Below are 51,175 nucleotides of genomic sequence, written 5' to 3'. Positions count from 1 at the left end.
ACAGCATTATAACTTACAGCTCCTTCGTTGAGGTTCAGCACTACCGGTGTACCGTTCTCACCTGTATAGGTCAGTTCGTTTGTTGCGGCATTGTAACCTAACGTAGTCAAAGTCTCGTTAGCCTGTACAATATCTTTTAAGTCCACAGTCTGCGTTACCCCTAGGGTGTTGAGATAGCTTAAGATGGAAGTAGCCGGGTCATAAGTCAGATCCGTATTGTTGAGATTGACCGGTGTGGCAACCCCTGCTTCGTCGGTATAGGTCAGAACGTTGGAGGCAGCATCATAAGTTACAGCTCCTTCGTTGAGGTTCAGTACGACCGGTGTACCGTTCTCACCTGTATAGGTCAGCTCGTTGGTCGTCGAGTTGTAACCTAAAGTAGTCATGGTTTCATTGGCCTCCACGATATCGCCCAGGTCAACGGTCTGCGTTACACCTAGGGTGTTCACATAACTTAGAACAGCGGTGGAGACGTCATAAGTCAATCCGGTATTGTTGAGGCTGACCGGCGTGGCAACTCCTGTTTCATCGGTGTAGGTTAGAATATTGGTTGCTGCATCATAAGTTACGGCCCCTTTATTCAGGTCCAGTACGACCGGTGTTCCGTTTTCTCCTGTATAGGTCAGTTGGTGGCTCGTCCCGTCATAAGCAAGAGCGGTCTGCGTTTCATTAGCTTTAACAGCTTGTACTAGATTAATCGTTTGTGGATTCCCATTTATATCGATATAATTGATGACGTAAGTATTGGGATTATAAGATATATTAGACGCAAAGCCAGGGGTCAGCAAAATCCATTTTGTACCATCGTTGTAATATATACCTGGTACGACATCATTTGTAGTCGCAGTATTGTACAACATCATGCCGGCAACATGTGCGGATAAAGGTGCTGATTCTGTTGTTCGAACCAACGCTACACGCGCATGCAATAACCCTCTATTTATACTTGACAGCTCTAAAATTGCGTTTGCGTTCGGGGGAGCACCACTACTAGCATTATCCGACAATTTTTGTTGAGCTGCAGCTATATTCATAAAAAGGAGAAAGCTTATTGCTAAGCTCAATTGTTTTTTCCTCATAGCTTTTCTCATAGATACAGTTACAAATATGCTGTATCCATTCTATAAAGACAATGAAATTTCTATATTAGATAAAAAAATATCGATAAACAATAAAAATAGCACGAAATATCCGTGTTAGGTGACCGATATTTAATGGTGACGAGCTGATATGTAGATATATATAAGAGTAACGTTAGACGAACGCTACGCTGTCATCGGCTCGGCCTCCAGTGCTTTTCTGTATTCTTTTGGTGTCATATCTTTCAGTCTTTTGAACTGTCGGTTGAAATTGGCAAGGTTATTAAATCCGCATTCGTAGGCTACAGATATGATCGTTTTATCTTTATTGGCTAAAAGTTTACAGACATGTCCGATACGTATAGCGTTAAGATATTCGACAAAAGTCATCCTAAAGTGTTCCTTAAAGAAATTACAGAATGTCGTTGTGGCCATGTTGGCTTCATCGGCGACCTCTTTGAGCGTAATTTCCCGATGAAAATTGCGCAATACGTATTCGGTGATCTTGCTATAACGGTCCGAATAAATTTCTTTTGTGTGTTCCATATAGGAAGGGCTGGCCAAAGGTTCGTATTCCGTGCTGTTGGCCAGAATATCGAATATTTCAAATAGAGAAGACAACCGCTTCAAACCGTTTTGCTCAAGCATATCGTTCATAATCTTTGCGATCCGCATACGCGTAGAACCTAAAATGACCAAGCCTCGGTTAGCCAGAGTCAACACTCTTTTTAAAGACTCAGCCTCAGGAAGGTTTAGGAAATTATTTCCCAAGAAATCTTCTAAAAAATGTACAACTACCGCATCTGCAAAGGACGTGTTTTCTTTGTCAAAATATTTTTTATCGTTAACCCAGACATGAGGAAGTGCCGGGCCCATTAAAACAAGATCCCCTTCTGAAAAAGTACCGATATGATCGCCGACCATACGTCGACCACTGCTTTTATTGACTAATACAAATTCATACTCCGGATGGTAATGCCAGGGGCAGGGAAAGAATAAACCAGTCTCTTTGAAAACGATAAATGACTTGTCGAACTCTTTGGGCAATCTATATTCAATGGCCTTCATAAAATATGATTTATTTTGGTAATGATACTAATTTACTAACTTATTGTGTAGAATACAATAATAGGTTTTCATTTTTGAAAGATAAGATCATAATTATAAAATATACTACCAGCGCTAATATAGTTTTGAGGATCAAAAAAAGTTTGTATTTTTAGATACCCAGAATGAAGCCTATGCATATTGAGGAATTACGAACTTATTGCTTGTCGAAACAACAAGCTACGGAAAGCCTGCCTTTCGGACCAGACACGTTAGTCTTTAAAGTTGGTGAGAAAATTTTTCTCCTTGTGGGTCTGGACCAGATCGACGATCTAAAGTTCAATGTCAAATGTGATCCCGAATATGCGGTTACATTGCGGGGACAATTTGAACATACGGTGCTCCCTGGCTACCACATGAACAAAAAACATTGGAATACGGTGTATTGCAATCGACAGTTGGAAGACGATAGGTTGAAGCAACTAATTGACCATAGCTACGATCTGGTTTTTCAGTCCCTACCAAAGGCAATACGTGATCTCATCAGCTTTTCTTAAAAAGTATTTGAAGATCGGGGGAAATTACGTTAATTTTGTTATGCCTGCATAATAACTTGCAGGTGTTCAAAAAGAGACCTTAGCTATGAGCCAAAATAATACAATTGACTATTTTTTAAAAGCTGCATGGCAAACTGTGGCCAATAAATATAATAACATTGCATCACAGCATGGTTTTACCCAAGCAGCGGGATATATTTTAATAAATATACATAAAGAAGGAACGGCAGTTTCGCAGATCGCTAATTACACAGGTGTAAAAACAACCTCCTTATCCAGGGTACTAAACAATCTGGAGAATCTGGGGTTTATCTATAGGGAAAGCTGTGCAAAGGACAAACGATCTGTAAAAGTGTATCTTACGCCCTTGGGTGTGGAGAAAAGAAAACTTGCCAAAAACGTGGTCAGGGGACTCAACGATTATCTGGAATCACAATTCTCTGAACAGGAGAAGGAACAGTTGATAGCAATGCTTGCCAAGGTAAACGAGGGGGCTGCCAGCTATGAACCCGACCCTGATATATCAAGAACAGATAAAACCGCCGAAGGCAGCATGAACTGAGCGAAGCGATCTCATTCATGCCGTTAAAAGCGAGCATAACATGAATAATGCCTTTAGAAATGTACACAGTAATGAATAAACAAAAATAGACAGATGAAAAGGATTGTTAAAAAAGTAGCGGTTTTAGGGTCCGGGGTGATGGGGTCGCGTATTGCCTGTCATTTTGCCAATATCGGTATGGAGGTGTTGTTGTTGGATATGGTGCCGAAAGAGCTTTTGCCGGTTGAAGAGGCGAAGGGATTAACACTGGAAAGTATGACAGTCCGCAACCGTATCGTCAATCTTTCGCTGGATACTGCCGTCAAATCGAATCCAGCCCCTCTCTTTAGTAAAACTTTTATTAAACGTATCACCACGGGCAACTTTGACGATGATATGTCGAAGATCGCAGAAGCAGATTGGGTCATTGAAGTTGTCGTTGAACGTCTGGATATTAAGAAAACAGTCTTTGATCAGGTCGAACAGTTTCGTAAAGCAGGAACTTTGATTACGTCCAATACATCCGGTATTCCTATTCATCTGATGGCTGAAGGCCGTTCGGAAGACTTTAAACAGCACTTCTGCGGGACACACTTTTTTAATCCGCCACGTTATCTGGAATTGTTGGAGATTATTCCGACCTCATTTACCCATCAGGAAGTCATTGACTTTTTGGTTCATTTCGGCGATAAGATGCTGGGGAAGACTGTGGTACTGTGTAAAGATACCCCCGCTTTTATAGGTAACCGTATCGGTGTTTACTCCATGCTGGCATTGACACATTTGGTCGAACAAATGGGTCTTTCTGTAGAAGAGGTCGATAAATATACCGGGCCTGCGATGGGGCACCCGAAGTCTGCAACTTTCCGGACGGCGGATGTGGTGGGATTGGATACTTTGGTGAATGTGGCGAAAGGATTGGTCGAGAATGTTCGGGATGATGAAGCGAAAGGAGTCTTCCAGCTACCTGCTTTTATCACCAAAATGGTAGAAAATAAGTGGTTGGGTGAGAAGACAAAGAAGGGTTTTTATGAAAAAGTAAAGGCTACAGATGGAAGTTCGGAGATCTTGTCGTTGGACCTCAAAACCTTGGAATATGGCCCACAACATAAAATAAAATCCGATACAATGGAGGCAACGAAAGGGGTAGAGGATATCCGTAAGCGGATGCAGGTGTATGCACAGGGTCATGATAAAGCAGGGGAACTGTTTCGTGCAATGCACTACCCGTTGTTTGAATATGTATCCAAACGCGTTCCAGAAATTACGGATGATTTCTTTCGTATTGATGATGCCATGCGTGCGGGCTTTGGTTGGGAAATCGGCCCTTTTGAAGTATGGGATGCACTTGGGGTGCGGGATACCGTAGCGAAGATCAAGGATGAGCTCAAACGCTTGCCCGGACAAGAAGGCAAGGTGGCGCAATGGGTTCTCGACATGTTGGCGGCAGGGCATGAAAGCTTTTATAAAATAGAAAATGGTGTTCGTCATTATTACGATATTTCATCGAAGTCCTATAAACCTATTCCGGGAGCAGAAGATCGAATTGTGCTGGATCATGTTCGCGAAACAAAAACTATTTGGAAAAACTCCGGTGTTTCGATCATCGATCTTGGGGACGGTATTATCAACTGTGAATTTCATACCAAGATGAATACCATTGGAGGGGATGTTATCGAAGGGATCCATAAAGCAATTGATCTGGCGGAGAAAGAATATCGCGGGCTGGTAATCAGTAATGACGGCAAAAACTTCTCTGCTGGAGCAAATATAGGCATGATTTTCATGATGGCTGTAGAGCAGGATTTTGATGAACTGGATACTGCGGTGCGTACCTTTCAAAATACAGCCATGCGTATTCGTTATTCGGCTATTCCGGTAGTGGTGGCACCGTTTCAGCTGACATTAGGCGGTGGTTGCGAATTTTCGATGCATGCCGATTTTGTGCAGTTACATGCCGAGACATACATGGGGCTAGTCGAGTTTGGCGTGGGGGTCATTCCGGGAGGTGGAGGATCGAAAGAGTTTGCCCTACGTGCTTCGGACGAATATAAAGCGGATCAGATTGTGCAAAATACATTGAAAGATCGTTTTCTGACGATAGGTCAAGCTAAGGTGTCTACCTCTGCGGTGGAAGCTTATGAACTGGGTTATCTGCAAGCGGGTAAATATAGCATTACGATGAATAGGGCCCGATTGTTAGCGGATGCGAAAGTGAAAGCACTTGAGCTGGCGGATGCGGGATATGTACAACCGGCTCCTCGAAAAGATATTAAGGTATTGGGAAATCAAGGGTTGGGCATTGTATATGTAGGAGCTTCCTCGATGCGGGCCGGGAACTTTATTTCCGATCACGATAAGAAGATTTCAGAAAAACTGGGCTGGGTTATGTGCGGTGGCAACCTTTCTGCACCGACTGAGGTGTCCGAGCAATATTTGCTTGATCTTGAACGGAAAGCATTTGTCGAATTATGTGCTGAGAAAAAAACATTAGAACGGATACAGCATATGCTGACGAAAGGGAAGCCGTTGCGTAATTAGTATTGCGTATTGCGATGGACGTATTGCGATATGGTGTATCATGATTTTAAAAGAAATGTGATTAATTATGCATAATATTCAAGATTTAAAAATTTGGCATCGTGCTATTGATCTTTGTACACTTATCTATAAAATATCGGCAGAATTTCCAAGCGATGAACGTTTCGGGTTGATTTCTCAGATAAGAAGATCCTGTGTTTCAGTAGCATCAAATATTGCTGAAGGAGCAGGTCGGAATACTAACGGCGAATTTATTCAATTTTTAGGTATAGCAAACGGATCTGCTTATGAACTTCAAACCCAAGTAATCATCGCTCAAAAGCTAGGACTATTTAGCACAGATTCTGTTTTGGTTTTGGACAAAATTGATGAAATTCAGAAAATGTGTTATAAACTACAACAAAGTTTGAAAAAATAATAATGTGTATTGTTATAAGCGATGGAAAGGCTCGCGATACGCAATACGCTTTACGCAATACTAATAAAAATATGGAAGCATACATTGTAGCAGGTTACCGTACGGCGGTGGGGAAGGCTCCGCGAGGCGGTTTTCGTTTTATGCGTGCAGACGATTTGGCAACAAGTGTCATTAAGCATTTGATGGCTGCTGTTCCCAATTTGGATAAAAATGCTATCGACGATGTAATCGTCGGAAACGCGATGCCTGAAGCTGAACAGGGCATGAATATGGCGAGATTCATTTCGTTGATGGGCTTGGATACTGACAAAGTACCGGGGGTGACGGTGAACAGGTATTGTGCCTCGGGTTTGGAGACAATTGCCACAGCGACTGCAAAAATAAAGACCGGAATGGCGGATGTGATCATCGCGGGAGGTGCGGAGGTGATGTCAGGTATGCCATTTGGGGGTTGGAAAATCGTTCCCAATCCTGTTGTTGCCAAGGAGCATCCGGATTGGTATTGGGGTATGGGTCTGACTGCGGAGGCTGTAGCACAGGATTTTAACGTTTCGCGTGCAGATCAGGATGCATTTGCATTAAAATCCCATCAAAAAGCATTGGCAGCTATCCAAAATGGTCACTTGCAGGATGGTATTGTCCCGATAACGGTGACGGAGAATTATCTGAAGGACGGAAAAATGGCAACACGCGAATATGTTGTTGATACGGATGAAGGACCACGAGCGGATACCACGTTAGAGGCGTTGGCTAAACTAAAACCTGTATTTGCAGCAGGAGGTTGCGTAACAGCAGGAAACTCGTCGCAAACGTCGGATGGTGCTGCTTTTGTACTAGTCATGTCGGAAAAGAAGGTGCAGGAGTTAGGATTGAAGCCTATTGCACGCTTGATTTCTTATGCGGTAGCGGGGGTACCCCCTCGTGTAATGGGTATAGGGCCTATATTTGCTATTCCCAAGGCATTGGCACAGGCGGGGCTTACGAAAGAGGATATTGATTTATTTGAACTCAATGAAGCTTTTGCTTCGCAATCCTTGGCGGTTATTCGAGAACTGGGGTTGGATGAGGAAAAAGTGAATGTAAACGGTGGTGCGATCGCATTAGGCCATCCCCTTGGATGTACCGGAGCCAAGCTGACTGTTCGGCTATTGCATGAATTGAAGCGTAGAGGGAAGAGGTATGGTATGGTCACCATGTGTGTGGGTACAGGTCAGGGAGCAGCAGGAATATTTGAGTTGCTATAGCGTAAAGAGTGCTAAAAAGAGCAAAAATAATTGAGGATCGCTAGCGTTATTGTTTGCTTTTTGTAATAAAAATAGTTGTTATTTTTTGAATCTGATAATTTATATCAGATTTTTTTATTGTTTTTGCAAAAAGAATATAAAGTCTATTAAAATAGTAGACTATAATAAAAATGTTTTTATATTTGTCGGGTCAATAGTGAAGCACTGTTACGGTAGTATAAATAGACACGAAAATATAACATAAAAACGATGGAGAAAGCAATAGCCTTATTACGATTAAATCACATCAAGGGTAAAATCACATTGAAGCATGTAGGCTGGCTGATGATTTTGTTAAAAGTAGTAATCGCAGGCTATTTTCTTTACCTTCTGTTTGAGGGGGTTCGACATAATGCTTTTGAATTTGGTGAAAAATTTCTGTGGTTTATTGTAGCGGGATTTGTTGCACAACTGATCGATGGTGCATTGGGTATGGCCTATGGGGCGAGCTGTACGAGCTTATTATTGTGGTTTGGTATCCCCCCAAAGTTTGCGTCTGCCAGTGTACATACCTCCGAGATTTTTACCACTGGCGTGTCTGGACTCTCGCATATCCGCTTTGATAACATCGATAAGAAATTGTTTTTTCAGCTCGTCGTGACAGGCGTCATTGGGGCTGTGATAGGTGCTTACCTCATTGCTGATTTTTTTGATGGTGCTGCGGTGAAACCTTTTATATCTCTTTATTTACTTTTTCTGGGGGGGTACTTGCTGTATAAAGCATTTAAGAAGAAGCAGCAGGAGAAAAAAGAAGTCAAAAGAGCTCCATTGTTGGCTTTTGTCGGAGGTTTGCTGGATGCAATAGGTGGAGGCGGATGGGGCCCGATTGTTACTTCCAATCTGTTGAGTCAGGGAAAGAGTCCGAGATATACTATCGGTACGGTGAATACAGCGGAGTTTTTTGTAACTTATTTTGCAACGGTGGTGTTCATCTTTATACTTGGTGTTCAGCATTTAGAAATCGTTCTGGGCTTGATTATCGGAGGAGTGGCAGCAGCACCTATAGGAGCGTATGTTGCTTCACGTATCAACCAACGGCTGTTACTTATTATTGTAGGAATTGCAGTGGTCCTGATTTCTGCATGGGGTGTTATCTCTTTTTGGCTATAGGAATGCTTAACAATTAATTAAATATATGAAAAATCATCGCGTTAACCTATACTGCCTCTCGCGCCGTATGCGAATGTGTATATAAATTTATTTCTCTTAACACATGAATAAAGAAGGGAAGCTAGGCCTCCCCTCTTGTCCAATAATGAAAACAAGTATTCAATTGGCGTTGGCACTTGTAAGTATTCACCATTAAACATGATAAAAATATGAAAATTGACGGATTTTTCCGAATCTCCTTTGTCCTTTTTGCCTTAATTTCTGTATACTCCTCTTCTCAGGGTCAAATTGAGACAAAGCCCATCATCAATGCATCGCTAACAGGAACAGTTATTGATGCTATAACAAAAGAACCGATTTCTGGCGTAACAGTACGATTAGATGCCGTGACTCATCAGGTTAAAACAGACCGTGACGGCAAATTTCAATTTGTAACCGGACAGAAACTCCCTTTCACTGTCATTGTTTCTTATGTAGGATACGTCACTCAAAAGATCGTTGTGGAGAGCTCGCCGACCGTCATAGCGTTGACATCAAGCCTAAATGCTTTGGAACAAGTCTTAGTGACCTCCCGTAGAAGAACCGAACAGATTCAGGATATTCCTATTCCGGTTTCTATTGTACGTGCCAGTACGATAGAAGATGCAGGGGCATTTAATGTCGCGAGAGTCAAGGAAGTGATCCCCTCGGTACAACTTTATTCTTCCAATCCCCGTAATACAACTTTAAATATCAGAGGGTTAGGCTCTACTTATGGTCTTACAAATGATGGTATAGATCCAGGGGTAGGCTTTTATTTGGATGGTGTGTATTTAGCACGTCCTGCGGCGACGACGTTAGATTTTATCGATATCGAACAAATTGAAGTATTGCGGGGTCCTCAAGGTACGTTGTTTGGCAAGAACACGACATCGGGTGCATTTAATATCACCTCACGTCTACCCGAATTTAGACCGGGGGCAAACTTTGAATTGAGTTATGGTAACTACGGTTATATACAGGCTAAAGCTTCTTTAACAGGTCCTTTGGTCAAAGATAAACTGGCGGCGCGGTTTTCCTTTTCGGGGACACAGCGTGACGGAACCTTGTATAACGTCTATTCGGATCGTAAAATCAACGATATCAATAACCTCGGTGTGCGAGGTCAATTATTATTCACACCCACAGAAAATCTGAAAATCTCCTTAGCAGGAGATGTAACCGCACAGCGTCCCGATGGTTATGGCTGGGCAGTAGCTGGAGTCGTGCAGACGCAGCGATCCGATTATCGCCAATTCAATAAGATTATTGAGGACCTTGGTTACGAGATTCCTTATAAAAGTGCCTTTGAACGGAAGGTAGACTTAGATACCCGCTCTAAAGCAGATAATGAATTGGGAGGAGCCTCTATAAATATAGATTATAAAGTAGGCAATGGTACATTGACTTCTACGTCTGCCTGGAGATATTGGAATTGGGTGCCGCTCAATGACAGAGATTATTTAGGGGTACCGGCATATACCACGTCGGCCGGTAATTCGGCACATGATCAATGGTCACAAGAGTTTCGTTATTCGGGAGAGATTAGCGATAAGGTCAGTGGCGTGGTAGGTGTATTTGGTTTATGGCAAGATCTGAAGACGGATCCTGTACATACAGAGGAAGCTGGAGATGCTTTATGGCGCTTTCAGCAGAACAATGCTGCTGCCACACAATGGGCGCCGGGCTTGATTGACAAGGTTGGCATTCGCACAAAGTATGGTATCAAGAGCACAAGTTTGGCCGTTTTTTCACAGATCGACTGGGCGATTACTTCCAAATTGCATGTGTTGCCTGGATTACGGTATAATTATGATAAAAAAGTAGCCGATTACGACAGGAAAAAATACATCGATAATAATATCGCCTACACTCCGGATCAGCTTGCCGCTGTAAATAGTATTTATTCAGATCAACAGTTTGATGTGAATGCGGATGCGGGAAATTTATCTGGTCAATTATCCCTACAATATAAGTTTACGCCGGATTACAATGTGTATGCTACTTACTCGAAGAGTTACAAACCAATTGGTATCAATGTGGGAGGATTACCCGTTATAGATGGTAAGGTGGCTACAGATTTGGCTGAGGTCAGACCGGAGGCTGTAAATCACGTAGAATTTGGAGCAAAGACTAACCCAAGCCGCAACTCATTTTTAAACCTGACGGTGTTCCAGACGAATATCAAGGATTTCCAGACTCAGGTACAAACACCAGACCCGGGTGTAAACAGAGGATATCTGGCGAACGCGGAAAAAGTGCGTGTGCAAGGCGTCGAATTGGATGGAAGTCTTAAACCATGGAGTTTCCTTCGATTGAATGGCGCGCTGGCTTATACCGATGGTAAATATGTGTCATTTACCAATGCGCCTGTTCCTTTGGAGGAAGTAGCTGGGGCAGAGGCTTTTAAAGATATTTCGGGAGGTGAACTTCCGGGTATCTCGAAATGGTCTTGGTCGCTTGTTACAGAATTGACAGCAAAAGGTGATTTACTAAGTCTTCAGGGTAATTATTTCTTAGGAGCTGATCTGTATTACCGTTCCAAGTTTTCGTCTAGTCCATCACCTTCGCAGTATCTGAATATTGATGCATATACCTTGTTGAATGCCCGTGTTGGATTTCGGGCGACTAATGGACTATCGGTTATTGTCTGGAGCAGAAACCTGACGGATAAGGATTACTACGAACAATTACTTGCAGCACCGGGTAATTTTGGACAATATGCAGGGGTTATCGGAGACCCGTTAACTTACGGGGTGACATTAAGGTACAATTTGAGGTAGTATTAGGGGTGAATTTAATGACATAAGCTTATATTCGTACAAGCTTATGTCATTAAAAATTTCATACGACGCCATTATAATCGGTTCCGGTCCGAACGGACTGGCTGCGGGGATCACGCTGCAGCAGAGAGGCCTTTCCACGCTGATCATCGAAGGTGCAGATACTATCGGCGGCGGCATGCGGACGAAGGAACTGACTTTGCCAGACTTTAAACACGACGTCTGTTCGGCTATACACCCTATGGCTGTGGCATCGCCGTTTATGCGTTCGCTGCCGCTTCAGGAGTATGGGTTAGAATTTGTTCAGGCTCCTTACGCAGCAGCACACCCGCTGGATAGCGGCGATGTTGCGCTTTTGACACATAGCCTGGCAGAGACGGCTGATGGATTAGGTATAGACGGTGATTTTTATAAAAAACTAATACAGCCGGTAGTTAACCATTGGGAGAGTTTAGCTCAAGATATTATGGGGCCATTACATTTTCCAAAAAGGCCGTTACAATTGGCGGATTTTGGTCTGGATGCACTACGGCCCGCTAGTTGGCTGGCCCGCTCTTTCAAAACCGAAAAGGGTAAGGCGCTTTGGGCAGGTATGGTGGCGCATGGTATACAACCGCTATCCAATTGGGCTACGTCGGCTATCGGGATGGTACTGATGGCTGTGGGCAACAAATATGGTTGGCCTATTCCGATAGGAGGCTCACAGTCGATTGGGGAAGCACTGGTAAACTATTACAAAGATTTGGGTGGAGAGGTGCAAACCGGTTTGTGGGTAAAAAATGTTGCTGATTTGCCCAACTATAAGACAATGATCTTGGACTTAACACCCAGGCAGATCTTACAACTGGACGGGCTTGACCTTACCGAATCGTATAGACGCGAATTGCAGAAGTATAGGCAGGGGATGGGCGTTTTCAAGATTGACTGGGCCCTGTCCGAACCGGTTCCCTTTAAGGATCCACGGTGCGGGCAAGCGGCTACAGTACATATCGGCAATACGTATGAAGATATTGCCCGAGCTGAAAGAGAAACACATCGAGGTGAGTTGATTGACAAACCTTTTGTGTTATTTGCACAACAAAGTGTGTTCGACTCAGGCAGAGCACCTGCAGGGAAACATACGAGCTGGGCATACTGTCATGTGCCCAATGGGTCTACTGCCGATCGTACAGAAGCCATTGAGAATCAGATTGAGCGTTTTGCTCCCGGCTTTAAGGATATTATTCTCGAAAGACATACCATCAACGCACAACAAATGGAGGTGTATAACCCCAATTATGTGGGCGGAGATATTAACGGAGGTATTATGGATATCGGACAACTGTTTACCCGACCTACACGATCGCTGACACCGTATCGTACTGCAAACAAAAAAGTATATATCTGCTCTTCTTCCACTCCGCCGGGTGGAGGGGTTCACGGGATGTGCGGTTATCACGCTGCGAGAACCGTGTTAGCGGATTGGTTTCATCAGGAGATCGAATTATGAGAAAAGTTAGAATTTCTATAACTTTACTATACTTTTAATTTAAATCAACTTAGCCATATGTCATCCAAAAAAATTGACTTATCCGAAGATTGGGTAGTCGTCATTTTAGGTCTTGGGCTTATATTTTTAGCCCTATCAGGAATTATTATACCAAAACCAACATTCAGCTGGGAAAATGTGGGGCAGCTGAATACAAAGGTGTTTGCCATAGAAAACCTGCGAGCTATCGCTTTACAGTTTATTACGGTATACGGTGTCGCTATTTTGGGTGCAATTTTGCTCAAGAAGAACTTAAAATCATTATTGATTGTTTTTCCGGTCGTATTTTTCCTCACCCTATTCGCGTTGATTGCCGCAGGAAATTCTCTTGTTAAGGAATATAACCTGGAAGCCGTCATTTTCAGTTTAGGAATAGGGCTCTTTATCAGCAACTGCTTTAAACTGCCCCAATGGTTCAGAGATACGCTGAGTACCGAACTATATGTTAAAATAGGTTTGGTCTTGTTGGGTACAAGCATCATCTTTCGGTCGATTCTAACAGCTGGATCATTGGGACTTATTCAAGCGTTGATTGTGGTTATTTCGGTCTGGTATTTTGCCTTTTGGATATGTAAGAAACTGAAGATCGATAAAGAAATGTCCCTGATGCTGTCGAGTGCGGTGTCCATCTGTGGTGTTTCTGCTGCCATCGCTACTTCAGGGGCTATTGAGGGGGATAGTAAAAAGCTATCCTATGTGGTCTCCTTAGTGTTAATCACGGCGGTGCCGATGATGATCTTTATGCCTTACATCGCCAATATGTTAGGTTTGTCACAGGAAGTTACCGGTGCCTGGTTGGGTGGGTCCATCGATACCACAGGGGCAGTCGTTGCTTCTGGCTCCCTTGTGGGAGATGCTGCATTGGAAATCAGTACCATTGTCAAGTTCTCCCAGAATGTTATGCTAGGAATAGCAGCCTTTTTTATTAGTATCTATTGGACGTATACAAAATCTGCAGACGATAAAATAAAAGAGCAAAAGCCGACATTAGGCATTATCTGGGATCGGTTTCCAAAATTCGTTATCGGTTTCGTCTTTGCCTCTTTGTTGTTTTCTTTTGTGATTTCTCCAGAGACCGTTGATGTTGTAAAAGGGAGTCTGAAAAGTTTGCAAGGACTTTGGTTTGCCTTAGCATTTACCTCCATAGGGCTCGAAACCAATTTTAAGGACTTATTCAGCCACAATAACAAAAAACCGCTGTATGCATTTCTGATTGCGCAGTCATTTAATATTATTGTGACCTTGATTGTAGCGATGATACTATTTGGCTAACAACAGAAACAAAGAAGAAAAACTCCGGAAACTGTATGGAAATTGCTACCTTTCATCATCTTATTGTTGAAGGTTAATTGTACATGAACGAAAAGGAGCTATTGTCGTATTATAAGCGCACAGGTGATCTGGAAACCTTGGGCGAGCTATATGCTCCTTATATGTCGTTACTATATGGTGTATGCTTAAAGTACCTGCGGGATCCCGAGCGAAGTCAGGACGCGGTCATGCAGATCTTTGAGGAATTGATTGCCAAGTTGCGGAGCCATGAAGTAGCCAACCTAAAGAGTTGGCTTTATGTTTATGCCCGGAACTATTGTTTGATGCAGCTCCGCAAGGATAAGCGCTCCAGCTTCGTTGATATCGAAGAGAACCTGTATGAAAGTGAACAGCAATTGCGTCAGGATGAGGACGACAAATGGGACGAACGGGATTTTAAAAAACTGGAAGACTGTATGCAAGGGTTGAATGCGGAGCAAGAGCGATGCGTACGATTGTTTTATCTGGAGCAGCTATGTTATAAAGATATTGCCGACACAACGGGATATGCGCTCAACAAAGTGAAGAGTGCTATTCAAAACGGTAAACGCAATCTGAAAATATGTATGGAGAATAAGCAAAATGGAAAATAATTATCAATTGTCACGTATTCACAACTATGTCAATGGTTTGATGAGCAAGGAGGATATGTATACCTTGGAAAGGGAGGCATTGGATGATCCTTTTTTGCAGGATGCTATTGACGGATATGCATTACAGCAGGGGGTAGATGCTGGGCGCCTTAGCCTGCTCCAAAAGCGCTTGGCCGCCCGTATTAATAGCCAAGCCTCAGCGAAAAACAAGCGCTTCTACAGCTGGCAACGCTTAGCTATAGGAATGGCAGCTGCGGTCATGTTTGTAACGGTATGTACCTTATTGCTGATTCGGTATTTGCCCCAGCAGACGGCGGGTTTAACAGAAGTTGAAATTATGCAGGATCATGTATATGCTGTAACATTAACGCCTGACGAGAGCTACAACGGCAAACCTGTAGGCGGATGGCAACAATTGGAAGCATATCTTTCCGAAAATTACGCGGGAGAGCAGGATTTAAGGGTAGCTGCTGTCGTGTTGGCAATTGATAAGACCGGAAAAGTCGTCGATATAGTCATAAAAGATAAAGATTTGGCCGATACGGACGAATTGTTGAAACTCTTGGAGAATGGACCTAAATGGAATGGTAGCGCAGCGTCATTCCATTTAGATATCCATCGTTTATCTATTCAATAGGTGATTTTTCTATTCTTCCCAGCGGATTTTATCTTCAAGGGGCGAACGGGCAGGTGTACGTGGTTCACTGTTATGGTGCCCAAGATAGAAAAGACCGATACACTTCTGGCTGTCTTCTAATTTCAGGAAGTCACCTAAATGCTGAATAAGTCCCGGTGTAGACCAGTAACCTCCTATTCCTAACGAGTGTGCGGCCAACCAGAGGTTTTCGACTGCACAAGAGGTTGCTGCCAATTCTTCCCATTCGGGGACATCGCCAGTATAATTAACCACGATAGCGATGGCCACATTCGACATCGTAGCTTTTTTAGCCATATTTTGCTCCGCCATTTCACTGTATTTCTCCGCAGGTGTACTGTTTTTATAGATGCGGGCGAGTTCCGACCCCAATCTTTCCAGACCGCCTTTTCGAAAGATCACAAATCGCCAAGGTTGTGTACGCTTATGTGTAGGCGCAGCATTGGCGGCTTCTAAAATGGTTTGTATATCCTCCTTGGATACCTCTTCTTGGGTGAAGCTGTTTTGCATAACAGCACGTCGACCCTGGATAGCTTTTAATACTTCGTTTGATTTATGCATAGTTTTTTAGTTTCGCTTTAGTCTGTGATCTTCAGTTATTTCACGCCCGCTCTTCCCAGATACAGGCAATATGTAATATAGTCTCCACGGCCCTTTCCATATCCTGTCGGCTTACCCATTCCATCTTTCCATGAAAAGCATGACCTCCCGCAAAGACATTTGGACAGGGCAATCCCATGAAGGATAATCTGGAGCCATCTGTTCCCCCGCGTATACTTCTTCGTTCGGACGTCAGTCCTGTGCGTTCGATAGCTTCCAAACCGACCGACATCACCTCGGGGTATTGGTCGAGCACTTCTTTCATATTACGGTATTGTTCGTGGATATCCAAGACGTATGTACACCCCGGAAAATCCCCGATTGTCCTTTTGATGATCTGCTCCAGTTCATTGGCATAGCGGGCCAGGTTTTTGGTGTCATGATCCCGGATGATAAATTCGAGGATCGCCTGCTCTACCCCTCCCGATAGGTGAGTGGGATGTATAAAGCCTTCTTTACCGGATGTGCTCTCGGGCGACAGCCTATCTTTAGGTAAAGAATCGATAATCTTTGCAGCAATTTTTAGGGCATTTTGCATCTTATTTTTTGCAAATCCCGGATGGACGGAGACACCAAGAATGGTTACCTTAGCACCGTCCGCAGAGAAAGTCTCATCTTCTATGGTACCGGCTTTTTCACCGTCTATGGTATATCCGAAATCCGCACCTAACTTTTGCAGATCGACGTAGTCTACACCCCGCCCGATCTCTTCATCGGGAGTGAAAAGAATTTTGATGGTACCGTGCTTGATCTGTGGATGGCTTGTCCATATCCGGGCAGCTTCCATGATTGCCGCTACGCCGGCTTTATCGTCCGCCCCTAAAAGAGTTGTTCCCGAAGCGGTGATGATATCATGTCCAAGCTGATTGGCCAAATCGGGATGTTCCGCATATCGGATCACCACTGCTGGGTCGTCGGGTAATACAATATCCTGACCTTGATAATTCGTATGCACAATCGGCTTGACAGCTGTTCCCGAACAATCGGGAGACGTGTCGACATGTGAACAAAAACAGATCACTGGCACTTGTTTAGTCGTATTGGAAGGTATCGTCGCATAGACATACCCATGCTCATCCAAATGTACGTCTTTTATCCCCATCGCTAAAAGCTCTTCCACAAGCAGTTTGCTGAGGTTCTTTTGTTTGGCCGTCGATGGGAAGGTCGTGGAGTAGGGATCGGACTGCGTGTCGATCTGCACATAGCGCATGAAATGTGCGGCCACTTGGTAATCTGTAATTGTAGGGATGATTTCTGGAGTATGCATGCTATTCGCTCAAAGCTACAAAAGTATAAAGATAAAATGGATAACGGCGTGTCATTTTTTGTATATTGCGCGGCATAATTATGAACTAAATACCGATAAATAATAATACCGATGAGATACTCTTTATGTTTAGCGTGGATGCTCCTTTACTTTATTGGAGGAAGTACAAAAGCGCAGACGACGATTCCCAGTCCTAAGCTTCATTTCGGATTTCATATAGGCGATGATTACCATCTTACCAATTATACGCAGACCGAAGCGTACTTTCAACAGCTTGCTGATCTATCGGATCGGGTTCTACTTCAAAACTTGGGTCAGACCGAAGAAGGGCGAAATCAGTATATGCTCGTGGTCAGTTCGCCACAAAACCTAAAAAATGTACAGCGGTATCAAACTATTTCCAAAGACCTGGCATTGGCAAAAATGTCCGATTCATTGGCAAGGCAATTTGCAAAGGAGGGTAAAGCCGTCGTATGGATCGATGGGGGCTTACATGCTACAGAAACGGTGGCCACCCATCAGCTGATCGAGACGCTATACCAGATGGTCAGCCGGAAAGACGACGAGGTCACAAAAATATTGGATAACGTGATTATCCTTTTTGTTCATGCAAACCCCGACGGGCATGAGCTGGTCGGCAATTGGTATATGCGGGAGAAAGAACCGAGTCGGAGAAAAATGGAAAAGTTACCTGTCTTGTACCAGAAATATGTAGGCCACGATAATAACCGTGACTTTTTCATGTTCAATATGGCCGAATCGCGTAATATGGCGAAGCCTTTGTTCGTAGATTGGATCCCGCAGATCGTCTATAATCATCATCAAAGTGCGCCAGCAGGAACAGTTGTGGTTGGTCCACCCTATCGGGATCCCTTTAATTACGTATATGATCCCATTCTTGTGACCAGCTTGGATGCCATAGGCGCGGCGATGCACACCCGTTTGAATGTGGAAGATAAACCCGGTTATGGGCAGCGTGGCGCTTCCCAATTTTCCACGTGGTGGAATGGTGGCCTCCGCACTTCGGTTTATTTTCACAACATGATCGGTATCCTGACCGAAATTATTGGTGGACCTAACCCGAGCAGTACACCCTTGATATACAACCGGATATTGCCTAATGGTGATTCGCCTAATCCAATACATCCGCAGACCTGGAATTTTAAGAAATCGATCGATTATTCGGTATCCCTCAATATGGCTGTACTGCATTACGCGGCTAATAATAAGGAAGATCTGCTTTACAACATCTATAAAATGGGACGAAATTCTATCAAGCGAGGAATGGAACCGTCTCTGTCCATCAACCCGAGTCAGATTCAGTATTTAAAAGAGGTTTCTAACCTGAATACCACTAAAAAAGTGCCCGTCAAATGGTTTGATGTGCTGAAAGAAGACAAAAGCCGCCGAGATCCCGTGGCCTATGTTATCCCTTCGGATCAGCCGGATTTCGGTACGGCTATTAAATTTATCAACAGATTGATTTTGGCGGGTATACAGGTCGAGCGAACAGATAAGCCCTTTGGGCTGAAAGGAGAAAATTATCCCGCGGGAAGTTATGTCGTACGTTTGGCCCAAGCTTTCCGTCCTCATATATTGGATATGTTTGAGCCGCAGAACCATCCGGATGATTTTGAATATCAAGGTGGACCTCCTATCCCGCCGTATGATGCAGCTGGGTGGACATTGGCGTATACTATGGGTGTCAAATTCGACAGGATCCAAACGCCTGTTGCGGAAAATATGTTTGTCCGTCTGGAAAGAGGGAAGCTTATTCCATTTGATTCAAAATATGCTGTTGAAGGCAAGTATTTGAAGTTGAGTACGGCCGCTAACGACAATTTTAAACTCCTGAATAATGTGCTCCGGTCGAAAGGTACGGCGTACACCGATACGAACGGTGATTTTTATATTGAAAACAATGCGGTCAACCAAAGTCTGCTGAAAGAGTTGCATACGACGGTCGCTTATAGCGTCGAGCCTGTGACTCGTTTACCTCAAGATACCACACCTGCACGCCCGCTTCGTATCGCACTTTGGGATACGTATGGAGGTTCCATGAAGTCGGGGTGGATGCGCTGGCTCTTGGAAGATTTCGACTATGACTTTGACGTGATCTATAATCCGGATATCGACCGGGGAGCATTGCGGGATAAATACGATGTTATCATCTTTCCAGGAGGAGGGATAACATCAACGTTAAAGAAGAGATCAGCGGACGGTCAAGGTAGCCCTACTATCCCTGAGAAATACCGAGACAGAGTAGGGCGCTTTTCTTCCGATTATTCCTTGCCGGCAATCCGACAGTTCGTAGATGACGGTGGTAAACTTATCCTCATAGGCAGCAGCAGTTATTTGGCCAAGCATTTGGGTATTCCTCAGGAAAATGCGCTGACGAAGGTAGTCGACGGCAAGCGTCTTGCGTTGTCTAAGCAGGAATTTTATATTCCGGGTAGTGTGATGACAGTAAGCGTGTCAACGGATGATAAGGCAACAAGCGGTCTGGAGGATAGGGTCGACGTATATTTTGGCAATAGCCCTGTTTTTACCTGGGGTAAGGGGGCTGCGAAATATAACCTGAAGGCACTGCTCTTTTTTGACAGCCCTGACGCGTTGAAAAGCGGCTGGGCGCTAGGGCAGCAGCATTTAGCGAATACCGTAGCAGCCTATCGCGCAGATTTAGGAAAGGGAAAAGTTTTTGTATTTGGACCCGAAGTCACTTTCCGCGCTCAAACACACAGCACATTTAAGTTGATTTTCAATCAACTGTATTGATAGAAATGATGTGGTGGACTATTTTTGCTGGTCCACCCATCCGAAAACTTTATCTAAGATACCCGAACTGCGGGCGTTTCCGATGTTTTGTCTGATCTTAAGTTCTTCCTGAGCTACTTTTACAAACAGTCCGTCGATTGCTTTCTGTGTGACATAAGCATTCAGGTCTGTCTGTATTTTCTGGTTGGACAGCGGCAGATTGTTGTAAGCTGTTGTCAGCTGTGTCCAATACGTCGAGACATTATTCTTTCCTAATGCAGACTCCACGATCGGATTAAATTTAGCGGTTAGCGTGGCTGAAGTCGTTCTTTTAAAGAAGGACGTTGCTGCATCTTGCTGGCTTCCCAATAAAATGTTAAATGCGTCAGTAACCGTCATCTGGGATAAAGCGTTGACAAAGACAGGTGCTGCTTCCTTTACAGCCGATTCTGCAGCTTTATTGAGGCTGGTGATGAAATTATCAACCAACGAACCCATACCGATCGAACGGAGTGTTTTCTCGACCTGTTGGGCTTCTTGTGGCATAAGTATCTTGACCACGGCATCGCCTAAAAAACCGTTTTGTGCAGATAAAGTGTTAATACTGTTGTTAAGTCCTTTGCTCAGTGCTTGTTTAATGCCGGTGGCAGCTTCAGTTTGCGTAATCGTGCCCGAACTTCCAGTTGTTTTGGTTCCGGTCGAGGTGCCGCGGGTTGTTTGTGGCATATTTGTAGCAACTTGACTCAGGGTGTCACAGCTTATGAAAAAAGGTGCCATGAAGGTGGCGATGGCAAGGAGGTATAACGTTCTCATCGTCGTTTTAAAGTTTCTTTTGGCGCAAAAATACGTTAAAAAGCTTAAAGTATTACCATTGGATTACGCTCATTACGGGAAAATGATCCGACGGATATTTACCACGATACGTGTCGGTAAGGATGCCGTACTTTTTGACCGTAAAAGCCGAACTCACGAAAATGTAGTCAATACGTTGTTGCGGTCTGATACTCCGGCCCCATCCGTTAAACGTAGAATTTGGTTCGTAGACAAGGGGTGCCAGTGTATACGTGTCTTTGACTATCCCGCTGTTGGCCAAGGAAAGATAGGCTTGGCTTTTTTCGTCAGCATTGAAATCCCCCGTAAGGATAATCGGTAAGCCTGCTGCAAGTGTGTGCGCTTTGGATAAAAGCAGTTTTGCACTTTCTTCTCGGGCAATCTTCCCTTTATGATCAAAATGTGTGTTCATGAAGATAAAGGAGCGTCCGTTTTTACGATCTTTGAATACACCCCAGGTACAGATTCGTGGAAGTGCCGCATCCCATCCCTTATTGGGCGTTTCGGTATTTTTATCCGATAGCCAGAATGTACCCGCCCGCAGAAGTTCAAACCGGGACGGGTTATAAAATATAGCGGAGTGTTCTCCTCTCTTTTTGCCATCATCTCTGCCCACCCCGATATGTTTATAATGAGGAAGCAAAGCATGCATATCTTCCATTTGACTATCAAAAGCCTCTTGTATACCAAAAATATCAAATTCATGGAACTTGATGACTTGGCACAGCGCATATTTACGGTCGTCCCACATATTTCCCGTATCGCTTTTTGTTTGCAGTCGGATATTGTAGGTCGCCACATGTAAGTCTTGCGCGTGTACAAGGAATGTGAGGGCACTCAGAAAAATGACCAACGTAAGATTTTTCATGTTATTTTTTTAAGATTTGCTTGAGCAGTTCAGGTTGGTCTGTCGTGATGTAATCCACACCCTGCTGTATAAAGTATTGCATATCTTCTTCCGTGTTGACAGTCCAAACGTTTGTCTTTATACCCAATTTCTTGGCTTGCTCTACATATTGTGTGTTTTTTTTCAATACCCCTGCGTTATAATCCAGACCATAGATGCGGTCTTGTTTTAGCTGCTCAGGCGTTTTATCTCCATTGAGATATTGTATTTTTACCTTTGCGTCCAGCTCACGTAATTTTAAACAGGCAGGATAACTAAAAGCGATGAAGACAATTTCTTTCTCTGCCTTCAGTTTTTTTACCAGCTTATAGCACATTTCTGTAGCTTCCAATGTACGGTCGACCCCGAGCTTATTCGATTTTATTTCAAAAATGAGCCTCGTGTTTTTTTGCTTAAGGCCCTCCCGAAGATAAGCTTCCGCAGTTGGAATTTTTTCACCATTGGGATGTGTTTTTGTCAACAGCTCTTCATAAGTGGCTGTCGCGATGTCAATACCGTAAAAATCCTGGTCGTGGCAAACCACAAGGGTATTATCCTTAGTGAGGTGGACATCAAATTCGCTTCCCCATACACCCTGTTCGATAGCCTTCTGTAAGGAGGCGATAGAGTTTTGAGGAGCTTGTGTGTTTTTCCATGCGCCGCGGTGCGCAATAATTTTCGGTGCCTGGGCGCAAGCTCCCAATGTGGCACACATAAGGATCATTGTTGTTATGGAATATAGCTTCATCTGTTTATGATTTTTAATCTTTGATATAGATAATATTGGCCACCGGTCTTTCTCCCTGATGATCGAAAGTCTTGTTGTCCGAAGGATAATTTACAATACCATCGTCAGGTTGGCCTTTTATGTATAAAGTCGTGCTACCGCCTCCGTCGAGATTCATCGCTTTATCACAATCGTACCATGCCAAAAGTTGGCTAAGCTCATGTAAACTCAATCCGTGCGATTTCTTATTGCGTCCATCTACTGTCAACAAGATAAGAGTATGGTCTTTCAAAGCGATTGCTGTACGTGGATGCTTGTTACGGTTAAATTTGTCGTTCTTGATATTTATCCGAAGGCCATCATCCAGTAACAACGGGCCTGAAAGCAATACATTGTCTAATGCGGTCTCCCGGAGACTATCTTTCGTCTGCGGAATGATTTGAATAGTTCGCTTATCAAATGCCAAATAGGCGTTAGCTCGAGGATGCTTGTTACTGCTGACATTGACAACAGTGCCGTTGATTTTAATGAAATCATGCGCACCGCCGATCTTTGTATTAAAAAAACCGCCATTGGAGGCGACGATAGCATTCTTTTCCTGTGCAAAAGATGAGCTAAGTTTTGTGCCTATGGACAGTCCGGCCAACCGTAGGTTTTTGAGGTGTCGCCTGAGGTCTATTTCAATAAGATTAATCTCCTGTTCTCCCCCGAAAAGATGTTGAAAATGGGTCTGTTTCCAGACAATTCCCTTTTTGACGTGCTGCTCCTGCCATACCTGCTTGCAGAAAGTTATGGAATCGACATGCTGCGCCTTTACGGAGAAAGCAATGAACAGGCTAAATAAAGAAAGAAAAAGACTTTTCAAGATTGGATGTTTGATTGTCCAACCGAAGTTAACGAAGAAATATTAAAAAAAATGCCGTTGTTTGTAAAAACCTTTATACAGAAATAAATTATGCTTTAATCTCTGGAGCCCTCGTACAGCTCATACTGCAATAACCGACAGTCAAGCTTTCCATTGAAAAATTCAAAACGTCGGGAAGCTTTGAGTCCTATTTTTTTTGCCAGTTCCGGATTACCTGTGAATACATATCCACGGTAACCCTTGCAGGACTTTTTCATAAAATCACCGATCCGGCTGTAGGTAAGTTCCAGTTTTGTGTGTACCCCTAATCGTTCTCCGTATTCTGGATTGAACATAATGACACCGGCTTCCTCCGGTATGGTCGTTTCGGCAAAGTCACACACTTCAAACTGAATAAGGTGTTCCACACCGGCGGTACGGGCATTCGCTTGGGCAATGGCGATCGCTTCGGGGGCGATATCTGAGGCGATGATAACGGGCAGGTTGTTCTTTTGCGTGATTTCCTTGAGTCGCCGCCGTTCCTCGAAAAACACTTCCTCATCGTATCCGATAAAGTGCATGAAAGAATAATTCATTCGTTGCAACCCCGGCATCCTGTGTTGTGCCATTAACGCTGCTTCGATGGCTAGTGTTCCCGACCCACACATCGGATTCACAAAAGGTTCTTTACTGTTCCATTTTGTGGCCAGTAGTGTGGATGTGGCCAAGGCCTCCAACATCGGGGCTTTCCCCGGGTGTTTCCTATAACCATGCTTCGCTAAAGTCTCACCCGTAGTATCCAGAAAAATCTCCGCCCGCTCATCAATCCAGTGTAGGTGTATGACCGCTTTGGAGAGGTCTGGTCCAGAGTCCGGGCGTACACCTTTTTTATCTTTAATCCGATCTACGATGGCATCTTTTACTTTGACATTCGCAAAAAGGGGTGTTGTTATGGTCTCATTGTGAACATTGGACGTTACCGAAAAGTAGCCATCAAAAGGGATAACCTCTTCCCAAGGGATTTGGATTAGCGCTTGGTACAGCTGCGTCGCATCTTTTGCCGGAAAGGAAGCGATTTCATATAAAACCTGGCTGGCCACACGCAGGTTTAAATTCAACCGAATACAGTCATTTATCGAAGTTAAGACCTCGACACCCGTGTTGAAAACACGTTTAGGCTCGAAGCCCAGTGCCCGGATTTCTTGGTCAAGATACGGTGACAATCTTCTGTTGCACGTCACGATGGTTTTACGGGGGGTGTTGAAAACTTCCTTCATATTTCTACAAAGTTAGGTAATCTAAAACGCAAAAAATGTGTATTTTTATCCTTTAATAAAATTTTGACTATGGAAATTAGAGGAAAAGTACATGAGATAGGTGCGGTCCAACAAGTTACCGATACTTTTAAAAAAAGAGACTTAATCGTTGCATATGCCGAGAATCCCCAGTTTGTGGAGTACATCCGCTTTGAAGCAACCCAGGATAGAGTGAATATTTTTGACAACCTAACTATAGGTGAAGATATTGAAGTTTCGTTCAACCTTCGTGGACGTCCCTGGACGAACAAAGAAGGAGTGACGACATACTTTAACTCCCTTGTTGCATGGCGGGTGACAAAATTGGCCAATACGGCGGCGGCAGCCCCTGCTCCGGGTTATGCCGATATGCCTGCGCCTGTAGATATCACCTCATCAGGTGCAGATGACGACGATCTGCCGTTTTAAGTTTTAGTATCCATCTGAAGGAAGAGGGTATCTCTGAATTTGTCTTTCGGCAAACATGGAGATACCCTCTTCTCATGAAAGTTTTGTCCTACACTTCCACAAAAAATAGCTAAATTGCACCATGGGTTGGGCAACAAAAAAAAGCAGGCGCTGGGAGCTAAGCAAATTGGGATGGACTTTCGCTTCCATTCTGCTTTTTATCCCTCATATTCACCCTTTTGTCATGATGTCTCAGGCGACCAAGAGTAAGGTCAGGGCCTGGTATGCGCTGGCGTGGGTGCTGTTATTGGGTGAAATCGGATTGATGTATGCCTTCTACATTTTTTGGGGAGCCTTATCCCAAGGTATGTTGTTGACCATAGGTGGATTTCTGACCTCTTATATTGTGGGAAATGGATTGCTGTTGCGGCAGGCCAAGTCCTATCTACAACGGCTGGAATTGGCCGAGGTGCGCCCGCTGACCTGGATAGACAGCGTCGGGAAACAACGTCAGCTGGAGTTAGCACAGCGAGCCATGGAAACACCCCAGACCTTCATCTCGAAATTGCTGTATTATAAAAAGGAAATCAATAATAAAAGTATACAGAACCATGTCGATAGTATTGTACGGCTGTTTCAACTGTTGGAAAAGAAAGATACACAGGAGGCAGAACGTTTTTTAGTCCGGCATGGCACAGTGGTGAATATCTTGCGGGAGTATGATGCGCTGGAGAATACACGACTGCACAATACCGTGACGATGGAATCCAGAAAGAAATTGGAAGGAGTGATCGCCCAGGCTGCGTCGGCTATCGAAATGGACGTGACGAATTTGATAAAATCCCGGTTATTGGATGTATCGGCAGAGTCGGAGGTGTATATCCAAACCCTTAAGAATAGAAACCTATTAAAAGACGAATAAAAAACGATATTTATGGCAACAATAGATTTGACGACATACGATGACGGAAATCAGGACAAAGGCAAGGATATTCAGGTAAATTTCTCCGAGGAAGATAAAGCCCTTATCCAACAGTATAAGGATAAGATCAACCTGACCTCGACGGCTGACATTATTCAGTATGGTGTGGCCAGTCAAACCAAGGTCAGCAACTTTTCGAACGAAATTTTAAAACAGGTGCGCACAAAAGATATGGGCGGTGCGGAAGACGTGCTGCTAAATCTGCGTGGTGACCTCAAGTCGTTTGATGAAAATTTGAATAAAAAGCCTCTTATCCCGTTCTTTGATTCGCTAAAAAAGAAAATTCGGCGCATGCGTACGGAATATGCGTCGGTTGAGAAGAATATCCATCAGATCGAACTAAAGCTTGAGGGTCATTATAAGAACCTGATGAAAGACGTTAATATCTTTGACAAGCTTTTTGTGGAAAATCAAAACTATTTCAAAGAGCTTTCGCTGCATATTGCTGCCGGTGAGGAAAAACTGCAGGAGGTGCACAACACGGTGCTGCCGCAGTTGAAGCAGGAAGCGGAAGAAACTGGTGATCAGCACAAAATACAAGCGTATAAGGATATGGAGCAGCATGTGGTGCGTTTTGAGCGTAAAATACATGATCTGAAATTGACCCGTATGGTCGTTCTGCAGACGGCGCCACAGATACGCATGATCCAAAGCAATAGCAGCTCGCTGATGGAAAAGATTCAATCCAGTATCGTGAACACCTTACCACTTTGGAAAAATCAGATGGTTTTAACCTTGGGCATCGCACATTCCCAACGGGCCTTGGAAGCCCAAAAGGCAGTGACGGATGCGACTAATGAGTTGCTGCGTAAGAATTCCGAGATGCTGAAGGAGTCGACCATTAATGTGGCCCGCGAAACAGAACGCGGGATTGTGGATATAGAAACTATCAAGAAAGCCAATGCGGATATCATCCATACCATAGAGCAGGTGTTACAAATCCAACGCGATGGTCGTGAAAAACGTAAAGTGGTGGAACAGGAGTTGTTGCAAACCGAACAAGAGCTCAAACAAAACCTTTTAAAATCTTCCGATGATACGAAGTTGATCAAATAATTGCGTTTCTTCTGTTTTTATTCTCTCTTCCCCTGTTGAGGGCTTTACTTCGTGTTAAATGTTTCAAAAACCTATGAAGTAACTTTCAGAAATTAAAAATAAAATATGCATTTTTGTTGATATTTTGATAATAGCATAAAAACTGAGGTTTAAATAAGAGGTTAATAAAATGGTAAAAGCCCTCCGGGCGGAGGACTTTTACGCTAACCAATTATAAACCTATGTTATTTGAGGAGTAACATACACTTTTGTTTGAGATATTTTATGTTTTCGTCATGTTTTATCTCTTTTGTTGATACAAATTTATGTTATTCATCAAAAAAGTGCAAATATTTTATCCAAAAATTGTTATTTTTATAAAAATTTCAAATAAAAGCATAAGAAAATAAAGAAATATCCGTTTTTTATGGAAAAAAGTTATTCAAATTACGATTTAGACAACCTTGATGTTCAGATTTTGTCCATTTTAATGGAAAATGCATCAACTCCTTATACCGAAATAGCAAAAAAACTTATTGTTTCTGGCGGAACTATTCATGTTCGCATGAAAAAAATGGAAGAATTGGGTATAATACACGGTTCAAACCTAATTATTAATCCACAGCGAGTCGGATTTGATATTACCGCTTTCCTTGGTATATATTTAGAGAAGGGCTCACAGTATGCAGATGCCGTGGAGCAGCTTAGACAGGTGAAGGAGGTTGTAGAGTTGCATTATTGCACGGGTCAATACAGTATGTTTGCCAAAATTATCTGTAGAGATACCGCTCACCTTCGTAAGGTGTTGAATGAAGATATACAGGGCCTTAAAGGGATCCAACGTACGGAAACTATTATTTCTCTGGAAGAAAGTATCAAGCGGCAGATTACGTTGTAAAAAACACAACGCGGTTTGGTGCGAATTCCTATAGGCTTTCTTTTTTTTCGTAACTTCGCAGGGTATGTCTGATATCATTCAATTACTACCAGATGCCGTCGCGAATCAGATTGCTGCGGGAGAAGTTGTGCAACGACCGTCTTCTGCTGTTAAAGAGCTTATGGAAAATGCGATAGATGCCGGTGCAGATCGTATTCAGCTTATCGTTCGCAATGCGGGCAAATCACTTATTCAGGTTATCGACAATGGACATGGGATGAGTATCACCGATGCGCGCCTATGTTTCGAAAGACATGCAACCAGTAAAATCCGTAAGGCTGAAGATCTGTTTGCTATACGGACAATGGGATTTAGGGGTGAGGCCATGGCTTCCATAGCGGCTATTGCACATGTAGAGCTCAAAACCCGCCGCCCGGAGGATGAACTGGGTACGGTCATACAGATCGAAGGTTCGCGTGTGGTCGATCAGTCGCCCGAAGCAGTTCCGGTAGGAACCTGTATAGCTGTCAAAAATTTATTTTATAATGTACCCGCCCGACGCAATTTTCTAAAAAGCAATGCCGTCGAAATGCGCCATATTATCGATGAATTTCAACGTATGGCGTTGGCACATCCCGATTTATTTTTTAGCTTACATAATGAAGGAAATGAGCTTTTCCATCTCGTGCCGGGCGCGTTAAAACAGCGGATTATCCATCTCTTTGGAAATAATTACAACCAAAAGCTGGTGCCGGTGGAGGAGGAGACCACCATTCTCACGGTCAACGGATTTGTGGGTAAACCGGAATTTGCGAAGAAGACACGGGGCGAACAGTTTTTCTTTGTCAACAAACGCTTTGTAAAAGACCCCTATCTTCATCATGCTATCATGAATGCGTATGAAGATATCCTTCCTGCGGACACCTATCCGTTGTATGTACTGTTTATCGAAATAGACCCGAGTAAGATTGATATTAATGTACATCCCACAAAGACGGAGATTAAGTACGAAGATGAACGGGCTATATATGCTATCTTACGGTCTGCGGTAAAGCGGTCATTAGGACGTTATAATATTGCTCCTTCTTTGGATTTTGATCAGGAGACGAGTTTCGGTAATTTCATTACACCCAAGCCTTTGGACGAGATACAGGTACCCACGATAACTTTTAATCCGAACTTTAATCCTTTTGATACGGATGAAGTGTCTTCGGGCTCGCCGGGCGTATCACGAGCCGGGCAATATAGTTCGACGTTGGAACGGAAGGCCGATATTCCTAAAAATTGGGATACGCTCTATCAGATCACGGAGCAGGAACAGGTGGAGCAACTGCATCTCACTCCGAAGGGGAATGAAGAGGATCAGTTTGGGGAGTTTGCCGAGAGCAGGAAACAGTTCTTTCAAATACATAACCGATATATTGTATCGCAGATCCATTCTGGGTTTATCCTGATCGATCAACAGGCAGCACATGAGCGAATACTGTTTGAGCAATATGTAGATCAGTTGGATCGGCATAAGGGAACGAGCCAGCAGAGTTTATTTCCCGTAACGGTGGATCTGAATGCGGCTGATTTTGCGCTGATGTCTGAGTTGCTTCCGGACCTGCAGACTTTAGGCTTTCAGCTCCGGCCTTTTGGAAAAACAACCTATATCATCGATGGTATTCCGGCAGATCTGGGGAATAATGTAAACGAAACTGCCGTTATCGAAAAGCTATTGGAAGATGTCAAAAATAATAAATCGGAACTGAAGATCAGTAAGCGCGAAAACCTGGCCAAAAGTCTGGCCCGAAGTGCGGCATTAAAGGCGGGGACGGCCTTGGGCAATGACGAGATGGCAGAAATTATCGACAAACTGTTTGCCTGTCAGAGCCCGAATACGTCTATACATGGTAAGCCTACGCTTGTGACCTTTACGTTGCAGGAGCTCTTGGAAAAATTTAATAAGCTATAACTTGATTTGTAAAACAGATGAATAATATGTTGTCTAATTTATCACCCGTCGTCAAAAATCTCCTCATCCTGAATGTCATCTGCTTTATCGGATCCATGATATTTGAGCCTGCTACCCGTTTTTTTGGTGTTTACTATCCGGATTCGCCATTTTTTAAACCTTGGCAGCCCATTACCTATATGTTTATGCACGGGGGAATAAGCCATATTTTCTTTAATATGTTTGCGCTGGTGATGTTTGGTTCCATTATCGAACAGATGTTTGGCTCCAAGCGTTTCCTGAATTATTATCTTATATGTGGTTTGGGGGCTTTGGCGCTCCAATATGGAGTGCAGGCTTTCGAAGTACAGCATATTGCGGGGACTTTCCGGGCAAGCTCATATATGGAGTTTAATCTGGTGCAAAATAGAATGTCTACACAGCTGAATATTTCGCAAAGTGATTTTGATACGTTGGCCTCGATCTATACGACGCCCATGGTAGGTGCTTCGGGTGCGATTTTTGGATTATTGTTGGCTTTTGCCTACCTTTTTCCAAACATGCCCTTATATTTTATGTTTATTCCTGTACCGATCAAGGCGAAATACTTCGTTGGGGCATACATATTGATTGAGATTTATCTGGGCTTTAACAACTCCGGATCATCGATAGCCCATTTGGCCCACGTAGGTGGGGCCTTGTTTGGCTTTATTCTGATTAAGGCCTGGCGGATAAAAAGAGGGTATTATTAAGACAAAGCAGTTATGAGGGAAAATGTCGTCAAATCATTTTTGCGGGATACGTACCAAACATCCTCTCCGATTCCTTTTATCATAACTGGTCAGGTCGTCCTATTCGTGCTGATCCATCTTTTTGAGCTGATTGCCTTTGCAGAAATAACCGATAAAAATTTATTTTCTTTCTTTTTTGGACAACTGAGTCTACCGGGCTCGTTTGTGACGTTTGTCCAGCAACCTTGGTCTATTCTGACACATCCGTTTATCTACGCCGGTATTTTTGATATTTTATTTGACTGCCTCTGGCTGTACTGGATCGGTAATATGTTTTTGAATTTTCTGAACCGTCGTCAGTTTTGGTTTGTGTTCGGTGGCGGGCTGTTGGGGGGCGCCATATTTTATCTACTCATGGGACAACTGGGCACGCTGAGCAGTGGTGCCTATTGGAATACGACTGCATTTGGACTGGCGGCATTGATTAGCGGGATCGCTATCCTCGTACCTACTCTGGAGGTCAGGCTTTTTATCTTCGGCAACGTAAAGTTTCGAACAATCGCCCTTGTCTACCTTGCTTTAGAGCTGCTGTTTACCGGGCTCCAAAATACACAAGCTATCGTACCTTATATGGCGATGATTATATTCGGTGTGGTCTTCATGCATCAACTCAAAAACGGCAAGGACTGGAGCATGATCTTACAGGTGAAAAAACGCAGGAAGCTCCAGGTAATCCATAAAAAGGAAGAGCAGGGGAGTACATTCCGTAGAAAGCACCCTTATGATTTACCGAATCAGGAGGAGATAGACCAGATATTGGATAAAATTTCTCAAAGTGGTTATGATAATCTAACATCACGGGAGAAGGAGATACTTTTTAGGGCGAGTAAGCAAGAGGAGTAATGGCAGAGCGATTCGATAGACATAAACTTGGCTATTTTAGTAAGGCGGTGATGTTCGCCAATATAGGAGCGGTAGTGGTCTTATTGCTAAGCTATTGCGCAGCGTATATCGATCCGGTTTCTTTTTGGCCCATAGCGTTTTTTGGTTTAGCGTATCTTCCGATCTTGGTTATCAATCTTGGTTTTGTCGTATACTGGCTGCTTCGCAAAAGAAGGTATATGCTTGTGAGTCTTATCGCTATCTTAGTGGGATGGAATTTGCTCAATCAGCATATTAACTTTAAAAATAATGAAGCCAAAATTGTGGTCAAAGCCGATAGTAACCTTCGGGTGATGAGCTTCAATGCGCACCTCTTTCAACATTTTGAAGAAGTCGGCGCGGATCATAATTTCAAGGGGGAAACCGTGGAGCTGGTGAATGCTGTAAACCCGGATATTGTTTGCTTTCAGGAGTTTTATAGCCGCATTAAAGGCGAAAGGCAATTTACACGCATATTGAATCGGCAAGCAGGTTTTGAAGACTATTATTTTGAACCCTATGTAAAGAATGAGTTCGAAGGGTATGGACAGGCTATATTCTCAAAATACCCGATCATTCATTCCGGAGCCATATCGAAACACGGTTATGGCGTCAATAGGATCATCTTCGTAGACATCAAACGAGAGGTAGATACCCTCCGTGTATACAATGTGCATTTGCGCTCATTCGCTTTACAGGAAGAAGATAAGGAGCTCATTCAGAAATCGGCCAGTGGACAGGTACACGACGAACAGGGGACCAAACGTATAGGGCGGAAGCTCCGAGAGGCATTCAGGCATCGAAGCGAACAGGCCAAATCGCTACGTAAGCATATCGAAAGTAGCCCCTACCCCTGTATCGTGGCAGGTGATTTTAACGATACGCCGATGTCGTATAGCGTGAATTTGATCGGTAAGGGGATGTGGAATGCTTTTCAGCAGAAAGGATTTGGTTGGGGTGTGACACACTATACCCTGCTACCTCTATTTCAGATTGACTATATCTTCTGCGATAAAGGCTTTCACGTCGATAATTATGGTATTATCAAGGAACGCTTGTCCGATCATTATCCTATTTGGGCAGACTTGAGTCTAAATCTGTAGACAACGTGTCAGAAGGTAAAGGTTTGAGCAGGGTTAATGCTTCTTCGACATAGTCATCCGTACGGTTCTTCACTTTAAAATACGCTTCGCGCCCAAAGTAATAGCGTCCTACGATGGCCTCGATATCCGTTTGGATCAGCTCCAATAAATCTTCCTGCTTCCGCTCGTTAATGACAAAGCCTTTTTTTGCTAAGTAGTCAATAAATGTGTCGTATTCCTGTTGTGGTAAATGGTAGCCTTGAAGAAAATTTTCAATGGAATAAGCGGGTAAGCGCCGGGTAAATCTTTCGTAGACAAACTGTTCCAAATAACTGGAGCCTACAATTTCCTGATAGAGGAGGTTGAGAGTGTTGGAGTCTACGGATACATGGAGGTCCGGTGTGATGCCGCCGCCGCTGAACAACTGTTTTCCTTCTGTCGTTTCAAACATTTGCGTCTGTGCCAATGTGGTATCTAACGCCCATAGGCCTTTATACATATGGGCATAGTCGGTCATGTTGGACCAATTTGGAATATATTTCTTTTGGATGCTTCTCCCCAAAGGGGTATAGTATCTGGAAATACTCAGGTTAATTCGCGAACCGTCCGCAAAGTCAAATTGTTCCTGTACAATACCCTTGCCATAAGACCGGCGTCCGACGATGGTGGCCCTATCCCAATCCTGTAGGGCACCCGAAAGAATCTCAGCAGCGGATGCTGTGCCCTCATTAATCAGCACGATAAGTTTCCCTTCCGCATACGAACCGTTGCCCTCCGAATAATACTCCCGCTTTTGTTCGTGTGCCCCTTCGGTATAGACGATGAGCTTTTTGTCTTTGAAGAATTCGTTCGCCACGCGAATCGCAATATGGAAATACCCTCCACCATTGTCGCGCAAATCCAAGATAAGACGACTTGCGCCTTGCTTTTTTAAATCCGCAATAGCGGTCTTGAAATTTTGAGCTGTCTTCAATCCAAAGCGACGTATGCGGATATATCCGATGGTTGGTTCGATCATATAGGACACATCGATAGAGCTGACCTGGATCTGATCGCGTATGACTGTGATGGGGGCTTCTATGAGGTTGCCCTCTCGGATAACCTGCAGGTAAACCGGAGTGCCTTTTTTTCCTCTTATCAATTTTTTTATGACGGCCTGTGTCAGGCTTTGACCGGTTACTTGTGTGGAGTCTATCTGAAGGATGCGGTCACCGACTTTAACACCTGCTTTTTCTGCGGGACCATTAGTGATGAGTCCGACAACTAACAAGGTGTCATTTAGATTAAAATATTCCAATCCGATGCCTTCAAAAGTACCCTCCAAGGCTTCTGTCTGGGCACGGGTGTCATTGGGTAGGAGGTAAGAAGAGTAAGGGTCCAAATGAGCGATGATATGGTTGATAGCACCATTTTGTAGCGAATCGATATCCAAACTATCCATATAGCTGTGAATAATCAGATCCAGCGCTTGTTGGATTTTGTAAGAATGATCAGAAAGGCCAATCGGTACCAGCGTGCTTACGGGCTTGCTACCTTGCTGATCGGCGTAGTTCTGACCCAGTATTAGCCCGAGTAATAAAGTAGCGCCATACGTAGCAGCCACGAAAATATTACGACCTGTACCTCTTTGCATTTAGCTGCAAAAATAAACAGTTAATTTAACTTATTCGTCAAATTTATCTAAGTTTGATATCTAACAAACATTTATGCACGAGATCGAACCCTTTTACAATTGGCGTCATGATTACATTGCATCGGAAGATGAAAGATCCCCGTTTTATGGCGTGGTGTATAACGAGTTTGAGTTCGATAAGCAAATCTATAACTTCCTCTTACATCCGCAGTGGGACGATTTTGGTTCCCATACGCTTTACCTTAAGGTTCTCTATGTCGATTATGATCGTCAATATACGGTTATCGAACTGATCGGAGAGTGGAATGACGCGATATACAATGATATCATGTTGCTGAAGCGGGAAGTGATCGATACGATGATCGGCGACGGAATTACAAAATTTATCCTTATCGGTGAAAATGTTTTAAATTTCCATGCTTCGGACGATTCATATTATGAAGAATGGTTTCAGGATATTGAAGACGGGTGGATAGCTGCCCTGCATTTTCGGGATCACGTTGTTGCGGAATTTGCACAGCACCACATTGATTATTATATCAATTTTGGAGGACTCCTCAATGAGATACCCTGGCGGGCATTACGGCCGAAGCAACTTTTCCATCATGTTCAAGACTATGTGCAGAAAAGATTAGGCATGTAAACGTTCCCTATTCTCTTGGGAATTCCCTAACTTTGTGGAGCAGAAATTTTTAATTTTTTACTTCATATCATGTCATTCAGAATAGAAAAAGATACCATGGGTGAAGTTCAGGTGCCTTCCGATAAATATTGGGGTGCACAGACTGAACGTTCACGCAACAACTTTAAGATTGGTCCGGCCGCTTCCATGCCGAGTGAAATTATTCAAGGATTTGCCTATTTAAAAAAGGCAGCAGCCTATGCGAATCATGAATTGGGTATTTTGTCGATCGAAAAGCGCGATGCTATAGCTGCTGTTTGCGACGAAATATTAGCTGGAAAATTAGACGATCAGTTTCCATTGGTCATCTGGCAGACCGGATCAGGAACACAATCCAACATGAACGTCAATGAAGTTGTTGCCAACCGTGCACAAGTATTGGCAGGCGGAAAGATAGGAGAAGGGGAACCTGTGCTAAAAGCGAATGACGATGTCAACAAATCACAGTCGTCCAATGATACCTTCCCCACAGGTATGCATATCGCTGCATATAAAGCCGTCGTCGAAGTGACTATTCCCGGTGTGGAAAAACTCCGTGACACCTTAAAACGGAAGTCGGATGAGTTTATGAACGTGGTGAAAATAGGTCGTACCCACTTGATGGATGCTACTCCGCTAACATTGGGTCAGGAACTTTCCGGATATGTCGCCCAACTAAATCACGGTTTGAGGGCTTTGAAAAATACACTTTCGCACTTGTCTGAACTGGCGCTGGGTGGTACTGCAGTGGGTACCGGATTGAATACCCCTGCTGGCTATGATGTCGTCGTTGCGAAATATATCGCCCAATTCACCGGGCATCCGTTTGTCACGGCGGAGAATAAGTTTGAAGCACTGGCAGCACACGATGCTATCGTGGAGACACATGGCGCATTAAAGCAACTGGCCGTATCGCTGAACAAAATTGCAAACGATATCCGTATGTTGGCTTCAGGTCCGCGTTCGGGTATAGGTGAGATCATCATACCCGAAAATGAACCGGGATCATCGATTATGCCGGGGAAGGTTAACCCGACACAATGTGAAGCTTTGACGATGGTGGCAGCACAGGTGATGGGCAATGATGTGGCGATCACAATCGGTGGCACGCAAGGGCATTATGAGCTGAATGTGTTCAAACCGGTGATGGCGGCGAATTTCTTGCAATCGGCGCGTTTAATCGGCGACGCTTGTGTGTCGTTTGAAGAGCATTGTGCAGTAGGTATTGAACCGAATTATGCACGTATCAAAGAACTAGTCGATAATTCTTTGATGTTAGTAACGGCGTTGAATACCAAAATCGGGTATTATAAAGCTGCGGAAATTGCGCAAACGGCGCATCGCAACAATTCCACACTAAAGGAGACGGCTATCGCCTTGGGTTACGTCACTGCAGAGCAGTTTGACGAGTGGGTGAAGCCGGAAGATATGGTTGGAAGCTTAAAATAACAACGTTGTACAACAGCTTTAAAATATATAGTGAACAAGCACATCTATTCCTTTGTATAGGTGTGCTTTTCGCTTTTTTGTCCTGCCAGCGGCATTCGGATATGCAGGAGGAGGGGGCAGCTTTTTTGCAGGGGGTCTGGCAACAAGATAGTATTCCGGGGCAGGAAGATATGCTCCGTTATACGCTACATGAGTTGCGTTTCACCTGTGATTCCATGTATGCCACTATGTATGTACATGCCAGCGTTAAAACCATGCCCGACAGTTGTTTTAAGGGTGGCCAATGGACAGAATATGCCAAAGCTGTATATGTCGTGCGCGGAGACAGCATGATCGTCGAAGGGGTGTACACCAAAGAAAACGGCAAGCAAAAAATATCAGGATGTTATAAGCATGGGCAATATCTCCCCCGGTTTAAAATTGCTTATTATTCCTCTGATTCGCTGGTGTTGGAGAGCCGATTTGATTCCCGCCCCCTTATTATGAAAAAGACAGCAGATATCGTGTGTGTCCCGAAGAAAAGATGGGAAATGTAAAGCGTCTTAAAAAGCTAGTATTTCTTCAATTTGCTCATTGACGAATTTGATGGTTGTATTATCCATGAGAACCTGTTCATCGTTAAGCTCATTTTGAATATGGGGAATATGTATTTTAAGGGGTAAGACATGCATGCGTAGATAGTTGCATACGCCCGTGAAGTGATCAACCCCCCGTATGTTTCCATATTTTCCGGACGATACACCTACCAGAATTGCTTTTTTATGGTGAAACGAGACCGGGAAAGTACAGGCGTCGACAAAAACTTTTAAAACGCCGGGATAGCTGCCGTTATATTCAGGGATGATAAAAATGATTTTTTTTGCTCTGGAAACACGTTCTTGAATGGGGAGAAAAGCTTCACTCCGTTTGTTGTAAAGGTCGGTGAAAATCAGGTCGTGCGGTAAATCTTCCAACGACAGCAGATCCCATGTTTCTCCTTTTCTCTCCAGCTCTTGGCGGTAATAATTAGCCACTTTTAAAGAGTTACTCCCCAGTCTATTAGTTCCCGAAATAATCAAATTCATTGTGTACTTGTAACTTATTTTAATCAATATACGACTTTAACAAATCGTAAATCAATTTTTTGTATCTTAGCATCCTGAGTTCTGACTCAAGAGGGTTCAAAATTAATAATTTTAACATCATTTAAGCATTTCGTTTATCGTCTGAATGTAAATTTGGTGCAAGCTTAGAATAAAACAAAGAAAGAAAAGGTTCGTAATCTCATGGGAAAAATTATTGCGATAGCAAATCAAAAAGGGGGAGTGGGGAAGACAACAACTTCGATTAATCTTGCGGCGAGCTTGGCTGTACTGGAATACAAGACCTTGTTGGTGGATGCCGATCCACAAGCAAACTCTACTTCTGGTATCGGTTTTGATCCGCGGGTGATAAAATCGAGTGTGTATGAGTGTTTGATTAATGATTTGGATTCCAAGGAGGCCATTCAATCGACAGAGACGCCTCATCTGGATTTATTGCCGGCACACATCGACCTTGTGGGAGCGGAAATTGAGATGATTAATCTCGATGAGCGGGAATATAAGATGAAGAAAATGCTTCATGCACTTAAAGAAGATTACGATTTCATCATTATTGACTGTTCGCCTTCTTTGGGATTGATCACCATTAATGCTTTGACCGCATCTGATTCGGTGATTATCCCGGTGCAATGTGAGTATTTTGCCTTGGAAGGACTGGGTAAGCTGTTGAACACGATTAAGATTGTCCAAAATCGTCTCAATCCGAGCTTAGCGATTGAAGGTATATTGTTGACGATGTATGATGTGCGCTTACGTCTTTCCAATCAGGTTGTGGAAGAGGTCCGCACCCATTTTAACGAATTGGTGTTCGAGACCATTATTCAACGTAATACACGATTGAGTGAAGCACCGAGCTTTGGTATTTCCGTTATTATGCACGATGCTTCCTGTAAAGGCGCTATTAATTACCTGAATTTAGCACGTGAGATCTTGCATAAAAATGGATTAGTTGAACATAATAAAGAACAAGCTATAGTGTAATATATGGCAGCATTACAACGAAAAACAGGATTGGGAAAAGGGTTAGGGGCTTTGCTGCAAGATGACCTGAAAATGCCCGCTAAAGCAGATGTTGCACAAAAAGGAGGATCAGAACCTGCGGGGACATCGGCGGTAGGTAGTATAAACTTTATAAAGATTGACCATGTTGCGGTAAATCCATTTCAACCACGGGCTGACTTTGATGAAGAAGCGCTATCGGAATTGGCGAAATCCATCCAGCTACAAGGGCTCATACAGCCCATAACCGTACGGCAGGTTGGAAAAAATCAATATCAGCTTATCAGCGGTGAACGCCGTCTGCGGGCCTCTAAGCTGGCCAACATCACGGAGATACCGGCCTACGTTCGCACCGCCAACGATCAACAGATGCTGGAGATGGCACTTATCGAAAATATTCAGCGTGAAAACCTGAATGCTATTGAGGTGGCATTGAGCTTTCAGCGGATGATTGAGGAGTGTAATCTCAAACAGGAAGAGCTCGGCGAACGGGTCAGCAAAAATAGGTCGACGGTAACGAATTATCTCCGACTACTGAAGCTACCACCTGTTATTCAGGCCGGGATTCGTGACGGGAGGATTTCGATGGGACATGCACGGGCATTGATTAATGTCGGCGAAATTGATAAGCAACTGTACGTTTTTCAGGAAATTATCGACAAGGGGCTTTCTGTACGTATGGCGGAGATTTTGGTCCGCAACATTCAACAGCAGACCAAACCCAAGAAAAATCAAAATGTGGGTAAACAACTGGATTTCCAGTACCAAAAGATAGAAGATGATCTGGCGTCCAAATTCTCTACGCGCGTGCGGTTGAATATGAAAAATAGCCGGGGTAAGGGAGCCATTGAAATACCTTTTGATTCGGAAGACGATCTGAGCCGTATTTTAGAGCTACTCGATTGGTAATGAAAAACGTATTTATTTTTCTGCTTATTTGTTGTAGCTTTTTTTACGCGATAGGGCAAGAGCAGGATTCTATTCCACCTCAGTTGGATACTTCTAAGGTAGATATGGCGATGGATACGCTTGTGAATGCTCAGGATACGGTCAAAAAAGAAACCCGGAAGGAACGGAGAGCACGATTAAAGGCAGAAAAAGAGCGGGAAAAATATTATTACAAAGATATCCTGAAAGATTCGACACGGCTTGCGATAGAAGAGCTTTCGAGGATAGCCTGGAAAAGGTCTCTTATTCTGCCCGGATGGGGGCAGTACACCAATGGTGGTCTGTGGTGGATTAAGGTTCCTGTGATTTATGGGGGCTTCGTGAGTGCTGTGATCATCTTTGATTACTGGCAGTGGTATTATAAAAAGTTTGGCGATGAGGCTGCATACCGTATTAATAATAATGGAGCCGTCAACGATCCGGATCTTGCACGTATCCAACAATTGGATTATCTGATACGACAGAAAGATTATGGGCGTCGTAACCGGGATCTTACTATTCTGGCCACCATCGGATGGTGGGGGCTGAATGTTGTAGAGGCATATACGACCTCTATTTTAAAATTTAGATATGATATAGGAGACGATCTGGCACTGAAAATGGCACCTACGATGTTGCCCATGACCAACCAACTGGGGTTTGCAGCACCGTTGGGAAGGCAGTTTATTCCAGGGATCAGGTTAACCATGAATATAAAATAAATAACCCTTGTAAACAAGAATAACAATTTATGAACGTAGTCTTACTTGGATATGGTAAAATGGGGCAGTTGATTGAAAAATTTGCTGTCAAACGCGGCCATGAAGTGGTCCTTATTGTGGATGAACATAATCGCTCCGAAATAACCGCAGAGGATCTGGCGGGTGCAGACGTTGCCATAGATTTCAGTACGCCTCATGCGGCGTTGGAGAATATCAATCTTTGCTTTGAAGCGGATCTTCCGCTTGTCGTAGGAACAACGGGTTGGTATGAACATCTGGAGGGGATCAAAGAAACATGCCAGCGAAATGGTCGGTCACTCTTGTACGGATCCAATTTTAGTATTGGTGTGAATATCTTTTTCCATATCAACCGGATGTTGGCCAAAGCCATTGCCCCCTATAAACAATATGATGTGCAGGTTGAAGAGATCCACCATATTCATAAATTGGATTCGCCAAGCGGGACAGCAATTACTATTGCTGAGGGCATCCTGGAAAATAACAGCTCGAAGTCTTCTTGGGTAAACGAACTCGTGGGGAGTGGCGAAGAAGTTATCGCTAAGCCCGATGAATTGTTGATTGAGAGCTTACGGATTGAGGAGGTTCCGGGGACACATACGGTATTATATAGCTCAGAAGTTGATCAGATCGAATTTAAGCATACCGCCCACAATAGAGACGGATTTGCTCTGGGAGCAGTAGTCGCAGCGGAATGGTTACAGGGGAAAAAGGGATTTTATCAGGTTACCGATATTTTTGATTTTTAATTTTGACTTTTTATTTTTAATCCATGTGGTATATTATTTTTGGAGTTTTAACAGTCGTATCGTTATATGGTCTCTGGCTGCTTTTTCGGAAAGCAGGTAAGCAGGGGTGGGAGGCAATCGTCCCATTTTACAGGGAATATGTAATGGCGCAGTTGGTGGGACGCCCGACGTGGTGGATTGTGTGGTTGTTCGTTCCGATTGTTAATATTTTTATTTTCTACGGCTTTTATCTGGACTTTGTCAAAGCCTTTGGTAAGCGTCGGTTTTGGGAAAATGCCGCTGCCGTCGTGTTTCCTTTCGTTGTTCTACCGATGTGGGGGAGAGATCCCAACGTAAAATACTTAGGCCAGACAAATTCAGAGGAATTCAAGAAGAAGTACCCTTATAAAAAATCTGTAGCCCGGGAATGGGCCGATGCTATTATTTTTGCTACAGTGGCTGCATCATTGATACGCGGCTTTATTCTCGAGGCGTATATGATTCCGACCGGCTCGATGGAAAGAACGTTGCTTGTGGGCGATTTTCTGTTTGTGAGTAAGCTGAATTATGGTCCGCGGATCCCGAATACTCCATTAGCTTTTCCTTTCGCACACCATACGATGCCTGTTACCGGAGGGAAAGCCTACTCGGAGCTTATTCAGCTTCCTTATAAGCGTTTGCCCGGTTTCCAGGAAATTAAACGTAATGATGTCGTCGTTTTCAATTTCCCTGCTGGAGACACGGTTGTGAAAGAGAACGAAGCGATTACCTATTATGACTATGTGCGGGGATTGGGGAAGGAAGCAGTGCATGCGCAGTTTACGGTCATCACACGACCTGTTGATAAACGTGAAAATTACATTAAACGCTGTGTAGGCATTCCGGGAGATGTCATTCAGATGGAGGGAGCCAAGCTCATCGTGAACGGACAACCTGGTTTTGTTCCGCCGGAAATGCAGGCTTCTTATATTGTGTATACCGATCCTTATGGTTTATCGACCGATATCTTTAAAAAATACCGCTTCGAGATGGATAGCATGTCCACCGACCCGGCAAATGGCATATACGTTTTATATATCACCGCTGAAGAAGCAGCTTTGGTGAAGAGCTGGTCGAATGTGAAGCAAGTGGTAGAAATCGTGCAGCAGGCAGATGAGGTACGCGGCGACACGTATCCGCATCATAAGGATTTTGCTTGGAATTTTGATAATTTCGGACCAATGACGGTACCGGCAAAAGGGTGGACTGTAGCGTTGGATAGCACGACGTTACCTGTATATGCCCGTGCGATAACGGTATATGAAGGTAATACTTTAGAAAAACGTGGGGATGAAATTTTCATTAACAACCAAAAGGCAGACTCCTATACATTTAAAATGAATTATTATTGGATGATGGGAGATAACAGACATAACTCTTTAGATTCTCGCAATTGGGGCTTCGTGCCAGAGGATCACATCGTCGGTAAAGCGTTATTTACCTGGATGAGCTGGGATAAAGATGGTAGCTTCCTGACTAAAATCCGTTGGAACAGGATCTTTAAGGGGATTAATTAATGTTCCCTTGGGCCGGGAGGGCCCTTCATTTTTTTCTTGACAAAAAAACGAAGCAAAAAAGTCAAGGCTTGGATACTGTTACGCTAAAAATAGCTCGAAATCCGGAATGTATTTGAGCCGTTCCGCTTCGCTGCACTTCTTAAATCCATTCTTATCGGACTTCTTCTATTTTTTACGCTACAGCATCCTATGCCGTTTGTTTACGGAAACGTCCTTGGATGTGCGCAACGGTCAGGTTTTAGTCGATATTATTTAGATCTGTGTATTGAGACGTGAGACGTCAGATGTTAGCCTGCCTGCGGTAGGCAGGATTTGAGAAAAAAAGCAGAACCCGTACAAGCACTAAAAATGTCGCCTCAGCGGGTCGCGGATGGTAGGAAGGAAGAGACGATGTAGCGAGCCGGTACAGCGACGAGTTTTGGGTACTTTTTGCGGTCAAAAAGTACAAAAAGCCCCTTCGCGGCTCGAGCGATAGTAAAGAAAGAGGAAAAAGTAAGATAAAATCTATAACTAAACCTTCAACGCTGCTAAATACCTTTTAATCGTTTCCTCTAACCCGAGGTATAACGCATCAGCTATCAGCGCATGACCAATACTTACCTCAAGCAGGTCAGGGATATGCTGATTAAAGTAGGCAAGGTTATTCAAGTCAAGATCATGTCCTGCATTTAATCCTAAACCCACTTCACGGGCTTTAACAGCTGCTTTAAAATACGGTTCGATAGCTTTTTCTTTGTCATAGCCGTAGTCGGCTGCATAGGCTTCGGTGTAGAGCTCGATCCGGTCTGTTCCGGTTTCTGCAGCTCCTTCCACCATATCTTCCTCGGGGTCGACAAATATAGATACCCGGATACCTTGGTCCTTAAATATTTTGACCATTTCTTTGAGATAATCCTGATGTTTCAACGTATCCCACCCATGATTGGATGTAATCTGTCCTAATGCATCCGGCACTAGGGTAACCTGTGTGGGTTGGTTTGCAAGCACGAGGTCTACAAATTTGTGTTCCTGACAGTTTCCTTCAATATTAAACTCCGTAACAATATTCGCTTTTAGATCGTATACATCCTGATAACGGATGTGCCTTTCATCCGGTCTGGGATGGACGGTGATACCCTGTGCGCCGAAACGTTCGCAAGCGAGCGCTGTAGTGAGTACATTCGGCACATTTCCGCCACGGGAATTGCGCAGCGTAGCAATCTTATTGATATTAACAGAAAGTTTTGTCATGTCGTCTACATTGAATACAACAAAGGTACGGAATTTGGGAAACACAAAAAAAATCCTAAATTGCATAGCATATGGAAGGATTAAACTTTGATCTTCTGCAAGGATTTCGTCTACTGGATATCATCGATGTCTTTTTGGTCGCTGTCATCATTTATTATGTGTATAGTTTAATCAAAGGAACAATAGCGGTTAATATCCTTATAGGAGTAGCGTTGTTTTACGGGATTTACCTCATCGTGAAACAGCTCGAAATGCGGCTTCTCACGGAGATATTCGGTGGCTTTATTTCAGTGGGATCCATTGCGCTGATTGTAGTCTTCCAACAGGAGATACGGCGCTTTCTTCTTCATATCGGAAAGAATATTTCACTTCGAAGAAAGAAGTTTTTCTGGACATTTTTGGGGGCAAAGAAAACGGCACACCAAGATCACACCGAGCAGATACGGCCGATTATTGAAGCTTGCCGGAGTATGTCCCGTTCCCGTACCGGGGCGTTGCTTGTGTTTTCCAAGTATTTTGATGAAGAGTATTATCAGACGAGTGGTGAATACATCGATGCTCCTGTATCGAAACGTCTGTTAGAAAGTATATTTTTTAAGAATAGCCCCTTACACGATGGTGCCGCTGTTATTGTGGATTTTAGGGTAATGACGGCCAGCTCTGTATTACCCTTATCGGATAGTGAAGATCTACCGCCCCAATTTGGATTACGCCACCGGGCAGCGATAGGCGTGACGGAAGTGTCAGAAGCCATTGCTGTGGTCGTGTCGGAAGAAACAGGTGAAATTTCTTTTGCTAAAGATGGCAACGTGAATATGAACCTGAGTCCCGAGGAATTGGAAAAGATATTGAAAGAGGAGCTGTAGAAGATAATATAGAGACACCACGAATGATGTCTCTACTGTTGCTTATTTAATCTCTTTTAAAACCTGAGAATTAAGTTTTACGTACTCCTGATTGTTTGATTTTTGCGCCATGGCAAGACCTTCCTGAGCAGCTTGCTTTGCTCCGGCAGTATCTCCTGCTTTAGCAAGGATCTGTGCTTTCCAGTACTTAATATGTGGAGCAGAGTTGTTGTCTTTATCGGCTGCTTTAACCCATTCTGCCGCTTTCTGAATGTCGAGATCATTCTTGAAGTAATATTGTGCCGCTTGAAAGTAAGGTTTCTTTTCACCTTGCATGGCTGCATCGATGCTTGCCAATATTTCTTTAGACTGATCGACGGTAATGTTGAACCCTACTTTTGTGTTCTCCCATGCTAAGGTAACCAAAGTAGATTTTGGGGTGACATTTTCAAATCCGATGGTAAAAGTTTCTACTTTTTTTGTCACTGTTTGCGGTTTTACATTAAACCGTAGTAAGTCTTCTGTTTCTTTATACTGATAAGCGCCCCACTGTTTTGGGTTTTTGCTTAAAATGATGGTCCATTCATTTTTATTCGGCACGGTGAACAGCCCGTATGTTCCGGCCGGCACGGTATGGCCTTCGATACGCACTTCCTCTTCAAAAGTTAGGTTTGGAATATTGTTCGCCCCTGTGCGCCATACCTGTCCATAAGGTACTAAACCTCCGAACACGAGCCGTCCGTTGGCGTTCGGTCTTTGATAGGTTAGCGTCACATTTTTGATTCCCAGGGCCTGTGTAACGGTCTGGGAGCTACTTGCTGCCGGTAGTTTTACTTGTGCGTCAGCTGTCGATATTCCAATTAGAAAAATTAAAGCAGAGACAATAGACAAAAAAGTTGTTTTCATGTTATATTATGTTGTTTATCGCAGTGAATTTAGGAATTTTTTTGCGCTTTTAACATGCTTCGGAATGGATTTCCGGTTAATATTTTTGTTACTGAACTGCTGGATATGTTGGTTAAGCGTGTGGAGCTCCGCCGTCCGGCCTTGTGCTGTAAGTTCTTGGCGGATAATGCGGATCTTTTCCACATCTTGTATACCTTCTCGTAGCTTTTCAAAACGGATGCTCGAGGTGTTATTGGGATATACCAGATAAGTATCACCACCGAGCCATTTTCCAAATCGTGTGTCTTGATTTGGGTAGGCATTCCAGCAATCGTAAGCCCAGCGTAGATACCCGTCAAAGTCTCTTTCTACCGTATTCCAGCCCAGCCACACCGCTTCGCTGTAACCGGAATTTGTAAACGTATTGGGGAAAATTTCGGTGCAACAGGTGTACATTGTTGTCGTATACCCCTTGGCTTTCCGTTGTTCTAATACCGTTTCCGGCATGTCTTCATGCAACGTAATACAATAGTCCACGAGCTCTAATGCTAATTCATCATGATAAGTCCCTGCTAACGATATATTAAAATCTTTGTCCGCTTTTTTGATGACTTTAATGGCGGCCAGCATCGCTTCCATCGGGCGTTCGTCCATGGCAATGGTTGTTTTGTCAAACCACCCGTTTTTCTTCAAGTGTCGGGCAAAATCTTTCAAGAACGGTAGCCAATGTGCTTCGTACTCCGGTGTTCCGGGTTTTGCCTTGAATACCTGTGTTTTTCCCGAAGCTTCATCATAATAATAGAAAGACAGATTCCAAGGGATCATGCTGTAACAGTTGATGAACTTTTGAATACCCAGATCATGCATATACCTGACCCATTTGTCAAAGTCCGCGTAATCAAATTTCCAGTCACCATCCGTCGTTTTGACCCATTTTATCATGCTGTCATATACATCGTACGTTTGGCTGTTCCAGGGGTCATATATTAACGTGGTCGTAATCGTTTTTTGACCCGCATTTGCCAGTCTCTCGTAATGTGGTCTTATAGCGGCCAGATGTTCATCGGAAAATGGTGTAAGATTATAGTATCTCGCTGAGGAATATGGATTTTGCCAAAGATCCAGATGAAAATGCCAATCCTTGGGATTTGGCAGTGTATGTTCGTTGACGGTTACGGTATACGGGAGTGTGTATACCTGTTTGGTTTTGCCGCTGCTATATTCCGCTATGACCTCCCCTCGGTACGTACCTGCAGCAGCCTGTTCTGGAATATGTATGCTTAACCACAGTGGACGTGTTTCGCCTGCTGAATATGCAAAGGAAGCAACAGTTTCGATACGGTCTGCTACTAAAAAGGAGTCCAACACTTCCTTTATCCCGCATCCTCTTTTCAAGTCACCGGGATGATCTGTCATGACAAAAGTAATCGGCGTAAATTTGATGTGATCTGCAGCGATTTGATTTTTGCCGGATCGTAACGGCGTGACCGTCAATTGAACGGATCCTGCTGTATTGGCCTGCAAGTTGGGTGCAAAAGCAAGTTGTGTATGAATAGTTTCGTTTTTCCAGCCGGAGCCTGTCCAAGTCTGTTGGATCTGTGCCTTTGTCGGTGGTATATATTTCGATAGGCTAAACTCTGTTTCTATAAATGTAAAAGCATGTGCTGATTTCCTCGTATTGATGTCAGACGCCGCTACTTTGGGATCAGGCAATTCACGCACCTGCGCAAAGGATATGCTGAGTGGTAATAAAAATAAGAGTAGAAAGTAAGTTTTCATGAACGATAGGTTTAAGATAAACGTGAACTACCAAACATATATACTTTCTGATGGAATAACAAGAGGGCAAGAAGCGAAAACGTTTGCGTAATTTTCATAATGAGGCTGTCCATTTTGAGACAGCCTCATATCTTATTTGTAGATAATTCGGAACTTAATCGTGTGTTCTATCTGTTTTAGCTGTTTGAGTAGACTTTTATCATAGTTTGTGTCAATGTCGGTGACGGCATAACCGATGTTTCCCCGTGTCATTAGGAACTGTGATAAGATATTGATTTCATTTTCAGCATATACATTGTTGAGCTGCGCCATAATTCCGGGAACATTCTCATGAATGTGCAACAAACGGTGCCCTTTGATTTTCTTCGGTAAAATAAGATTGGGAAAATTCCGGCTCTGGTCCGTATCACCATTGTTGATAAACTCCGCCATACGCCGTGGAATAAATTCAGCGTTATGTCTCTTGTTCTTTTTATCGTCAAATATGACAATGCCTTTTTGATTACATATCGTCCGGCTTACGTGGCCTTTAATATCACCTAAGAATCCGATCGTTTTCAACTTATCTGCCCGTAATAATTGTTCCTCCTCCACTTTGACATTAGGCCCCAGTAACAGCAAGCCCACATCTTTTGTGTATTTCTCCTCAAATGTTTCTTTCACCCGTATCGAGAAACCGTCATTTTTGAGAATGTGTGCCGATATTTCGGGAACATCGCCTACAATTAATGTCAATATTCTGTTTTTAGGATAAGAGATCGCACGTGGTAGGTCGTTGAGGTATAAAAACTCGTCGAAACTCGGTGTCACGTGATCTGCCTTAGCCGTAACGCTCTGACGGGCGATGTTCTCCGTAAATGCGTAGAATTTTTCGATAAGCCCTGATTCCTTGAGTTGGAAGTCTGAATAACCGTCGCCGATACCAAAAATACGTCCATCGATTTTCAACTCTTTTAATAGCTTTACTTTTCCGCCCTCGTCTGAAAGCGGGTTTGTTTCGTCATATCCGATGATATAACCGTCATCGTCGAACTTAAACGTGTTGGCATATATATTTTCTTTTTTTATACCGTAGGGAGACACCACGGGTGTGATGAACTCTTTAAAACCACCGGATACGATCCAAGCAGTATCACTATTTTGTCTGAAAAAATCCCGATTACGATCGAATGATTTGGAAACCTTCTTCTTGAGGTGGCGCACGAGCTGTTGAAGATGTGTTTTGTTTGCTTTCAAAAGCGCTACGCGGCCGGCAAGACTTTCGCGGAAGGAAATTTTACCTTCCATTGCCAAATTGGTAAAATGTTCGATTTCTTTGTAAACCTTTTCTCTGTCAGGGCTGCCTTCCAGAGAAATCCGAGCAAGTTCGTCCAAGGCCTCAACCTGGGTAAAAGTGCTATCAAAATCGATGATATAATAGTTTTTCATGCTAATAATTCAGCTTATTGTTTATCTGTAATAAGTGTTTGTTATTTCTTCCAGTGTCTGATCCACAGGTTTAAAGGAATATCCACCCAAGGCTTCGACAATTTTGTCGTTCGCATACGCCAGTTTTGCCGCAGCTGCCTGTGTCGATTCTTTTGTTAAAGAAGGCCTGCCTCCTTTAAAGAGGGCGACAAGCCGGGCGGCACGCCAGGCCATGCCCAACATAAAAGGTGTAGCTTGAATGCTGGGCTTTTTTTTGTTCAACAAACTTGCAATACGGTGCATCAGGTCTTTGTTCGTCAGATTTTCACTGTTCAGAATATATCGCTCGCCCGATAAGGATGTGTTATCCATTAAGGTCATCATGATGCGAGCTACATCTTCGACATCCACGATACCCACAGATCCCGGAGGATATATTTTTATCCCGTTGTTGACCAACTCAAATATAGCGCCTGAACCTTTCTTGTAACTTCCCAGGCCCATAATGACAGATGGGTTGACGATAATGGCATCCAGACCTTCTTTCATGCCTCGCCATACTTCCAATTCGCTTTTGTATTTGGACAAAGCGTATCTCGATATCTTTTTGTCGTATTCCCACTTGTCGGTTTCCGATACCGGAAGCCCAGTTTTATTACTTCCTAATGCGGCTATAGAGCTTACATGTACGAGCCGGATGTGGTGTAATAGACATAGATTGACGATGTGCTGTGTGCCCTCTATATTGATTTTCTGCATTGCGGCAGCATCTTCTTTTTGATAAGACACCTTCGCTGCACAATGATAAACCTGTTTTACTTTTGGAAGAATGTCCGACAGTGCAAAATAATCGGTCACATCCGCATCTACCCATTCCACCAATGAGGAGCTTTTTAGTGCCTCGGGAATTGTCGAAGAGGGTCTTTTTGTTGCCATGACAGCCTTTCCCGCATCGGTTAATTGTTTAATTAACGTTGAACCCAAGAAACCTGTTCCGCCTGTTACTAAAATCACCTGTACTGCTGAAAGTTGATGGGTCAAAGATAGGCCATTTATACGGGCTATACAAATGGTATGATTGTGCTTTTTTCTTGTAGCAGAATAGAATATGGACTTTTTAATGAGGGAAAAAACATTGTTTTTTAATCTACGTATGCTTATGTTTTCTTTTGAATTGTGGTTTCCTTTGTTTATATTTACTTATCTTTTGGTATGTTAAGCTAACCGATTAATGATACAAAGATTAATAATAAGGATTGCAATACGATAGTTAACAATGAGGTAATGTGCACTTAAATATATATTTATGTGTATAGCTTACATTTGGAGATCTTATAAAAACTGTCTTATGTTTACGTTGTACGAATTCGGGTTGATTTTATTTCGGGCATGTGGAGGTCGTGTAATAAGCCTCCTATTATTGCATTTTACTGTGGCATTTCCGGCCATTAGTTATGCAAAAGATGAGAGAACGTACTCTCTCGAAGATTTAGATCAAGTTCTTACCCAAAGAAAGGAATATAATGTATTGAAAGAGCGCAAGATCAGAGATGTGAAACACCTGTTGGATAAGGCTATTCTTCCTGATGAAAGATTTAGGTTACAGAAAGCTATATATAAACAATATATAAATTATCAGTTGGATTCGGCATTAGTATATGCTGGACAAATGTTAAATACCTCCGAGGCTATATTGCACAGGCAGTCAATCTATAAGATGGAAGCTATGCTTCACACAGCCTGTGTATATACACATACTGGAAAATATAATGCATGTGCCGAAATTTTGGAAAGCGATATTTTTACCGAAAATATGCTTCCCGATAGCCTAAAGGAGCTTTATTTTGGCGTACAATTAGCCCTAAATAGGGCATTGTTTGAGGTTGTGCATGAACGAGAAGATGCCCGTATTGGTATACAATCCAGTGTCGATTCCTTGGCGGTATATCTGCCTTCAAACTCGATTTGGTCTGCGGTAAATTTATCCCATAAGTACCGAGCTGAAGGAGACTACAATAAAGCTTTAGCGGTGTTATTAGATGCCTATCCTAAAGCAGTAGGTAACGAAGAAAGAGGAACTGTTGTATATTATATATCCCTTTTGTACAGTTTGATAGGGGATAAAGAGCAGGCAAAGAAATTTTATATTTTATCAGCCATTACAGAGATAAAAGCTAGAGAGAAAAAAGTATATGCCTCTCTGTGGGAACTTGCTGAGCTGCTATATGATGAAGGGGATGTTGAAAGGGCACATCGGTATATAGAAATTTCATTGCAGGATGCCATATATAGTGGCACCTATAGATTTATTTTAAAGATTCAGCAGATCCTACCTAGAATCGCTCAAGCCTACAATGCTAAAATAACACAAGAAAAAAATAAGGTAATTAAAGGTGCCTTTGTCATTGGAGGCTTGTTGGTCGTCATGGTCGTGCTCGTGCTTTTTGTGATGCGGCAGAACAAGAAGGTGCTTAAGGCTAGAAAGGAAACGAGTGAAGCTAACGGAGCATTGCTCGATGCCAACAGCAGACTCAACTTGATAGGTAAGGAATTACATCTGCGAAATGCCGAACTACAATTAGTCAATAGCCAGCTTTTGTTTTTGAATAAGGAG

General features: G+C 43.4%; 46 protein-coding genes (1 of these 46 running past the window's edge). 30 read left to right on the top strand and 16 right to left on the bottom strand.

The genetic code is table 11. The annotated features are described in order from the left end of the window. Both G5B30_RS02360 and G5B30_RS02355 read right to left on the bottom strand, forming a co-directional pair. Nucleotides 1-1,034, bottom strand: a 1,034-nt coding sequence (locus G5B30_RS02360; RefSeq protein WP_206366977.1) for a hypothetical protein, incomplete at its 3' end; no start/stop codon positions are given. 231 nt (nucleotides 1,035-1,265) lie between these two features. After that, nucleotides 1,266-2,147, bottom strand: a complete 882-nt coding sequence (locus tag G5B30_RS02355) for an AraC family transcriptional regulator (RefSeq protein ID WP_165318345.1) — start codon at nucleotides 2,145-2,147, stop codon at nucleotides 1,266-1,268. Nucleotides 2,148-2,350: 203 nt separating this feature from the next. On the opposite strand from G5B30_RS02355, the gene G5B30_RS02350 reads away from it, so the two are divergent. The 11 genes from G5B30_RS02350 to G5B30_RS02300 all read left to right on the top strand — a co-directional run bounded on the left by G5B30_RS02350 (nucleotide 2,351) and on the right by G5B30_RS02300 (nucleotide 15,446). Continuing rightward, nucleotides 2,351-2,683, top strand: coding sequence for an MmcQ/YjbR family DNA-binding protein (locus tag G5B30_RS02350; protein ID WP_317164303.1), 333 nt, complete (start codon nucleotides 2,351-2,353; stop codon nucleotides 2,681-2,683). Between the two features lie 85 nt (nucleotides 2,684-2,768). Beyond that, the gene (locus tag G5B30_RS02345; RefSeq protein ID WP_165318344.1) at nucleotides 2,769-3,245 is read left to right on the top strand and encodes a MarR family winged helix-turn-helix transcriptional regulator; all 477 of its coding nucleotides are present in this window, start codon (nucleotides 2,769-2,771) and stop codon (nucleotides 3,243-3,245) included. A 93-nt stretch (nucleotides 3,246-3,338) separates the two neighbouring features. Beyond that, nucleotides 3,339-5,765: a 3-hydroxyacyl-CoA dehydrogenase/enoyl-CoA hydratase family protein gene (locus G5B30_RS02340; RefSeq protein WP_165318343.1), complete on the top strand. Its 2,427-nt coding sequence runs from the start codon at nucleotides 3,339-3,341 to the stop codon at nucleotides 5,763-5,765. Between the two features lie 67 nt (nucleotides 5,766-5,832). Beyond that, entirely contained in the window at nucleotides 5,833-6,183 is a 351-nt protein-coding gene (locus tag G5B30_RS02335) for a four helix bundle protein (protein WP_165318342.1), read from the top strand. Nucleotides 6,184-6,254: 71 nt separating this feature from the next. Next, nucleotides 6,255-7,427, top strand: a complete 1,173-nt coding sequence (locus G5B30_RS02330) for an acetyl-CoA C-acyltransferase (RefSeq protein ID WP_165318341.1) — start codon at nucleotides 6,255-6,257, stop codon at nucleotides 7,425-7,427. A gap of 249 nt (nucleotides 7,428-7,676) precedes the next feature. After that, nucleotides 7,677-8,576: a sulfite exporter TauE/SafE family protein gene (locus G5B30_RS02325; RefSeq protein ID WP_165318340.1), complete on the top strand. Its 900-nt coding sequence runs from the start codon at nucleotides 7,677-7,679 to the stop codon at nucleotides 8,574-8,576. 209 nt (nucleotides 8,577-8,785) lie between these two features. Next, nucleotides 8,786-11,377: a TonB-dependent receptor gene (locus G5B30_RS02320; RefSeq protein WP_165318339.1), complete on the top strand. Its 2,592-nt coding sequence runs from the start codon at nucleotides 8,786-8,788 to the stop codon at nucleotides 11,375-11,377. A gap of 46 nt (nucleotides 11,378-11,423) precedes the next feature. After that, entirely contained in the window at nucleotides 11,424-12,866 is a 1,443-nt protein-coding gene (locus G5B30_RS02315) for a phytoene desaturase family protein (RefSeq protein ID WP_165318338.1), read from the top strand. 57 nt (nucleotides 12,867-12,923) lie between these two features. Continuing rightward, complete coding sequence (locus tag G5B30_RS02310; protein WP_165318337.1) at nucleotides 12,924-14,177, top strand: YeiH family protein; 1,254 nt, start codon at nucleotides 12,924-12,926, stop codon at nucleotides 14,175-14,177. An 83-nt stretch (nucleotides 14,178-14,260) separates the two neighbouring features. Further along, nucleotides 14,261-14,809 carry an RNA polymerase sigma factor gene (locus G5B30_RS02305; protein ID WP_165318336.1) on the top strand — a complete coding sequence of 183 codons (549 nt, stop codon included), beginning with the start codon at nucleotides 14,261-14,263 and terminating at the stop codon, nucleotides 14,807-14,809. Further along, nucleotides 14,799-15,446, top strand: a complete 648-nt coding sequence (locus G5B30_RS02300) for a hypothetical protein (RefSeq protein WP_165318335.1) — start codon at nucleotides 14,799-14,801, stop codon at nucleotides 15,444-15,446. The genes G5B30_RS02305 and G5B30_RS02300 overlap by 11 nt, the downstream gene beginning before the upstream one ends. A 9-nt stretch (nucleotides 15,447-15,455) precedes the next feature. Here the strand turns inward: G5B30_RS02300 and G5B30_RS02295 are convergent, their stop codons facing one another. Next, the gene (locus G5B30_RS02295) at nucleotides 15,456-16,025 is read right to left on the bottom strand and encodes a nitroreductase (RefSeq protein WP_165318334.1); all 570 of its coding nucleotides are present in this window, start codon (nucleotides 16,023-16,025) and stop codon (nucleotides 15,456-15,458) included. 40 nt (nucleotides 16,026-16,065) lie between these two features. Continuing rightward, the gene (pepT, locus tag G5B30_RS02290) at nucleotides 16,066-17,331 is read right to left on the bottom strand and encodes a peptidase T (protein WP_165318333.1); all 1,266 of its coding nucleotides are present in this window, start codon (nucleotides 17,329-17,331) and stop codon (nucleotides 16,066-16,068) included. Between the two features lie 111 nt (nucleotides 17,332-17,442). On the opposite strand from pepT, the gene G5B30_RS02285 reads away from it, so the two are divergent. Beyond that, on the top strand, nucleotides 17,443-20,106 hold the full coding sequence (locus G5B30_RS02285; protein ID WP_165318332.1) for a M14 metallopeptidase family protein: 2,664 nt from the start codon (nucleotides 17,443-17,445) through the stop codon (nucleotides 20,104-20,106). A gap of 18 nt (nucleotides 20,107-20,124) precedes the next feature. On the opposite strand, the gene G5B30_RS02280 is transcribed toward G5B30_RS02285, so the two are convergent. The 5 genes from G5B30_RS02280 to G5B30_RS02260 all read right to left on the bottom strand — a co-directional run bounded on the left by G5B30_RS02280 (nucleotide 20,125) and on the right by G5B30_RS02260 (nucleotide 24,650). Further along, nucleotides 20,125-20,898 (bottom strand): DUF4197 domain-containing protein, encoded by a 774-nt coding sequence (locus G5B30_RS02280; RefSeq protein WP_165318331.1) that lies wholly within the window; start codon nucleotides 20,896-20,898, stop codon nucleotides 20,125-20,127. A gap of 52 nt (nucleotides 20,899-20,950) precedes the next feature. Beyond that, nucleotides 20,951-21,784: an endonuclease/exonuclease/phosphatase family protein gene (locus tag G5B30_RS02275; RefSeq protein WP_165318330.1), complete on the bottom strand. Its 834-nt coding sequence runs from the start codon at nucleotides 21,782-21,784 to the stop codon at nucleotides 20,951-20,953. A 1-nt stretch (nucleotide 21,785) separates the two neighbouring features. After that, nucleotides 21,786-22,550, bottom strand: coding sequence for a glycerophosphodiester phosphodiesterase (locus tag G5B30_RS02270; protein WP_165318329.1), 765 nt, complete (start codon nucleotides 22,548-22,550; stop codon nucleotides 21,786-21,788). Nucleotides 22,551-22,563: 13 nt separating this feature from the next. Next, a complete protein-coding gene (locus tag G5B30_RS02265) occupies nucleotides 22,564-23,394 on the bottom strand; it encodes a phosphodiester glycosidase family protein (RefSeq protein ID WP_165318328.1) in 831 nt (276 codons plus the stop codon). 95 nt (nucleotides 23,395-23,489) lie between these two features. Beyond that, the gene (locus tag G5B30_RS02260) at nucleotides 23,490-24,650 is read right to left on the bottom strand and encodes a class I SAM-dependent RNA methyltransferase (RefSeq protein WP_165318327.1); all 1,161 of its coding nucleotides are present in this window, start codon (nucleotides 24,648-24,650) and stop codon (nucleotides 23,490-23,492) included. A gap of 69 nt (nucleotides 24,651-24,719) precedes the next feature. Between G5B30_RS02260 and G5B30_RS02255 the strand changes: the two genes are divergently transcribed. The 8 genes from G5B30_RS02255 to G5B30_RS02220 all read left to right on the top strand — a co-directional run bounded on the left by G5B30_RS02255 (nucleotide 24,720) and on the right by G5B30_RS02220 (nucleotide 32,661). Then, on the top strand, nucleotides 24,720-25,097 hold the full coding sequence (locus tag G5B30_RS02255; protein WP_165318326.1) for a DUF3127 domain-containing protein: 378 nt from the start codon (nucleotides 24,720-24,722) through the stop codon (nucleotides 25,095-25,097). Between the two features lie 121 nt (nucleotides 25,098-25,218). Continuing rightward, nucleotides 25,219-25,998 carry a hypothetical protein gene (locus tag G5B30_RS02250; RefSeq protein WP_165318325.1) on the top strand — a complete coding sequence of 260 codons (780 nt, stop codon included), beginning with the start codon at nucleotides 25,219-25,221 and terminating at the stop codon, nucleotides 25,996-25,998. A 12-nt stretch (nucleotides 25,999-26,010) separates the two neighbouring features. Further along, nucleotides 26,011-27,114 (top strand): toxic anion resistance protein, encoded by a 1,104-nt coding sequence (locus G5B30_RS02245; RefSeq protein WP_165318324.1) that lies wholly within the window; start codon nucleotides 26,011-26,013, stop codon nucleotides 27,112-27,114. Nucleotides 27,115-27,520: 406 nt separating this feature from the next. Then, complete coding sequence (locus G5B30_RS02240) at nucleotides 27,521-27,991, top strand: Lrp/AsnC ligand binding domain-containing protein (RefSeq protein ID WP_165318323.1); 471 nt, start codon at nucleotides 27,521-27,523, stop codon at nucleotides 27,989-27,991. Nucleotides 27,992-28,055: 64 nt separating this feature from the next. Then, nucleotides 28,056-29,927: a DNA mismatch repair endonuclease MutL gene (mutL, locus tag G5B30_RS02235; protein WP_165318322.1), complete on the top strand. Its 1,872-nt coding sequence runs from the start codon at nucleotides 28,056-28,058 to the stop codon at nucleotides 29,925-29,927. 26 nt (nucleotides 29,928-29,953) lie between these two features. Next, on the top strand, nucleotides 29,954-30,658 hold the full coding sequence (locus G5B30_RS02230; protein WP_165318321.1) for a rhomboid family intramembrane serine protease: 705 nt from the start codon (nucleotides 29,954-29,956) through the stop codon (nucleotides 30,656-30,658). 12 nt (nucleotides 30,659-30,670) lie between these two features. Further along, nucleotides 30,671-31,540 (top strand): rhomboid family intramembrane serine protease, encoded by an 870-nt coding sequence (locus G5B30_RS02225; protein WP_165318320.1) that lies wholly within the window; start codon nucleotides 30,671-30,673, stop codon nucleotides 31,538-31,540. Beyond that, nucleotides 31,540-32,661, top strand: a complete 1,122-nt coding sequence (locus G5B30_RS02220; RefSeq protein WP_165318319.1) for an endonuclease/exonuclease/phosphatase family protein — start codon at nucleotides 31,540-31,542, stop codon at nucleotides 32,659-32,661. The genes G5B30_RS02225 and G5B30_RS02220 overlap by 1 nt, the downstream gene beginning before the upstream one ends. On the opposite strand, the gene G5B30_RS02215 is transcribed toward G5B30_RS02220, so the two are convergent. Further along, nucleotides 32,630-34,273 carry a S41 family peptidase gene (locus G5B30_RS02215; protein WP_165318318.1) on the bottom strand — a complete coding sequence of 548 codons (1,644 nt, stop codon included), beginning with the start codon at nucleotides 34,271-34,273 and terminating at the stop codon, nucleotides 32,630-32,632. The two genes, G5B30_RS02220 and G5B30_RS02215, sit on opposite strands and share 32 nt — an antisense overlap. A gap of 73 nt (nucleotides 34,274-34,346) precedes the next feature. On the opposite strand from G5B30_RS02215, the gene G5B30_RS02210 reads away from it, so the two are divergent. From G5B30_RS02210 to G5B30_RS02200, 3 genes are all read left to right on the top strand, one after another. Continuing rightward, entirely contained in the window at nucleotides 34,347-34,916 is a 570-nt protein-coding gene (locus G5B30_RS02210; protein ID WP_165318317.1) for a hypothetical protein, read from the top strand. A gap of 69 nt (nucleotides 34,917-34,985) precedes the next feature. Beyond that, nucleotides 34,986-36,383 (top strand): class II fumarate hydratase, encoded by a 1,398-nt coding sequence (fumC, locus tag G5B30_RS02205; protein ID WP_165318316.1) that lies wholly within the window; start codon nucleotides 34,986-34,988, stop codon nucleotides 36,381-36,383. A gap of 62 nt (nucleotides 36,384-36,445) precedes the next feature. After that, nucleotides 36,446-36,919 (top strand): fumarate hydratase, encoded by a 474-nt coding sequence (locus G5B30_RS02200; protein ID WP_317164302.1) that lies wholly within the window; start codon nucleotides 36,446-36,448, stop codon nucleotides 36,917-36,919. A 6-nt stretch (nucleotides 36,920-36,925) separates the two neighbouring features. Here the strand turns inward: G5B30_RS02200 and G5B30_RS02195 are convergent, their stop codons facing one another. After that, the gene (locus tag G5B30_RS02195; protein ID WP_165318314.1) at nucleotides 36,926-37,447 is read right to left on the bottom strand and encodes an NADPH-dependent FMN reductase; all 522 of its coding nucleotides are present in this window, start codon (nucleotides 37,445-37,447) and stop codon (nucleotides 36,926-36,928) included. A gap of 201 nt (nucleotides 37,448-37,648) precedes the next feature. On the opposite strand from G5B30_RS02195, the gene G5B30_RS02190 reads away from it, so the two are divergent. From G5B30_RS02190 to lepB, 5 genes are read left to right on the top strand one after another with little or no spacing between them, the layout of a single operon-like run. Further along, nucleotides 37,649-38,446, top strand: a complete 798-nt coding sequence (locus G5B30_RS02190; RefSeq protein WP_165318313.1) for a ParA family protein — start codon at nucleotides 37,649-37,651, stop codon at nucleotides 38,444-38,446. A gap of 3 nt (nucleotides 38,447-38,449) precedes the next feature. Continuing rightward, the gene (locus G5B30_RS02185; RefSeq protein WP_165318312.1) at nucleotides 38,450-39,373 is read left to right on the top strand and encodes a ParB/RepB/Spo0J family partition protein; all 924 of its coding nucleotides are present in this window, start codon (nucleotides 38,450-38,452) and stop codon (nucleotides 39,371-39,373) included. Beyond that, the gene (locus tag G5B30_RS02180; protein ID WP_165318311.1) at nucleotides 39,373-40,113 is read left to right on the top strand and encodes a DUF5683 domain-containing protein; all 741 of its coding nucleotides are present in this window, start codon (nucleotides 39,373-39,375) and stop codon (nucleotides 40,111-40,113) included. The genes G5B30_RS02185 and G5B30_RS02180 overlap by 1 nt, the downstream gene beginning before the upstream one ends. Nucleotides 40,114-40,142: 29 nt before the next feature. Further along, nucleotides 40,143-40,880: a 4-hydroxy-tetrahydrodipicolinate reductase gene (dapB, locus tag G5B30_RS02175; protein WP_165318310.1), complete on the top strand. Its 738-nt coding sequence runs from the start codon at nucleotides 40,143-40,145 to the stop codon at nucleotides 40,878-40,880. Between the two features lie 23 nt (nucleotides 40,881-40,903). Continuing rightward, on the top strand, nucleotides 40,904-42,415 hold the full coding sequence (gene lepB / locus G5B30_RS02170) for a signal peptidase I (RefSeq protein ID WP_165318309.1): 1,512 nt from the start codon (nucleotides 40,904-40,906) through the stop codon (nucleotides 42,413-42,415). 510 nt (nucleotides 42,416-42,925) lie between these two features. On the opposite strand, the gene G5B30_RS02165 is transcribed toward lepB, so the two are convergent. Continuing rightward, complete coding sequence (locus G5B30_RS02165) at nucleotides 42,926-43,645, bottom strand: pyridoxine 5'-phosphate synthase (protein ID WP_165318308.1); 720 nt, start codon at nucleotides 43,643-43,645, stop codon at nucleotides 42,926-42,928. A gap of 71 nt (nucleotides 43,646-43,716) precedes the next feature. Here G5B30_RS02165 and cdaA point away from each other — a divergent pair, with 71 nt between their 5' ends. Next, entirely contained in the window at nucleotides 43,717-44,511 is a 795-nt protein-coding gene (gene cdaA / locus G5B30_RS02160) for a diadenylate cyclase CdaA (RefSeq protein WP_165318307.1), read from the top strand. A gap of 42 nt (nucleotides 44,512-44,553) precedes the next feature. Here the strand turns inward: cdaA and G5B30_RS02155 are convergent, their stop codons facing one another. From G5B30_RS02155 to G5B30_RS02140, 4 genes are all read right to left on the bottom strand, one after another. Further along, nucleotides 44,554-45,396 (bottom strand): DUF2911 domain-containing protein, encoded by an 843-nt coding sequence (locus tag G5B30_RS02155; RefSeq protein ID WP_165318306.1) that lies wholly within the window; start codon nucleotides 45,394-45,396, stop codon nucleotides 44,554-44,556. A 15-nt stretch (nucleotides 45,397-45,411) separates the two neighbouring features. Next, nucleotides 45,412-47,154: a DUF4091 domain-containing protein gene (locus tag G5B30_RS02150; RefSeq protein ID WP_165318305.1), complete on the bottom strand. Its 1,743-nt coding sequence runs from the start codon at nucleotides 47,152-47,154 to the stop codon at nucleotides 45,412-45,414. Between the two features lie 132 nt (nucleotides 47,155-47,286). Further along, complete coding sequence (locus tag G5B30_RS02145; protein ID WP_165318304.1) at nucleotides 47,287-48,582, bottom strand: HAD-IB family phosphatase; 1,296 nt, start codon at nucleotides 48,580-48,582, stop codon at nucleotides 47,287-47,289. A gap of 21 nt (nucleotides 48,583-48,603) precedes the next feature. Beyond that, complete coding sequence (locus G5B30_RS02140) at nucleotides 48,604-49,575, bottom strand: NAD-dependent epimerase/dehydratase family protein (RefSeq protein ID WP_165318303.1); 972 nt, start codon at nucleotides 49,573-49,575, stop codon at nucleotides 48,604-48,606. A 334-nt stretch (nucleotides 49,576-49,909) separates the two neighbouring features. Between G5B30_RS02140 and G5B30_RS02135 the strand changes: the two genes are divergently transcribed. Next, a protein-coding gene (locus tag G5B30_RS02135) for a DUF6377 domain-containing protein (RefSeq protein WP_165318302.1) crosses the window boundary here: on the top strand, nucleotides 49,910-51,175 show its 5' portion. 486 nt of this gene lie beyond the right edge of the window; 1,266 of the gene's 1,752 nt are visible here — the first part of the coding sequence; it begins with the start codon at nucleotides 49,910-49,912; its stop codon lies beyond the right edge, outside the window.

Source organism: Sphingobacterium sp. SGG-5 (assembly GCF_011043525.1).
Lineage (GTDB): Bacteria > Bacteroidota > Bacteroidia > Sphingobacteriales > Sphingobacteriaceae > Sphingobacterium.
The sequence above is the reverse complement of the archived record's forward strand: the minus strand, read 5'-3'. Positions and strand labels throughout refer to the sequence as shown.

Excerpts from the sequence above, each read along its gene's own strand:
- G5B30_RS02295 (WP_165318334.1), bottom strand. The coding sequence starts at position 16,025 with ATGCATAAATCAAACGAAGTATTAAAAGCTATCCAGGGTCGACGTGCT.
- G5B30_RS02285 (WP_165318332.1), top strand. The coding sequence starts at position 17,443 with ATGAGATACTCTTTATGTTTAGCGTGGATGCTCCTTTACTTTATTGGA.
- G5B30_RS02240 (WP_165318323.1), top strand. The coding sequence starts at position 27,521 with ATGGAAAAAAGTTATTCAAATTACGATTTAGACAACCTTGATGTTCAG.
- G5B30_RS02230 (WP_165318321.1), top strand. The coding sequence starts at position 29,954 with ATGTTGTCTAATTTATCACCCGTCGTCAAAAATCTCCTCATCCTGAAT.
- G5B30_RS02190 (WP_165318313.1), top strand. The coding sequence starts at position 37,649 with ATGGGAAAAATTATTGCGATAGCAAATCAAAAAGGGGGAGTGGGGAAG.
- G5B30_RS02340 (WP_165318343.1), top strand. The coding sequence starts at position 3,339 with ATGAAAAGGATTGTTAAAAAAGTAGCGGTTTTAGGGTCCGGGGTGATG.
- G5B30_RS02155 (WP_165318306.1), bottom strand. The coding sequence starts at position 45,396 with ATGAAAACAACTTTTTTGTCTATTGTCTCTGCTTTAATTTTTCTAATT.
- G5B30_RS02325 (WP_165318340.1), top strand. The coding sequence starts at position 7,677 with ATGGAGAAAGCAATAGCCTTATTACGATTAAATCACATCAAGGGTAAA.
- G5B30_RS02345 (WP_165318344.1), top strand. The coding sequence starts at position 2,769 with ATGAGCCAAAATAATACAATTGACTATTTTTTAAAAGCTGCATGGCAA.
- G5B30_RS02330 (WP_165318341.1), top strand. The coding sequence starts at position 6,255 with ATGGAAGCATACATTGTAGCAGGTTACCGTACGGCGGTGGGGAAGGCT.
- G5B30_RS02255 (WP_165318326.1), top strand. The coding sequence starts at position 24,720 with ATGGAAATTAGAGGAAAAGTACATGAGATAGGTGCGGTCCAACAAGTT.
- G5B30_RS02210 (WP_165318317.1), top strand. The coding sequence starts at position 34,347 with ATGCACGAGATCGAACCCTTTTACAATTGGCGTCATGATTACATTGCA.
- G5B30_RS02225 (WP_165318320.1), top strand. The coding sequence starts at position 30,671 with ATGAGGGAAAATGTCGTCAAATCATTTTTGCGGGATACGTACCAAACA.
- G5B30_RS02195 (WP_165318314.1), bottom strand. The coding sequence starts at position 37,447 with ATGAATTTGATTATTTCGGGAACTAATAGACTGGGGAGTAACTCTTTA.
- G5B30_RS02300 (WP_165318335.1), top strand. The coding sequence starts at position 14,799 with ATGGAAAATAATTATCAATTGTCACGTATTCACAACTATGTCAATGGT.
- G5B30_RS02275 (WP_165318330.1), bottom strand. The coding sequence starts at position 21,784 with ATGAAAAATCTTACGTTGGTCATTTTTCTGAGTGCCCTCACATTCCTT.
- G5B30_RS02320 (WP_165318339.1), top strand. The coding sequence starts at position 8,786 with ATGAAAATTGACGGATTTTTCCGAATCTCCTTTGTCCTTTTTGCCTTA.
- G5B30_RS02150 (WP_165318305.1), bottom strand. The coding sequence starts at position 47,154 with ATGAAAACTTACTTTCTACTCTTATTTTTATTACCACTCAGCATATCC.
- G5B30_RS02280 (WP_165318331.1), bottom strand. The coding sequence starts at position 20,898 with ATGAGAACGTTATACCTCCTTGCCATCGCCACCTTCATGGCACCTTTT.
- G5B30_RS02335 (WP_165318342.1), top strand. The coding sequence starts at position 5,833 with ATGCATAATATTCAAGATTTAAAAATTTGGCATCGTGCTATTGATCTT.
- G5B30_RS02270 (WP_165318329.1), bottom strand. The coding sequence starts at position 22,550 with ATGAAGCTATATTCCATAACAACAATGATCCTTATGTGTGCCACATTG.
- G5B30_RS02305 (WP_165318336.1), top strand. The coding sequence starts at position 14,261 with ATGAACGAAAAGGAGCTATTGTCGTATTATAAGCGCACAGGTGATCTG.
- G5B30_RS02185 (WP_165318312.1), top strand. The coding sequence starts at position 38,450 with ATGGCAGCATTACAACGAAAAACAGGATTGGGAAAAGGGTTAGGGGCT.
- G5B30_RS02180 (WP_165318311.1), top strand. The coding sequence starts at position 39,373 with ATGAAAAACGTATTTATTTTTCTGCTTATTTGTTGTAGCTTTTTTTAC.
- G5B30_RS02145 (WP_165318304.1), bottom strand. The coding sequence starts at position 48,582 with ATGAAAAACTATTATATCATCGATTTTGATAGCACTTTTACCCAGGTT.
- fumC (WP_165318316.1), top strand. The coding sequence starts at position 34,986 with ATGTCATTCAGAATAGAAAAAGATACCATGGGTGAAGTTCAGGTGCCT.
- G5B30_RS02310 (WP_165318337.1), top strand. The coding sequence starts at position 12,924 with ATGTCATCCAAAAAAATTGACTTATCCGAAGATTGGGTAGTCGTCATT.
- G5B30_RS02215 (WP_165318318.1), bottom strand. The coding sequence starts at position 34,273 with ATGCAAAGAGGTACAGGTCGTAATATTTTCGTGGCTGCTACGTATGGC.
- G5B30_RS02245 (WP_165318324.1), top strand. The coding sequence starts at position 26,011 with ATGGCAACAATAGATTTGACGACATACGATGACGGAAATCAGGACAAA.
- G5B30_RS02165 (WP_165318308.1), bottom strand. The coding sequence starts at position 43,645 with ATGACAAAACTTTCTGTTAATATCAATAAGATTGCTACGCTGCGCAAT.
- pepT (WP_165318333.1), bottom strand. The coding sequence starts at position 17,331 with ATGCATACTCCAGAAATCATCCCTACAATTACAGATTACCAAGTGGCC.
- G5B30_RS02220 (WP_165318319.1), top strand. The coding sequence starts at position 31,540 with ATGGCAGAGCGATTCGATAGACATAAACTTGGCTATTTTAGTAAGGCG.
- lepB (WP_165318309.1), top strand. The coding sequence starts at position 40,904 with ATGTGGTATATTATTTTTGGAGTTTTAACAGTCGTATCGTTATATGGT.
- G5B30_RS02260 (WP_165318327.1), bottom strand. The coding sequence starts at position 24,650 with ATGAAGGAAGTTTTCAACACCCCCCGTAAAACCATCGTGACGTGCAAC.
- mutL (WP_165318322.1), top strand. The coding sequence starts at position 28,056 with ATGTCTGATATCATTCAATTACTACCAGATGCCGTCGCGAATCAGATT.
- G5B30_RS02355 (WP_165318345.1), bottom strand. The coding sequence starts at position 2,147 with ATGAAGGCCATTGAATATAGATTGCCCAAAGAGTTCGACAAGTCATTT.
- cdaA (WP_165318307.1), top strand. The coding sequence starts at position 43,717 with ATGGAAGGATTAAACTTTGATCTTCTGCAAGGATTTCGTCTACTGGAT.
- G5B30_RS02315 (WP_165318338.1), top strand. The coding sequence starts at position 11,424 with ATGTCATTAAAAATTTCATACGACGCCATTATAATCGGTTCCGGTCCG.
- dapB (WP_165318310.1), top strand. The coding sequence starts at position 40,143 with ATGAACGTAGTCTTACTTGGATATGGTAAAATGGGGCAGTTGATTGAA.
- G5B30_RS02250 (WP_165318325.1), top strand. The coding sequence starts at position 25,219 with ATGGGTTGGGCAACAAAAAAAAGCAGGCGCTGGGAGCTAAGCAAATTG.